This window comes from Clostridium tarantellae (assembly GCF_009295725.1).
GTDB classification, from domain to species: domain Bacteria; phylum Bacillota; class Clostridia; order Clostridiales; family Clostridiaceae; genus Sarcina; species Sarcina tarantellae.
In genome coordinates this window covers 1-51,636 of sequence record NZ_WHJC01000002.1, presented here as the reverse complement: position 1 = coordinate 51,636, position 51,636 = coordinate 1, and the positions used below count along the sequence as shown (strand labels likewise).

51 protein-coding genes, 1 other RNA gene and 1 riboswitch are annotated in these 51,636 nt (G+C 26.5%); of the genes, 47 read left to right on the top strand and 5 right to left on the bottom strand.

Translation table 11 applies throughout. From position 1 onward, the window contains the following. The first annotated feature begins 422 nt into the window (after window positions 1-422). The 9 genes from GBZ86_RS00620 to holA all read left to right on the top strand — a co-directional run bounded on the left by GBZ86_RS00620 (window position 423) and on the right by holA (window position 9,304). Window positions 423-2,711, top strand: a complete 2,289-nt coding sequence (locus GBZ86_RS00620) for an AAA family ATPase (protein WP_152886750.1) — start codon at window positions 423-425, stop codon at window positions 2,709-2,711. 191 nt (window positions 2,712-2,902) lie between these two features. Further along, entirely contained in the window at window positions 2,903-3,238 is a 336-nt protein-coding gene (gene spoIIAA / locus GBZ86_RS00615) for an anti-sigma F factor antagonist (RefSeq protein WP_152886748.1), read from the top strand. Window positions 3,239-3,251: 13 nt separating this feature from the next. Next, a complete protein-coding gene (gene spoIIAB, locus GBZ86_RS00610; RefSeq protein WP_152886746.1) occupies window positions 3,252-3,677 on the top strand; it encodes an anti-sigma F factor in 426 nt (141 codons plus the stop codon). Between the two features lie 15 nt (window positions 3,678-3,692). Continuing rightward, entirely contained in the window at window positions 3,693-4,451 is a 759-nt protein-coding gene (gene sigF, locus GBZ86_RS00605) for an RNA polymerase sporulation sigma factor SigF (protein ID WP_152886744.1), read from the top strand. Window positions 4,452-4,625: 174 nt separating this feature from the next. Beyond that, the gene (spoVAC, locus tag GBZ86_RS00600) at window positions 4,626-5,099 is read left to right on the top strand and encodes a stage V sporulation protein AC (protein WP_152886742.1); all 474 of its coding nucleotides are present in this window, start codon (window positions 4,626-4,628) and stop codon (window positions 5,097-5,099) included. Window positions 5,100-5,104: 5 nt separating this feature from the next. Further along, the gene (gene spoVAD / locus GBZ86_RS00595; protein ID WP_152886740.1) at window positions 5,105-6,124 is read left to right on the top strand and encodes a stage V sporulation protein AD; all 1,020 of its coding nucleotides are present in this window, start codon (window positions 5,105-5,107) and stop codon (window positions 6,122-6,124) included. A gap of 15 nt (window positions 6,125-6,139) precedes the next feature. Continuing rightward, the gene (gene spoVAE / locus GBZ86_RS00590) at window positions 6,140-6,502 is read left to right on the top strand and encodes a stage V sporulation protein AE (protein ID WP_152886738.1); all 363 of its coding nucleotides are present in this window, start codon (window positions 6,140-6,142) and stop codon (window positions 6,500-6,502) included. A 46-nt stretch (window positions 6,503-6,548) separates the two neighbouring features. Beyond that, window positions 6,549-8,243 carry a ComEC/Rec2 family competence protein gene (locus tag GBZ86_RS00585; RefSeq protein ID WP_152886736.1) on the top strand — a complete coding sequence of 565 codons (1,695 nt, stop codon included), beginning with the start codon at window positions 6,549-6,551 and terminating at the stop codon, window positions 8,241-8,243. A 14-nt stretch (window positions 8,244-8,257) separates the two neighbouring features. Beyond that, complete coding sequence (gene holA / locus GBZ86_RS00580; RefSeq protein WP_327443392.1) at window positions 8,258-9,304, top strand: DNA polymerase III subunit delta; 1,047 nt, start codon at window positions 8,258-8,260, stop codon at window positions 9,302-9,304. 59 nt (window positions 9,305-9,363) lie between these two features. On the opposite strand, the gene rpsT is transcribed toward holA, so the two are convergent. Next, window positions 9,364-9,627 (bottom strand): 30S ribosomal protein S20, encoded by a 264-nt coding sequence (gene rpsT, locus GBZ86_RS00575; protein ID WP_152886734.1) that lies wholly within the window; start codon window positions 9,625-9,627, stop codon window positions 9,364-9,366. Between the two features lie 192 nt (window positions 9,628-9,819). Between rpsT and gpr the strand changes: the two genes are divergently transcribed. The 10 genes from gpr to dnaJ all read left to right on the top strand — a co-directional run bounded on the left by gpr (window position 9,820) and on the right by dnaJ (window position 21,110). Next, complete coding sequence (gene gpr / locus GBZ86_RS00570; RefSeq protein ID WP_152886732.1) at window positions 9,820-10,794, top strand: GPR endopeptidase; 975 nt, start codon at window positions 9,820-9,822, stop codon at window positions 10,792-10,794. Between the two features lie 59 nt (window positions 10,795-10,853). Beyond that, window positions 10,854-11,927 carry a stage II sporulation protein P gene (locus GBZ86_RS00565; RefSeq protein ID WP_234885097.1) on the top strand — a complete coding sequence of 358 codons (1,074 nt, stop codon included), beginning with the start codon at window positions 10,854-10,856 and terminating at the stop codon, window positions 11,925-11,927. A 110-nt stretch (window positions 11,928-12,037) separates the two neighbouring features. Beyond that, complete coding sequence (locus tag GBZ86_RS00560) at window positions 12,038-12,394, top strand: hypothetical protein (RefSeq protein WP_152886731.1); 357 nt, start codon at window positions 12,038-12,040, stop codon at window positions 12,392-12,394. Window positions 12,395-12,512: 118 nt separating this feature from the next. Beyond that, a complete protein-coding gene (lepA, locus tag GBZ86_RS00555) occupies window positions 12,513-14,312 on the top strand; it encodes a translation elongation factor 4 (protein WP_152886729.1) in 1,800 nt (599 codons plus the stop codon). A gap of 141 nt (window positions 14,313-14,453) precedes the next feature. Next, entirely contained in the window at window positions 14,454-14,723 is a 270-nt protein-coding gene (locus GBZ86_RS00550; RefSeq protein ID WP_152886727.1) for a hypothetical protein, read from the top strand. Window positions 14,724-14,841: 118 nt separating this feature from the next. Then, a complete protein-coding gene (gene hemW / locus GBZ86_RS00545; RefSeq protein WP_152886725.1) occupies window positions 14,842-15,975 on the top strand; it encodes a radical SAM family heme chaperone HemW in 1,134 nt (377 codons plus the stop codon). A gap of 270 nt (window positions 15,976-16,245) precedes the next feature. Next, window positions 16,246-17,265, top strand: coding sequence for a heat-inducible transcriptional repressor HrcA (hrcA, locus tag GBZ86_RS00540; RefSeq protein WP_327443384.1), 1,020 nt, complete (start codon window positions 16,246-16,248; stop codon window positions 17,263-17,265). A gap of 25 nt (window positions 17,266-17,290) precedes the next feature. Continuing rightward, the gene (grpE, locus tag GBZ86_RS00535) at window positions 17,291-17,914 is read left to right on the top strand and encodes a nucleotide exchange factor GrpE (RefSeq protein ID WP_327443382.1); all 624 of its coding nucleotides are present in this window, start codon (window positions 17,291-17,293) and stop codon (window positions 17,912-17,914) included. A 77-nt stretch (window positions 17,915-17,991) separates the two neighbouring features. Further along, window positions 17,992-19,845, top strand: a complete 1,854-nt coding sequence (gene dnaK, locus GBZ86_RS00530) for a molecular chaperone DnaK (protein ID WP_152886723.1) — start codon at window positions 17,992-17,994, stop codon at window positions 19,843-19,845. 116 nt (window positions 19,846-19,961) lie between these two features. Next, the gene (dnaJ, locus tag GBZ86_RS00525; protein ID WP_327443379.1) at window positions 19,962-21,110 is read left to right on the top strand and encodes a molecular chaperone DnaJ; all 1,149 of its coding nucleotides are present in this window, start codon (window positions 19,962-19,964) and stop codon (window positions 21,108-21,110) included. 78 nt (window positions 21,111-21,188) lie between these two features. Here the strand turns inward: dnaJ and GBZ86_RS00520 are convergent, their stop codons facing one another. Further along, window positions 21,189-21,956, bottom strand: a complete 768-nt coding sequence (locus GBZ86_RS00520) for a histidinol phosphate phosphatase (RefSeq protein ID WP_152886721.1) — start codon at window positions 21,954-21,956, stop codon at window positions 21,189-21,191. 206 nt (window positions 21,957-22,162) lie between these two features. Here GBZ86_RS00520 and prmA point away from each other — a divergent pair, with 206 nt between their 5' ends. From prmA to ppdK, 16 genes are all read left to right on the top strand, one after another. After that, the gene (prmA, locus tag GBZ86_RS00515; protein WP_152886719.1) at window positions 22,163-23,104 is read left to right on the top strand and encodes a 50S ribosomal protein L11 methyltransferase; all 942 of its coding nucleotides are present in this window, start codon (window positions 22,163-22,165) and stop codon (window positions 23,102-23,104) included. Between the two features lie 26 nt (window positions 23,105-23,130). Continuing rightward, window positions 23,131-23,880: a 16S rRNA (uracil(1498)-N(3))-methyltransferase gene (locus tag GBZ86_RS00510; protein ID WP_152886717.1), complete on the top strand. Its 750-nt coding sequence runs from the start codon at window positions 23,131-23,133 to the stop codon at window positions 23,878-23,880. Next, on the top strand, window positions 23,880-25,184 hold the full coding sequence (gene mtaB, locus GBZ86_RS00505) for a tRNA (N(6)-L-threonylcarbamoyladenosine(37)-C(2))-methylthiotransferase MtaB (protein ID WP_152886715.1): 1,305 nt from the start codon (window positions 23,880-23,882) through the stop codon (window positions 25,182-25,184). Before GBZ86_RS00510 ends, mtaB begins: the two co-directional genes overlap by 1 nt. Before the next feature lie 79 nt (window positions 25,185-25,263). After that, window positions 25,264-25,608 (top strand): histidine triad nucleotide-binding protein, encoded by a 345-nt coding sequence (locus GBZ86_RS00500; protein WP_152886713.1) that lies wholly within the window; start codon window positions 25,264-25,266, stop codon window positions 25,606-25,608. Window positions 25,609-25,737: 129 nt separating this feature from the next. After that, on the top strand, window positions 25,738-25,914 hold the full coding sequence (gene rpsU / locus GBZ86_RS00495) for a 30S ribosomal protein S21 (protein ID WP_055259333.1): 177 nt from the start codon (window positions 25,738-25,740) through the stop codon (window positions 25,912-25,914). A gap of 526 nt (window positions 25,915-26,440) precedes the next feature. Next, on the top strand, window positions 26,441-26,725 hold the full coding sequence (gene yqfC / locus GBZ86_RS00490) for a sporulation protein YqfC (protein WP_152886712.1): 285 nt from the start codon (window positions 26,441-26,443) through the stop codon (window positions 26,723-26,725). After that, a complete protein-coding gene (gene yqfD / locus GBZ86_RS00485) occupies window positions 26,726-27,856 on the top strand; it encodes a sporulation protein YqfD (RefSeq protein WP_152886710.1) in 1,131 nt (376 codons plus the stop codon). A gap of 49 nt (window positions 27,857-27,905) precedes the next feature. Beyond that, a complete protein-coding gene (locus tag GBZ86_RS00480; RefSeq protein WP_152886708.1) occupies window positions 27,906-29,969 on the top strand; it encodes an HD family phosphohydrolase in 2,064 nt (687 codons plus the stop codon). Between the two features lie 3 nt (window positions 29,970-29,972). Further along, window positions 29,973-30,479 (top strand): rRNA maturation RNase YbeY, encoded by a 507-nt coding sequence (gene ybeY / locus GBZ86_RS00475; RefSeq protein WP_152886706.1) that lies wholly within the window; start codon window positions 29,973-29,975, stop codon window positions 30,477-30,479. Window positions 30,480-30,493: 14 nt separating this feature from the next. Continuing rightward, a complete protein-coding gene (locus tag GBZ86_RS00470) occupies window positions 30,494-31,192 on the top strand; it encodes a diacylglycerol kinase (RefSeq protein ID WP_327443361.1) in 699 nt (232 codons plus the stop codon). 84 nt (window positions 31,193-31,276) lie between these two features. After that, window positions 31,277-31,675 carry a cytidine deaminase gene (locus GBZ86_RS00465; protein WP_327443359.1) on the top strand — a complete coding sequence of 133 codons (399 nt, stop codon included), beginning with the start codon at window positions 31,277-31,279 and terminating at the stop codon, window positions 31,673-31,675. An 8-nt stretch (window positions 31,676-31,683) separates the two neighbouring features. Next, on the top strand, window positions 31,684-32,571 hold the full coding sequence (gene era / locus GBZ86_RS00460; protein ID WP_152886704.1) for a GTPase Era: 888 nt from the start codon (window positions 31,684-31,686) through the stop codon (window positions 32,569-32,571). Between the two features lie 24 nt (window positions 32,572-32,595). Beyond that, window positions 32,596-33,327: a DNA repair protein RecO gene (recO, locus tag GBZ86_RS00455; RefSeq protein ID WP_327443403.1), complete on the top strand. Its 732-nt coding sequence runs from the start codon at window positions 32,596-32,598 to the stop codon at window positions 33,325-33,327. A 4-nt stretch (window positions 33,328-33,331) separates the two neighbouring features. Beyond that, window positions 33,332-33,967 (top strand): DUF4342 domain-containing protein, encoded by a 636-nt coding sequence (locus GBZ86_RS00450; protein ID WP_152886700.1) that lies wholly within the window; start codon window positions 33,332-33,334, stop codon window positions 33,965-33,967. A gap of 211 nt (window positions 33,968-34,178) precedes the next feature. Further along, entirely contained in the window at window positions 34,179-34,814 is a 636-nt protein-coding gene (ccpN, locus tag GBZ86_RS00445; RefSeq protein ID WP_327443355.1) for a transcriptional regulator CcpN, read from the top strand. Between the two features lie 79 nt (window positions 34,815-34,893). Further along, window positions 34,894-37,524, top strand: a complete 2,631-nt coding sequence (gene ppdK / locus GBZ86_RS00440; protein WP_152886698.1) for a pyruvate, phosphate dikinase — start codon at window positions 34,894-34,896, stop codon at window positions 37,522-37,524. Window positions 37,525-37,593: 69 nt separating this feature from the next. On the opposite strand, the gene GBZ86_RS00435 is transcribed toward ppdK, so the two are convergent. After that, on the bottom strand, window positions 37,594-38,646 hold the full coding sequence (locus tag GBZ86_RS00435) for a CotS family spore coat protein (RefSeq protein ID WP_152886696.1): 1,053 nt from the start codon (window positions 38,644-38,646) through the stop codon (window positions 37,594-37,596). Window positions 38,647-38,837: 191 nt separating this feature from the next. Here GBZ86_RS00435 and GBZ86_RS00430 point away from each other — a divergent pair, with 191 nt between their 5' ends. The 12 genes from GBZ86_RS00430 to GBZ86_RS00375 all read left to right on the top strand — a co-directional run bounded on the left by GBZ86_RS00430 (window position 38,838) and on the right by GBZ86_RS00375 (window position 49,667). Further along, window positions 38,838-39,866, top strand: coding sequence for a deoxyguanosinetriphosphate triphosphohydrolase (locus GBZ86_RS00430; protein ID WP_152886693.1), 1,029 nt, complete (start codon window positions 38,838-38,840; stop codon window positions 39,864-39,866). Between the two features lie 170 nt (window positions 39,867-40,036). Next, window positions 40,037-41,824 carry a DNA primase gene (gene dnaG / locus GBZ86_RS00425; protein ID WP_152886691.1) on the top strand — a complete coding sequence of 596 codons (1,788 nt, stop codon included), beginning with the start codon at window positions 40,037-40,039 and terminating at the stop codon, window positions 41,822-41,824. A 4-nt stretch (window positions 41,825-41,828) separates the two neighbouring features. Next, complete coding sequence (gene rpoD, locus GBZ86_RS00420; RefSeq protein ID WP_207707411.1) at window positions 41,829-42,968, top strand: RNA polymerase sigma factor RpoD; 1,140 nt, start codon at window positions 41,829-41,831, stop codon at window positions 42,966-42,968. A gap of 97 nt (window positions 42,969-43,065) precedes the next feature. Further along, the gene (locus tag GBZ86_RS00415; RefSeq protein ID WP_152886688.1) at window positions 43,066-43,953 is read left to right on the top strand and encodes a PH domain-containing protein; all 888 of its coding nucleotides are present in this window, start codon (window positions 43,066-43,068) and stop codon (window positions 43,951-43,953) included. 13 nt (window positions 43,954-43,966) lie between these two features. Next, window positions 43,967-44,656, top strand: coding sequence for a tRNA (adenine(22)-N(1))-methyltransferase (locus GBZ86_RS17780; RefSeq protein WP_152886686.1), 690 nt, complete (start codon window positions 43,967-43,969; stop codon window positions 44,654-44,656). Further along, window positions 44,657-45,454 carry a Nif3-like dinuclear metal center hexameric protein gene (locus GBZ86_RS17775; RefSeq protein ID WP_152886684.1) on the top strand — a complete coding sequence of 266 codons (798 nt, stop codon included), beginning with the start codon at window positions 44,657-44,659 and terminating at the stop codon, window positions 45,452-45,454. It abuts the gene before it with no gap. 78 nt (window positions 45,455-45,532) lie between these two features. After that, window positions 45,533-45,577: riboswitch (PreQ1 riboswitch) on the top strand. Window positions 45,578-45,678: 101 nt separating this feature from the next. Further along, window positions 45,679-46,659, top strand: a complete 981-nt coding sequence (locus tag GBZ86_RS00400) for a nucleoside hydrolase (protein ID WP_152886683.1) — start codon at window positions 45,679-45,681, stop codon at window positions 46,657-46,659. A 9-nt stretch (window positions 46,660-46,668) separates the two neighbouring features. Beyond that, window positions 46,669-47,271: an ECF transporter S component gene (locus GBZ86_RS00395; RefSeq protein WP_152886681.1), complete on the top strand. Its 603-nt coding sequence runs from the start codon at window positions 46,669-46,671 to the stop codon at window positions 47,269-47,271. 165 nt (window positions 47,272-47,436) lie between these two features. Next, window positions 47,437-48,126: a radical SAM protein gene (locus GBZ86_RS00390; RefSeq protein WP_152886680.1), complete on the top strand. Its 690-nt coding sequence runs from the start codon at window positions 47,437-47,439 to the stop codon at window positions 48,124-48,126. A 101-nt stretch (window positions 48,127-48,227) separates the two neighbouring features. Then, window positions 48,228-48,500: a hypothetical protein gene (locus GBZ86_RS00385; RefSeq protein ID WP_152886678.1), complete on the top strand. Its 273-nt coding sequence runs from the start codon at window positions 48,228-48,230 to the stop codon at window positions 48,498-48,500. Between the two features lie 46 nt (window positions 48,501-48,546). Continuing rightward, window positions 48,547-48,891, top strand: an RNA gene (gene rnpB, locus GBZ86_RS00380) — RNase P RNA component class A. 113 nt (window positions 48,892-49,004) lie between these two features. Further along, entirely contained in the window at window positions 49,005-49,667 is a 663-nt protein-coding gene (locus GBZ86_RS00375) for an SLATT domain-containing protein (RefSeq protein WP_170272124.1), read from the top strand. Window positions 49,668-49,719: 52 nt separating this feature from the next. Here the strand turns inward: GBZ86_RS00375 and GBZ86_RS00370 are convergent, their stop codons facing one another. Together GBZ86_RS00370 and GBZ86_RS00365 are read right to left on the bottom strand one after the other, a co-directional pair. Then, a complete protein-coding gene (locus GBZ86_RS00370) occupies window positions 49,720-50,955 on the bottom strand; it encodes an aminopeptidase (RefSeq protein WP_152886674.1) in 1,236 nt (411 codons plus the stop codon). Window positions 50,956-51,024: 69 nt separating this feature from the next. Further along, window positions 51,025-51,525 carry a hypothetical protein gene (locus GBZ86_RS00365; RefSeq protein WP_152886672.1) on the bottom strand — a complete coding sequence of 167 codons (501 nt, stop codon included), beginning with the start codon at window positions 51,523-51,525 and terminating at the stop codon, window positions 51,025-51,027. Between the last annotated feature and the right edge of the window lie 111 nt (window positions 51,526-51,636).

Genomic DNA, 51,636 nt, shown 5'->3' with positions numbered 1-51,636 from the left:
GGGTTGAATCCTTTTTTCTATACTTTTTCACCTAATAGGTGAATTTTTTTTTGTAGAAAAGCATTATTTTAAGCCATATCTATTATGATTTTTATTTTTTCATGAATAATTAGGGTTTAACATTGAAATTATATTAATTTAAATTTAATAAGTATATAGAGAACATATTTATTGCTATTTCAACAGTTTTGAAGATTTTAAATGTAGTAATATTAACAAAAAAATAATTTAAAATAAGTTTATAAGATAATGTTTTATTCTGTGTCGGAAAAATTTTATATATAAAAAATATCTTTTTTATGGCTAAAATAATATTTTTAGAATATTAATATAATAAAGCACTTAAAAGGAGGCACTATCCTAAATTTAAAATAATATCTTAAATTAAAGAATATTATTTAATTTTAGGGGTGAAAAATTTTATGATAAAAGAATTAACTCCACAAGAAGTTATATATAATTTAAATTTTACAGAAGTAATTACCAGAGAGGAGAAAGACTGCAGTGTAGAATATATAGATGTATGTGAATCAGTAGAGCAAGCTTTAAATATAAGAAATCCAGGGTTTAATGTATATTTAGTTGATTCATTTTCAAAAGAAAAATTAAATAAAATAGTAAGCCATGTAGAAAGTATACTCAAAAAGAAAAATAAACCTAAAGATATATGCTATGTAACTTTAGATGATATTAGAATGCCTAAAGTACTTTTTCTATCTAATGGTATAGGACAGGTATTAAAAAATAGATTAGATGCTGTAAAAAATTTTTATTATGATAAAACTTTTCTATTTTATAATTCTTCAACTAATAAGGAAAAAGAAGATATAATTAATGATATTCAAAGAAAAAGAAGTGATTATATAGGTGGATTGATAAAAGCTGCTAAAGAAGAAGGTTTTGATTTAAAAGCTACTTCATCAGGGTTTGCATTTATTCCTTTATTAGATGGAGAAGCCATAACAGAGGATGAATTTGATGAATTAGAGGATGATTCTAAAGGAGATATATCTATAAAAGCTGGAAAGTTAAAAGAAGGAGCAGAAGGAGTTTTAAATAAGTTAAAAGATATGGAGTTAAATTCCATAGAAAAATTAAAATCAATATTAAGAGATTATTTAAAAGAGGAATCAAAGTATATTAGAGAAGATATGGAAGAAGAATTCAAGGATGAAGAGAAAGCTATTAAATATTTAAATGATGTTTGTGATAGTATAGAAAAAGCTTTAATCACTAATTATACTATGAACTTTGAAGATGATGAAGATGGAATTGAAGAAGTTATATCCAAATATGTTATAAATATAATAATAGATAATAAGGAGCATAGTTATCCAAGAGTTATATTTGAAGAAGATCCTACTATGAGTAATCTTATGGGAACTATAGAATATGAAAATCATAATGGAACGTATTTAACAGATGTATCTTTAATAAAAGGAGGTTCTATTTTAGAAGCAAATGAAGGATGTTTGATTCTTAGATTGAATTCTTTATTAAATAATGATGGTAGTTATTATTATTTAAGGAGAGCATTATTAAATAATAAGATAAGTTATGATTTTAATAGAGGATATTTAGAAATATTATCTTTAAACGGGTTAAATCCTCAACCTATTCCTATTGATGTAAAAGTAATATTAATTGGTGATAGTGAAAGTTTTGATGTACTTTATAATTATGATGAAGATTTTAAAAGTATATTCAAAATAAAAGCAGAGTTTAGTCCATATGTTGATATAAATGATTTTACTAAATATTCTTTAGTAGAAAATATAAATAAAATAGCTAAAGAAAATAAATTATTAAATTTAGAAAAAGATGTTATAAATGAAATAGGAAAATTCTTATCTAGAAAAGCTTCTGATAAAAATAAATTGTATTGGGACATTACAGAAGTTGAAAAAATATTATTATTAGCTAATGATTTAGCTTTAAGTAAGAATAATATAAATATTACTAAAAATGAATTATATGAAGTAGTTTATAAAATGTCTAAGTTTGAAGTTGATTATTTAGAAATGTATAAAAATAAAAAAATATTAATAGAAACAAATGAAAAAATTATAGGTAGTATTAATGGGTTATCTGTAATAGATTTAGGCTATTTAAGTTTTGGAAAACCATTAAGAATTACTTGTGTGTGTTATAAAGGCAGTGGTAGAATAATAGATGTACAAAGAGAAAGTAATTTAAGTGGAAATATACATCAAAAATCTATAAGTATATTAAAAGGATTTTTAAGCAATTTTCTTAATATATATTCAACTATTCCAGTGGATTTTCATTTAAGCTTTGAACAGATTTATGGAAGATTAGAGGGAGATAGTGCATCAGTGGCTGAAGTAATAGCTATGCTTTCTGCATTAAGTAAAATACCTTCTAAGCAAAATATAGCTATTACAGGTTCTATAAATCAATTTGGACAAATTCAACCTATAGGAGGAGTAACTGAAAAGGTTGAAGGTTTTTTTAATGTATGTAAAACTGTAGATAGTTATAAAGGTAAGGGTGTATTGATACCTGAGAGTAATAAAGATGAATTAATATTAAATTCAGAAGTAGAAAGTGCTATTGAAAAAGGGGAATTTAAAATATATACTATGAAAGAAATAAATGATGCAATAATACTTTTATTAGGTGGAGAAGATTTATCTTTTGAGGATATTGCAACAAAGATTAGTTGTGAATTAAATAAATTTAGAGATTAAAGTTAATAATAAAAATGTAGATAAGATATATTTTAAGAAGTATCTTAATCTACATTTTTATTTTATTAAATAAATAATACGAAAAATATTCAAAATTAGTAATATTTGACATTTGTTCTTAGTATATGATAAAATATGGAAGAAGATAACTGGTAGGAGGTGAAAAACTCTAACATTTAGAGTAATTTATTATGTATATAGGTTTTGAGAATTTAGAGGATGTTTTAATTGTTAGTTTTATGGGAGAGTTAGACCATCATAGTGCAGAAGAAGTAAGAGTAAAAGTAGACGATAGAATAGATAGAGATAATATAAAAAAGTTAGTTATAGATTTTTCAGGTGTTACATTTATGGATAGTTCAGGTATTGGTGTTATAATTGGTAGATATAAGAAGATGGCTTTAAGAAAAGGAAATATTTCTATAGCTGCTATAAATAAGAATATAAAAAGAGTATTTGAACTTTCTGGAATATTTAAAATAATAAAAGTTTATGAAAATATAAAAGAGGCAGTTCAGTTTAGTTAATGGAGGAATTAGTATGGTAGATAATAATATGAAGCTAGAGTTTTTAGCGAAATCTCAAAATGAAGGCTTTGCAAGAGTAGGTGTTGCTGCATTTGTATCACAATTAGATCCTACATTAGATGAATTAACTGATATAAAGACAGCGGTATCAGAGGCAGTTACTAATGCCATTATTCATGGATATAATAATGATGAATCTAAAAGTGTTAAGATAGAGACTACTATAGACAGTGGAAATGTAACTATAATTGTAGAAGATGAAGGTAACGGTATAGAAAATATAGACCAAGCTAGAGAACCTTTATATACTTCAAGACCGGATTTAGAACGTTCAGGTATGGGATTTACAGTTATGGAAACTTTTATGGATTTAGTTCAAGTTATAAGTAAAAAGGGGTCTGGTACTAAGATTATAATGCAAAAGAAGTTAGTTCTTTAGCTATAGGTGATGTTTATGGATATAATGAATATGAAAAAAGAAAACTTTAATTATAACTATAATACAGAACTTATAGTTATGGCTAAATCAGGAAATGAAGAAGCTATGAATAAACTTATTGAAGTAAATACTCCTCTTGTTTCTTCAATATGTAAAAAATTTATTAATAGAGGATATGAGTATGAAGATATATTTCAAATAGGGTCTATGGGGTTAGTGAAAGCCATAAATAATTTTGATACTACTTTTAATGTGAAATTTTCTACTTATGCAGTACCAATGATTATTGGAGAAATTAAAAGGTTTTTAAGAGATGATGGAATTATAAAAGTAAGTAGAAACATAAAGGTTTTAGCAAAGAAACTTCATTATGATAGAGAGCAACTTACTAAAAAATTAGATAGAGAACCAACTATAGAAGAACTTTCAGAATACTGTAAAATAAATAAAGAAGAAATAGTATTTGCTTTAGAATCTAGTAATAGTATGCAATATTTATATGATACTATACATCAAGATGAAGGATCACCAGTTTTATTAATAGATAAATTAAGTGAAAATGCAGAGGAAGACAATGAAATGATAGATAAAATTGCATTAAAAGAAGCTATCAATTCATTAGATTTAAAATCAAGACAAATAATTTTATTAAGATATTTTAAAGATAAAACTCAAATACAAGTAGCAAAAATGTTGGGAATAAGTCAAGTTCAAGTATCAAGAATAGAGAAAAAAGTGCTTGGAGTAATGAAAAAACACTTAGAAGAGGGATAAAAATGAAATACTATTATGTAATAAGTTGCATGAAATCTATTTATAAAAGATTACATGTGACTTAATTTTTTTTTGTAGAGTATTATTTCAAATTTAAATAATAGTATTAAATGAATATATTATAAATTAAAAGAAATAATAAAATTGTATTACTAAGATAAAGGAAGGGATATAATGACAAAATACAAGGGTGATGAAAAAGTTAAAAAGAGCTTCGAAAAACTAATTGAAAAAGAAAAACCAAAACCAAAAGTTGTTAAAAATTCTATTAGGGCTTTTATTGTAGGTGGATTAATATGTGTTTTAGGACAATTTATTAAGAATACTTTATTAAATTATGGAATTTCAGAAGAGCATGTTAGTAGTTTAGTGCCTATTATATTGGTGTTTCTTGGAGCATTATTAACTGGATTAGGTTGGTATGAGAAAATTGCAGAGTTTGCAGGTGCAGGGACAGTAGTACCTATTACAGGCTTTTCTAACAGTATAGTTTCTCCGGCTATAGAATTTAAAAAAGAAGGCTTTGTTATGGGTGTTGGAGCTAAAATGTTTACTATAGCGGGGCCAGTATTAGTTTATGGTATTGGAACTTCAGTAATAGTTGGGCTAATATATTATGCATTAATGTACTTTAAAGTAGTGGGGTAATTAGTATGAGTAGTAATTTAAAAAGAATTGGATTACAAACTGTAGAGTTAAAAAGTTATCCAAAAATAATTTCAACATATAGTGTAGTTGGTCCAAAGGAAGGTGATGGGCCACTAAAAAATTATTTTGATAAAATATTGTGTGATGACTGTAATGGACAGGAAAGTTTTGAAAAAGCAGAAAGCAGTATGATGATTACTGCTATAGAAGAAGTAATAAGAAAATCTAATTTAGAAGAACGACAAATAGATTATTTATTTGGTGGTGATCTATTAAATCAATTAACATCTACTAATTTTGTTGCTAGAGAATTTAAAATACCTTTTTTTGGATTATATGGGGCATGTTCAACTATGGCTGAATCTTTAAGTTTAGCATCTATGATAGTAGATGGAGATTTTGCTAAATATGCTATTGCAACGACTTCATCTCATTTTAGTACGGCAGAAAGACAATTTAGATTTCCTTTAGAATATGGATCACAAAGGAAAATACAGTCTCAATGGACTGTAACAGGTTCTGGTGCTATGTTGCTTGGAAAAACAGGGAATTTTCCTTATGTAACACATGTGACTACAGGTATTGTAAAAGATTATGGAATTAAAGATGCAGATAATATGGGTGCTGCAATGGCTCCAGCGGCAGTAGACACTTTATATAAACATTTTAAAGATACAGGAAGAACTGCAAAGGATTATGATGTTATAGCAACTGGTGATTTAGGTACTATAGGGAGAACTTTAACAGAAGATTTGATGTTAGAATATGGATATGACATAAATGGTCATTATATAGATTGTGGAGAAAAAATATTTGATAATGAAAGACAAAAAACTAATTCAGGTGGAAGTGGTTGTGGATGTTCAGCAGTAGTGAGTTGTGGATATTTATACAAAGAATTATTAAGAAAAAATTTTAAAAGAGTATTATTGATTTCTACGGGAGCTTTAATGAGCCCTACATCTTCGCTTCAAGGAGAAAGTATACCAGGTATAGCGCATGCAGTAGCAATAGAATTTAAATAACAAGGTGGTGTTAATATGCAAGATTATATAGGTGCTTTTGTAGTTGGTGGGTTAATTTGCGTAATAGCTCAAGTTTTAATTGATAAAACTAAATTAACACCAGCTAAAATATTGGTAGCATTTGTAACAATAGGAACTATTTTAGGTGCTTTAGGGATATATGAAAAAATAGTTCAAATTGGAGGTGCTGGTGCTACAGTTCCATTACCTGGTTTTGGATATGCATTAGCTAAAGCTACAATTAAAGAAATAAATAAAGAAGGATTAATAGGAGTTTTAACAGGAGGTATTAAAGGAGCAGCAGGTGGAATAACAGCAGCAATTTTCTTTGGTTATATTATGGCAATTATATTTAATCCCAAAACTAAAGGACAATAGATTAATAGTTGAAAATTTGGAAATGATTTAATTAGAGGTGATATTAATGAAAATTAATATAGATAAACTTAAAATAGATAGACCTTTAGTTTTAATTATTTTTTCTGTGATTTTAGGCAATTTAATTTATTGTACTTATGAAAATTATTTAATGGGTGCAGTTTTAATAGCTGTACTTATTTTTTTAATTTATTTTTTTATATTGGATATTCAGTATTTTGTTATTGGTATAATATTCATTGTTTTTTCTAGTTTAACAACAAGTATTTATTATGGAATACAAGAAAATGAAAATTTTATTTATACTTTAAGAGTAAGTAAAATTTATGAAAATTATAGTGCAGGAAATTTAAGAGGAAGAAATATAAAAATATATGGAGAAGATTTTAAGTTTGAAGAAGGAGAAGTAATAAAAGTTAAAGGAAAATTTAAAAAAGAAATAGATTTGGAAAATGGAGTAATAGGAAATATATTTATAGAAAATATAATTGAAAGAAAGCAAGACTTTATATATAAGCTTGTTAATATTAGTAAAGAATATAATCTTTTGCTAAATAAATATTTTTCAAAAGGGGAAAGTGCTTTATTAACTTCTTTAGCTTTTGGAGATAAAAGCAAATTAAGTTATGGTCAAAAAGAATATTTAAAAGAATTAGGAATAATACATCTTATTTGCATATCAGGATTTCATCTAAATTTAATTTTTTCTTATATTTATAAAATATTTTCTCTAAAAGTTGCTATAATAATTTGTGCTATATATGTTTTAATTACTGGATTATCTCCTTCAGCTTTAAGAGCATTTTTTATGATAGTTATAATAAAAAGTTCAACAAAAGTATATAAAACTTATGATAATATAAGTGGTTTAAGCTTATCAGCTATAATTTTATTATTATATAAGCCATATAATCTTTATGATGTAGGATTTAATTTATCTTATTTAGGTACTTTAGGTATTATATTATTTTACAATAAACTTAAGAGATTGTTTTATAAATTACCTAATAGTATTAATTCGTTTATTAGTGTAAGCTTAGCAGCACAAGTATTTATATATCCTTATATGATTTTAAAGTTCAATAGTTTTTCTTTAAATTTTTTATTAGCAGGAGCTATTTTAACTCCTATAATATCATTTATGTTACCATTAAGCTTATTATTATTTTTCTTTTATAAAAATTTAATTGTATTTAAGCTTATTTTTTTTATAACTAAATTAATATTATTAAGTTTTAAAGGAGCTTTAATTTTATTAGATAAATTTTTATTACCAATGAGTTACTCACAAAATGTTTTAGCTATAATATATATACTTATGCTAGGATGTTTTTACATGGCTTATAATGGATTTCAATTATTTAAAAAATTTATTTATATGTTTATTCCAATAGTAATTATGATAAATTATACTCCAAATATAAGTTTTCAAATTTATAATGAGAAATGGAATAAAGCTTTAATAATAAAAAGTGGATTTAGAAAAGTAGCTATAACTAACTCTAACAATAAATTTTTTTATGATAACTTAGGAAAAAACTTTTTTGTTAGTGAGATAAATAATATAAATGAAGATGTATATTGCAAAATAGGGAAAAAATATTTTTTATATTTAGATAAAAGCCTGTCAAAATCTTATTTAATGTTAATAAACAAAGAATATGATATAATACCATTAACTGATAAAGAGGTATATAACATATCTTTTTTTACAGGAAATTTAAAAAAGACAGAATATTGAAAGGTTGATATAAAGTGATAGATTTAGAACTATTACATAGAGAATTAAACGAAGGAAAAATAAGAAATTGTTATATTTTTTGTGGATTAGATGAAATGCTAATAAAGGAAAGTATAGATACAATAGTTAATAAAGCAATAGATAAAGATTTTCGAGAATTAAATATTACCAAGATTGATGGAAATAATTTTAAAGTTGAAGATTTTAAAATTGCCTGTGAAACTGTTCCATTTTTAAGCGAAAAAAAGGCAATAATAGTAGATAGAGTTCCTTTTTTAAAAGAAAAATTAGATAGTGAAAATCAAAAAAATTATAACGAGTGTATAGGATATTTTAAAAATCCCCCAGATTATTGTGTATTAATAGTATATGTATTATTGAAAGACAAAAGAGAAAGAATTAATAAACTAAAAAAATTAATGACTTTAGATAAAGAAGCTTGTATTGTATCAATAGAAAAATTAAAAGGAGAAAAATTTTATAAAAAAGTAGGTAGTATTTTCTTAGAATTAGGTGGGGAAATTTCAAAAGTAGAATTAAGATATTTTTGTGAATTAGTAGAAAATAATTTTGATATTATAAAAAGAGAAGTTGATAAATTAGTAAATTATTCAAATGGAAGACCTATAACTAAAAAAGATATTGAAATTTTATTACCTCATAAAAGTGAATCAGATATTTTTGATTTAGTGGAATTTATATCTATAAGAAAAGCTAATGAAGCTATAGATTTAATGAATGAATTAGTTAATAAGGGAGAAAATCCAATTGTTATATTAAGTCAAATAAGAGATCAGTTTCAAAAATTATATAGAATTAAAATGAGATCACAACAAGGTTATAAAATAGAGGAAATATCTAAAGATTTTAAAGGAGCTTTTGGTTTTTCAATTCCACCTTTTGTTGTAGAAAAATTTATAAATCAAGGTAAAAAATTTTCAAATAAGCAAATAAATAAATGTATTAAAGTATGTATGGAAAGTGAAAAAAAATTAAAAAGCACTAATATAGATGGAAAAACTGAATTAGAGCTTATGATTATAAATTGTCAATTACCTTAAAATTAAAGTTGTTTTAAATATAATAAAAAGGGTGTTAGGATTTCCTAACACCATTATAATTAAGCCATAGCGTTTAACTTAGCAGCTAATCTTGATTTCTTTCTAGCAGCCATGTTTTTATGAACTACTCCTTTAGTAGTAGACATATCTAAAGCTTTAACAGCTCCTTTGAAAGCAACTGTAGCTTCCTCTTTATTCTTAGCAGCAACTGCTACTTCAAATCTCTTTATAGCTGTTTTAAGAGCAGACTTAACCATTTTGTTTTGAGCAGTCTTCTTCTCAGTAACTTTTATTCTTTTCTTTGCTGATTTGATGTTTGCCATTTAGTTCACCCCCTTCGATTTTTATGCCGTCTCTGCAGTTTTGGGGATCCTGCGTACGAGTTCATATTTAACAAAGGTTATTATATCATCATAAATATATAAGTTCAAGTATTTTTTAAAGTTATAAACATAATTATTACTTTTTAGGTAAAAATAATAATAATATTATTATTATTTTTAAGAGGTGAATTTATGTTTGATGTAAGAACAGATTTAGCTGTAGAAACTAGAGAAATGTACAAATCTAAGTTTAATAGGGAGATAGATGGGGTAATTGTAGAAGAAAGAGAAATGGATGATGTAAAGGTAACTAATGTTGATGTAATTGATGAAAATGGAGCAAAAGTTATGGGAAAACCAATTGGAAGATATGTAACATTAGATATTCCTGAATATACTCATTATGATGGTACTATTAAAGATCAAGTAGCTCATGTTTTAGCCACAGCTTTAGAGGAAGTTATAAAAATTCCAGAGGAAAAAACTGCTTTAGTAGTAGGGCTTGGAAACTGGAATGTAACTCCGGACGCTTTAGGTCCACAAGTTGTAGAGAAATTAATGATAACAAGACACTTAAAAAAAGTAATGCCGGATGCCATTGATGATTCTGTAAGACCAGTATGTGCTATTGCACCAGGTGTTTTAGGGATTACTGGAATAGAGACTGGAGAAATAATAAGAGCTTTAGTGGAAAAAATTCATCCATCACTAGTTATATGTATAGATGCTCTTGCATCTAGAAGATTAGAAAGAGTAGCTAGAACTATTCAAATTAGTAATACTGGAATATCTCCAGGTGCAGGTGTTGGAAATCATAGAATGAAATTAAATGAAGAAACATTAGGAGTACCTGTAATTGCTATAGGTGTTCCAACGGTAGTAGATGCTGCAACTATTGCTAATGATGCTATGGATTTAGTTTTAGATGAAATGATAAATCAGGCTGAAGAAGGAAAAGATTTTTATAATATGTTAAAATCTATTAACAAAAATGAAAAGAGTCAATTAATTAAAACCTTACTTAATCCATATGTAGGAGATTTAATGGTTACACCGAAAGAAGTGGATGATGTGATAGATTCAGTAGCAAAAATTATATCTAATGGAATAAATATAGCTTTACAACCTAACATGATTATGGAAGATATTAATAAATTTTTAAATTAAGAATAACATAATATTTTTCCCTTTCTCATATAAATTTAAATATGAGGGAGGGATGAATTTTGAAGACAGCTAAAAATAAAAGTGCAATATCTGTTGGAATGATTTTATTATTAAGTTTTTTACTATTATTTATGTTTAGATTTATAAAGGTTGCATTAAGTAAAGATGTACATGGAAACTTATCTTATGTGCAGTTACTGAATGGAGGTATGCCTCTTATAAAGGGAACTTATTATGATAAAGAAGCATATATAGAGAGTAATACAAGCATAACAAATTTAATATTAGAAGCTTTAAATATAAAACCAATAGATCCTATAGATTTAGCTATGGAAGCAATTCCTTATTTTAATTCAATGAGCAAAATAGCAAAATTAGATAAGCCAGATTCTTTAGATGTAACTAATATATTATCCTTTAATTTAAATGATGATACCATAGATATGTTTTCAAATGAAGAAATGAATGCCACTAATGCTACAGTAAATAATGCAGCGTATGATCCAAGTTTAAAGAAAGCACTAGATCAGTCAAAACCAGAAGTGTTAATATATCATACTCATACTGCAGAAAACTATGGAAAAGAAAATAACCGGTCTACTGATGACAATGTTACTGTAGTTGGAGTTGGAAATTTAGTAGCTAAAGAACTAGAGGAGAATTATGGAATATCAGTTATTCATGATAAAACTTTTCATTCATCAGATTATAATGCTAGTTATGCAAGATCTAAAGAAACTGTAAAAAAATATTTAAATAAATATGGAGATTTTAAATTAATAGTAGATATTCATAGAGATACTGTTGGCGATCATAATAGAAAAGCTGTTGTAACTAATATAAATGGAGAAGATACAGCAAAAATACTTCCGGTAACTACAAAAAATACGCCACATTTTAGCAAAACCACTGAAATAGCTATGTTTTTTATAAATAAAGGATATGAATTATTTCCTGGATTAGTGAGAAGGAAAGAGCCTTTAGTTTATAATAATGGAAGTAAAGCTTTTAATCATGAGTTAAGTCCTAACTCTATATTAATTGAATGTGGTGCTGTAGAAAATGCACCACAAGAAGCAATGGCTACTGCTAAATATATAGCAAGACTTATAGCCGAATATATAAATAGATAATTGAATAAAATTAAAAAATTTGAACATCCTTAATAGATAGTATTTTGCATTTTAAATTTGATTTATAAAAATTAGAATGCATTAAAATTTTATCTTAGGGGTGTTATTTTTTGAAGAAGATTATTTTTACAATACCATTTATATTATTTTCTATAATATTTTTTTGGGGTTATGTTAATATTAACATTGAGAATACTAAAGTATTTAATAATAAAGATTTAGAAGTTAGTAATGTGGATTCAGAAAAATTAAAAGAAGAAACTGGTATGGATTTAAGTATGTTTAGTAAAGATGAAAGCAAAATAAAAATATATAGAGAAGATGAAGAAGTATATGCAGTTATAGATAATTATAAAGTTGATATAAATAAAGGAATAATAGGTAAAGGATTAGTAAATTTAATAGATAGTATAAATCATTTTATAGATAAGATATCTACCTTTGTAGAGATTGTAATGGCTTCATGATATAATTATTATTGACAGTTTTATACCTAATTGTGATATAATTTATTTTGACTTATTTTGCATGGGGGTGAAAACTGTTCAAAAGCTTATATAATAAGGTAAGAGAGCAGGTTTAGATATGGATAAAAAGAAGTATATAAGAAACTTTTCAATAGTAGCGCATATAGACCACGGTAAATCAACTTTAGCAGATAGACTTTTAGAAAAAACAGGAACATTAACTGAGAGAGAAATGGAGCAGCAGGTTCTAGATACTATGGATTTAGAAAAAGAGAGAGGAATAACAATTAAATCTCAGGCTGCAAGATTAATATATAAAAAAGATAATGGAGAAGAATATATATTAAATCTTATAGATACTCCAGGACATGTAGATTTTACATATGAAGTTTCAAGAAGCTTAGCGGCATGTGAAGGTGCTGTACTTGTAGTTGATGCGACACAAGGTATTCAAGCACAAACATTAGCTAACTGCTATTTAGCTTTAGATAATGATTTAGAAATTGTACCAGTAATAAATAAAATAGACCTTCCAAGTGCTAGACCGGATGAAATAAAACAAGAAATAGAAGATGTTATAGGAATAGAAGCAGAAGATGCACCTTTAATATCAGCAAAAACTGGACTAAATATAGAAGATGTTTTAGAAACTATAGTAAAACATGTTCCATGTCCGGAAGGTGATGAAGAGGCTCCTCTTAAAGCTTTAATTTTTGATTCTTATTATGACAGTTATAAAGGTGTTGTATGTTATGTAAGAATAAAAGATGGAGTTGTAAAGCCAGGTACGAAGATTAAACTTATGTCTACAAACAAGGTTTATGAAATTACAGAGGTGGGAGTATTTACACCTGCATTAATGCCAGTTAAACAATTAAGTGCTGGGGAAGTTGGATATATAACAGCTTCTATTAAAAATGTAAGAGATGCTAGAGTTGGAGATACTGTAACATATGCTGATAGACCAACAGATGAGGCATTAATGGGATATAAACCAGCTATACCAATGGTTTATTCAGGAATATATCCAGTTGATGGAGCAAAATATGAAGAACTTAAAGAAGCTTTAGAAAAGCTTCAGATAAATGATGCTGCATTATCATTTGAACCAGAAACTTCAATAGCTTTAGGTTTTGGTTTTAGATGTGGATTTTTAGGGTTACTTCATATGGAAATAATTCAAGAAAGAATAGAAAGAGAATTTAATTTAGATATAATTACAACAGCACCATCTGTTATTTATAAAATAACAAAAACTGATGGAGAAGAAATGGATTTAACAAATCCAACAAATCTTCCTCCAATGACTGAGATTGCACACATGGAAGAGCCAGTTGTAAAAGCATCTATAATAACGCCTACAGATTATACAGGAGCAGTTATGGAACTTTGCCAAGAGAGAAGAGGTAAATTTATAGATATGCAATATATAGAGGAAACAAGGGTTGTTATACACTATGAAATTCCTTTAAATGAAATAGTATATGATTTCTTTGATACATTAAAATCAAAAACTAGAGGTTATGCATCTTTAGATTATGAACTAAAAGGTTATGAGGAATCAAAATTAGTTAAGTTAGATATTCTTTTAAATGGCGATACAGTAGATGCTTTATCTATGATAGTTCCAGAATCAAGAGCTTATCATAGAGGTAGAGCAATAGCTGAAAAGCTTAAAGAAATAATTCCAAGACATATGTTTGAAGTGCCAATTCAAGCAGCTGTAGGGTCAAAGGTAATAGCAAGAGAAACAGTTAAAGCTATGAGAAAAGACGTATTAGCTAAGTGTTATGGTGGAGATATTTCAAGAAAGAAAAAGCTTCTTGAAAAACAAAAAGAAGGTAAGAAGAGAATGAGACAATTAGGTTCTGTTGAAGTTCCACAAGAAGCATTTATGGCAGTATTAAAAGTAGATTAATTATAAAAATCTCTAAAGAATTTAATTCTTTAGAGATTTTTTTTATAAAATAAAAAAAATAGGAATGAAATAAACTCTCTCTAAATATATTTATACAAATAACAAATAACAAAATTATGTAAACAGGGGGAGCGGTTTAGTATGTTAAAAGCAAAATTAAGAGATTTAAAATTAAAATGTAGAAAATTTAGAAATGAGGGAAGAGCTACTGGTTTATTAAAAAGAAAAAATGGTGAAAACGTGCCTATAAGTATAAAAGGTTCAGATTTAGATAAACTTATACAAAGAGAAGGCAGAGAAGGAGTTATAGATTTGCAATTAAATGAAGAAGTTATACAAACTGAAATAATAGATTTGCAAAGACATCTTTTAGTTCATAATATAATTAATATTGATTTAAAAGAAATATAAATAAAAGCTCATGGTTTTTCCATGAGTTTTTATTTGTATGATTGTGTTAGAATAATAAAATAAGAAAGGTATGCATTACCTTTCTTCAAAAATATTTATATAAAATTTGGAGGTAAGTATGAAAAAACTATCTTTGTATATACATATTCCTTTTTGTAAGCAAAAATGCCTATATTGTGATTTTTCTTCTTATGCAGGGAAAGAATTTTTAAAAAAAGAATACATTAAATATTTATGTGAAGAAATAAAAGAAATAAAAAAATATATTCCTAATCATTATATAGAAACTATATTTATAGGTGGAGGAACACCTAGTATTTTAGACCTATCTGAATTAAATGAATTATTAAAGGCTATAAATACACTTACATTAAGCAAAGATATTGAATTTTCTATAGAATGTAATCCAGGAAGTATAACAGCTGAGAAATTAGAGTTAATGAAATTAAATGGAGTAAATAGAATAAGTATTGGATTACAAGCTATTCAAGATAATTTATTAAATAAATTAGGAAGAATTCATACATTTAATGATTTTAAAGAAAATTTTTTATTAGCAAGAAAATATGGGTTTAATAATATTAATGTAGATTTAATGTTTGGATTACCTAATCAAAAAATTGAAGATTGGGAAGAAACTTTAAATTCAATAATAAATTTATCGCCAGAACATATTTCAGCTTATAGTTTAATAATTGAAGAAAAAACTCCTTTTTATGATTTTTATGAATGTGGAAAGATTCAATTACCTAATGAAGATGAAGAAAGAGAAATGTATAATTTAACATTAAAAAAATTAAGTGAACATGGGTATAATCAATATGAAATATCTAATTTTAGTAAGAAAAATAAAGAATGTAGACATAACTTAGCTTATTGGGATTTAAAAGAATGGTTAGGTATTGGGACAGCGGCTACATCTTTTATAAATAATAAAAAAATAAAAAATGTAGAAAAAATAGAAGATTATATTGCATTAATAAAAAATAATAAGAAACCTATTGAAAGTATAGAAAAGAACAGTATTGAAAATAATATGGAAGAGTTCATGTTTATGGGGTTAAGAAAAATAGATGGTATAAGTGAAGAAGAATTTAAAAAGAGATTTAGAAAAAATATAGATGATATTTATAGAGACATTATACATAAGTTTCAAAAGGAAGAGCTATTAATAAGAGAATCAGGAAAAATATATCTTACTAAAAAAGGTATTGAATTATCTAATTTAGTTATGATGGAATTTTTATTATAAAAATATTACTTTAAAATTTCTTTAGTAATATATATTAATTTGTATTAAATAAAATAGAAGATATGATAAGAAATTATTAATTTTAAATATTATAGAAAAAATAAGAATTTAATAGTTATTTAAAGAAAAATAAAAATAAATTTGATTAATATGCTTAAATAAATAATAAAAGGCTAAAATAAAATTGACAAAAAAAAAGATAAATAATATATTAATAGTGTAGTCATTAGCACTCATAAAAAGTGAGTGCTAATAAAAGAGGTGAGATTAGTGATAGATGATAGAAAATTAAAGATTTTACAGGCTATTATTAGTGATTATATATCAACAGGAGAGCCTGTAGGTTCAAGGACTATCGCTAAAAAGTATGACCTAGGAATAAGTTCAGCAACTATCAGAAATGAAATGGCTGACTTAGAAGATATGGGATTTCTAGAACAACCTCATACTTCAGCAGGAAGAGTTCCTTCAAGTAAGGGATATAGGCTTTATGTAGACCGAATTATGGAATATGAAAGATTAAGTCCAGATGAAGAACTTATGATAAAGCAGTGTATAATAAATGGTGCTCTATATGAAGTAGATAAGATTATTAAACAAGCAAGCACTTTATTATCAGAACTTACAAAGTTAACTTGTGTTGTTAAAGCACCTTCTATAAGAATGAGCTTTATAAAGTCAATACAATTAATAATTGTAGATGATAGTAATATGTTGTGTGTACTTGTAACAGATAATGGAGTTATAAAGAATAATTTAATAAAAGTTAATAGAGCTCCAACGTTACAAGAATTAAGTAAAATAAATGCTATTACCAATAGTAGATTGAAAAATCTAACTATAGATGAAATAAATCTAGAGGTAATAAATATGCTAAAAGCTGATCTGGTAGGCTATGAAGATATATTTAATGCCTTGATACCTGCTTTGTATGAAAGTTTAAAGGTTCATGAAAAATCAGAAATGTTTATGGAAGGTACTACAAATATCTTTAATTATTCTGAGTATAATGATATAGAAAAAGCTAAAGAAATATTATCGTTATTGCACAATAAAGACAATGTTTCTAAGCTTATAAATGGAGATGAAGATATAAGTATCAAAATAGGAGATGAAAATTTTCTTCCAGAAGCAAAAGAATGTTCTGTAATTTCAGCAGGGTATTATTTAGACGGAAAGCCTTTAGGATCTATAGCATTGATAGGACCTAGAAGAATTAACTATTCAAAAGTTATTAGCTTAATGAATGGTGTTATGAAAGAACTTAATGAAATTTTAAATAATAGATAAAAATAGAAAAGAGGTGTTAGTTTAAGTGATTAATGATAATGAAAAAGATAAAGATTTAAATGAAAATATACAAGAAAATGATGATACAGTTGAAACTGTAGAAGAAAATGCCGAAATCACTTCTGACGATACAGACAAGGAGGAAAATCAAGAGGAAAAAGTTCTTGATTTTGAAGAGTTAAAAGCTTTAAAGGAAGAAAATATGTTGTTTAAAAATAAAACAAAAAAATTAGAAAATGAATTAGAAGCTTTAAAAGATAGATTATTAAGAATTAATGCAGAATATGAAAATTATAGAAAAAGAACAGATAAAGAAAAAGAAAGAATTTATACTGATGCTTGTGAAGATGTTTTAACGAAAATTCTTCCAGTATTAGATAATTTAGAAAGAGCAGTAGCGGTAGATGGTACTGTTGATGATCTTAAAAAAGGTGTAGAAATGACTGTAAGACAGTTTCAAAATGCACTTGAAAATCTTCAAGTTGAAGAGATAGATGCAACAGGACAGTTTGATCCAAACTTACATCAACCTTTAATGCATGCTGAAGATGAAAATTATGGTGCAAATGAAATAGCTGAAGTCTTCCAAAAAGGATATAAAAGAGGAGATAAAGTTATTAGACATACCATGGTTAAAGTTGTAAATTAAAGATTAAAGATAAATTTAAGTTAAAAAGAATTTTAAATTAATAGATATAAATAATTTGAAAATAGGAGGAATTTATTATGGCTAAAATAATAGGTATAGACTTAGGAACAACAAATTCATGTGTAGCTGTTATGGAGGGAGGAGAACCAGTAGTTATAACTAACTCAGAAGGTGCTAGAACAACTCCATCAGTTGTATCATTTCAAGCTAATGGTGAAAGATTAGTAGGTCAAGTAGCTAAAAGACAAGCAATTACTAATCCAGATAAAACAATAATGTCAATAAAAAGACATATGGGAACTGATTATAAGGTGACTATAGATGGAAAAGATTATACACCTCAAGAAATATCAGCAATGATACTTCAAAAATTAAAAGCTGATGCTGAAGCTTATTTGGGAGAAAAAGTAACTCAAGCAGTTATAACAGTTCCAGCTTATTTTAATGATGCTGAAAGACAAGCAACAAAAGATGCTGGTAGAATAGCTGGACTAGAGGTATTAAGAATAATAAACGAACCTACAGCAGCTGCACTAGCTTATGGTTTAGATAAAATGGATGATACTCATAAAATATTAGTATATGACCTAGGTGGTGGTACATTTGATGTATCTATACTTGATTTAGGTGATGGAGTATTTGAAGTTGTATCAACAAATGGAGATGCTAGATTAGGTGGAGATGACTTCGACCAAAGAATTATAGATTATATAGCAAATGATTTTAAAAATCAATATGGAATAGATTTAAGACAAGATAAAATGGCTTTACAAAGATTAAAAGAAGCAGCAGAAAAAGCTAAAATTGAGTTATCTTCATCAACTCAAACAATAATAAATTTACCATTTATTACTGCTGATGCTACAGGTCCAAAGCATATTGATATGACTTTAACTAGAGCTAAGTTCAATGAAATAACTCATGATTTAGTTGAGAAGACAATATCAATAATGAAAGAAGCTATTAAACAAGGTAATGTATCAATGTCAGATGTTGATAAGATATTATTAGTTGGTGGATCAACAAGAATACCAGCAGTTCAAGAAGCTGTTAAAAACTTTACTGGAAAAGATCCTTCAAAAGGAGTTAATCCAGATGAGTGTGTAGCTATGGGAGCTGCTATACAAGCAGGAGTATTAACTGGAGATGTTAAAGATGTATTATTACTAGATGTTACTCCATTAACATTAGGAATTGAAACTTTAGGTGGAATAGCAACTCCATTAATAGAAAGAAATACAACAATACCAACAAGAAAAAGCCAAATATTCTCAACAGCTGCAGATGGTCAAACATCAGTTGAAATTCACGTAGTTCAAGGTGAAAGACAAATGGCTGCTGATAATAAAACTTTAGGAAGATTTACTTTATCAGGAATAGCCCCAGCTCCAAGAGGAATTCCACAAATAGAAGTTGTATTTGATATAGATGCTAATGGATTAGTTAAAGTTTCAGCAGCAGATAAAGCAACTGGTAAAGAGGCTAATATTACAATAACAGCTTCAACTAACCTTAGTGATGATGAAATAGATAAGGCTGTTAAAGAAGCAGAACAATTTGCAGAAGCAGATAAGAAAAGAAAAGAGTCAATAGAAGTTAAAAATAATGCAGAGCAAACTGTTTATCAAACAGAAAAAGCTTTAGAGGAACTAGGAGATAAAGTTTCTGCTGATGATAAAGCAAAAGTAGAAGAAAAACTTGCAGCAGTTAGAAGCGTAAAAGATGGAGAAGACATTGAAGCTATCAAAAAAGCTATGGATGAATTAACTCAAGAGTTCTACGCTATATCTTCTAAAGTATATCAAGAAAATGGTGGAGCACAAGCTGGTGAAGGATTCGATCCAAACAATATGGGTGGAAATGCAGAAGCTAGTGAACCACAAGATGATAATGTAGTTGATGCTGACTTTAAAGTTGAAGATGATAAATAATTTTTATATCACAACTACGGAAGGTTTGATATAATATAAAGGTATATATTAAAACATAAGGGAAGGCATCCGTCTTCCCTTTTTGTAAGTAATTTCAAGTATAGGTGGTGAAAGTAGTGTCTAAAAGAGATTATTATGAGGTGCTAGGTCTTCAAAAAGGTGCTTCAGATGATGACATAAAAAAAGCTTTTAGAAAATTGGCGTTAAAATATCACCCTGATAGAAATCCAGGTGATAAAGAGGCAGAAGAAAAATTTAAAGAGCTTAATGAAGCTTATCAGGTATTAACAGATGCAGAAAAAAAAGCTCAATATGATCAATTTGGTCACGCTGGTATGAATGGTGCCGGTGGCTTTGGTGGCGGTGGCTTTAGTGGTGGTTTTGACTTTAATGACATGGGTGGTTTTGGAGATATATTTGAAACATTCTTTGGCGGTGGCTTTGGTGGTGGTGGTTCCACTTCAAGAAGAAATGCACCTCAAAGAGGTTCAGATTTAGAATATTCTTTAAATATTAATTTTGAAGAAGCTGTATTTGGTGTTGAAAAAGAAATATCTTTAACAAGAACAGAAAATTGTGAAACTTGTAAAGGAACTGGTGCTAAACCAGGAACATCACCAAAAACATGTGCTAAATGTGGTGGTTCAGGACAAATAAGAGTAACAAGACAAACACCTTTAGGTAACTTTATGTCTACATCAACATGTGATGCTTGTGGCGGTAAAGGTAAAACTATTGAAAGTCCTTGTCCAGATTGTAAGGGAAAAGGAACGGTAAGAAAAAATAGAAAAATAACAGTTAAAATTCCAGCTGGTGTTGATACAGGAAATGTTATTCCTTTAAGAGGACAAGGAGAACATGGTGTAAATGGTGGTCCAGCAGGAGATTTATATATTAGAATAGCGGTAGCACCATCTAAGATATTCAAGAGAACTGGTTCAGATATTCATTATGAATATACAATAAGTATGGCTAAAGCTGCTTTAGGTGCTGAAATAACGGTTCCAACTGTAGATGGAAATGTTAAATACACAGTTCCAGCAGGTACTCAACCAGGAACTAAGTTTAGATTAAGAGGAAAAGGTGTTCCTAAAATTAACTCTTCAAGTAGAGGAGACCAGTATGTACATGTTAAGGTAGAAGTACCTAAACATTTAAATAAAGAACAAGAAGAAGCATTAAGAGCCTTTATGATAGCTTCAGGAGAATCAGTTAATGAAAATGAAGAAAAAGGTGGATTCAATTTCTTTAAGAAAAAGAAATAAATAAATTTACACAAATTAAATTATTGTTTTTAATTTAATAAAACCTACACTAATAAAATTTTAGTGTAGGTTTTTTCATTAAAAAAAATGAATTTGTCTTTTTTTGAAGTAGACTCCTTTTAAGTTTAATGATTCTATCATATCTGTAGCTATTTTGAAATTATCACAAATTCTGTCATTAGAATGAGAATCGGAACCTAAAGTTACATATTTTCCTCCTAAATCTTTATATAGTTTATACACTTCTATAAGAGATGTTCTTGAAGATTTTTTTGAAAGCCTTTTTGTATTTAGTTCCATTACTTTTTCTTTTTGAATTAAGGTTTTTATTATTTCACTTAAAACTTCTTTATGAATATTTAGGTTTATTTCAGCACCATTAAAAGGTGCATATCTGTATAGATAATCAATATGTCCTAAGGAATCAAAATTATTATGAGTTTGTACACATTTTAACATGTATTTAAAATAAGTTTGAAAAAATTGTTTTTCATCCATTTCTAATTTTATATAATCTTTAAAAATATCTATATCATTTACACTATGAATTGATCCAATTATATAATCAAAAGAATAACTATCCATTAATTTTTCATTTTCCTTTAAAGTTGAAAGAGAAAGTCCAGTCTCTATACCAAGTAAAGTTTTTTCGTTTCTATATTTTTCATATGTAGCAAAATATTTAGGTAAGTTACAACGAAACTCTGTTGGTACAGGGTAATTAAGGTCAAGATGTTCTGTAATTATAAGACCAATATTATTTTTTTTAGCTATTTTTATAGCATCTTCAATTTTCATTTTACTATCGCTTGAAAATTCAGTATGAATATGAGAATCAAAAATCATAATTACCTCCAAATTTATTTTTTTATTTAAGTATTATAACATTATTTTATTATATACTTTTTAAGTTTTGGTTATTTTAAGTAAATATATATATTAATTACAGTATAAAAATACTTGTAAATATGTCAATAATCATAGACATATATAATGTCAAAGTGTAAAATATATTATTAGTCAAAGTAGATAAAGAAAGGATTGATATATAAATGGACGGAATTTGGATTGAGGTTAGAGTTATAACAAAAAGTGAAGCTTTAGAGGCTGTATCAGGAATATTTTATACATTAGATTGTAAAGGTGTAGCTATAGAAGACCCAAATGATATTTTAGGAAGAGAAACAGGACCATTAACTTGGGATTTTGCAGATATAAATATATTAGAGCATAAAGGAAATGCGGCTGTAGTTAGAGGATATTTCTCAGAAGAAGATAATATAGAAGAAATTTTAACTTATGTAAATGAAAAAATGGAAGAGTTAAAAAAGTGTGGTTTAAATGTTGGTGAAGCTAAGGTAGAAGCTGAAAAAATGTATGAGCAAGATTGGGCTAACAATTGGAAGAAGTATTATAAGCCAATTAAAATAGGTGAAAGAATAGTTATTAAACCAATTTGGGAAGAATATGAAGTTAAAGGAAATGATTTAATAGTAGAACTTGATCCAGGAATGGCTTTTGGTACTGGTGACCATGAAACTACTAGTATGTGTATTAAAGCATTAGAGAAATATGTAAAACCAGAGACAACTGTATTTGATATAGGAACTGGTTCAGGAATACTTGCTATAGTTGCATCAAAACTTAAAGCTAAGCATGTGGTAGGAGTAGATTTAGACCCAGTGGCTGTAGATGCTGCAAAAGAAAATATAAGCTTTAACGATATAAGTAATATAGAGGTTCTTTATGGAAATCTTTTAGATGTAGTGGAAGGAAATGCAGATATAGTTGTAGCTAATATACTTGCAGAAGTAGTTTGTATATTAGTAGATGATGTTAAGAAGATTTTAAATAAAGATGGTATATTCATAACTTCAGGAATAATACATGATAGAAGACAAATGGTTATAGATAAGCTAGAGCAAGAAGGTTTTGAAGTAATGGAAGTTAACATAGATGGAGAATGGAATTGCATTGTGGCTAAGTTAAAATAATTTAGTTTTTCAAGGAGAGATTGTGTATGCATAAATTTTTTACATCTTGTGAAATGTTTACAGAAACACACGCTATTATAGTAGGTGAGGATGTAAAGCACATTTACAAGGTTTTAAGAGTTACCAAGGGTGAAAAGGTGGCTATAAATAATCTTCAAGGAGAAGAGTTTCTAGGAGAAGTAGAAGAAGTAAATAAGCAACAGGTTACTATAAAATTATTAGAGAAATTAAATATAAACAATGAAAGTAATATACATATAACATTATTTCAAGGACTACCAAAGGCAGCAAAAATGGATTTGATAGTACAGAAATGTGTTGAATTAGGAGTGAACGAAATAGTTCCAACCATTACAGATAGAGTAGATATAAAACTTAAAGGTGAATTTAAAAAATTAGATAGATTAAATAAAATATCTTTAGAAGCTTGTAAGCAAAGCAAGAGAAGTCAAATCCCTAAGGTATTAACACCAATAGATTTTAAAGATGCTTTAGAACTTATGAAAAATATGGATTTAATAGTTATTCCATATGAAAATGCAACAGGTTATGGAGTAAAATCCATGATTAAATCTATAGATATTTCTAATATTAAAAATATTGGTATTATGGTGGGACCAGAAGGTGGTTTTGAAGAAAATGAAATAGAATATTTAAAGCACATAGGAGCTCATATTGTTACATTAGGTCCAAGAATTTTAAGGACTGAAACAGCGGGATTTACTTGTATTGCCCTTTTACAATATGAACTTGGTGATGTAGGAGGGAAATTTTAATGAAGGTTGCATTTGCCACATTAGGTTGTAGAGTTAATACATATGAATCAGAAGCAATGATGGAGAAATTCACTAGAGAAGGATATGGAGTAGTAGATTTTAATGAAGTTGCGGATGTTTATGTAATTAATACATGTAGTGTTACTAACATGGGAGATAAAAAATCTAGACAAATAATAGGGAGAGCTAGAAGATTAAATCCAGATGCTATAATTGCTGCTGTTGGTTGTTATGCACAAATAGCACCTAAAGAAGTAGGGGCTATTGAGGGAGTTAATGTTGTTTTAGGAAGTAGAAATAAGGGAGAAATAGTTTATTATGTAAATAAAGCTAGAGATGAAAAAAAACAACAAATAAAAGTTGCTGCTGTATTAAAAAATAAAGTTTTTGAAGACTTAAATATAGAAAATTATAATGATAAGACAAGAGCTTTCTTAAAAATTCAAGATGGATGCAATAGATTTTGTGCATATTGTTTAATTCCTTATACAAGAGGTTCAGTATGTTCAAAAGACCCAGATAAGGTTTTAAATGAAATTAGAAGTTTAGCACAACATGGGTTTAAAGAAATAATATTATCAGGTATTCATACTGCTTCTTATGGTGTTGAATTAGATAAAAAAGTTACATTAATAGATTTATTAGAAGAAATAGAGAAAATTGATGGTATTGAAAGAGTTAGAATAGGTTCTATAGACCCAACGTTCTTTACAGAGGGGATAGTTGAAAGAATGTTAGCTCTTAAAAAGTTATGTCCTCATTTTCATCTTTCTCTTCAAAGTGGTTGTAATGAGACATTAAAGAGAATGAACAGAAGGTATACAGCTAAAGATTATGAAGATATAGTAAATCTTTTAAGAGAAAATATAGAAAATGTTTCAATAACTACAGATGTAATTGTTGGATTTCCAGGAGAATCAGAAGAAGAATTTAATAAAACATATGAATTTTTAGAAAGAATCAAATTAACAAAAATGCATATATTTAAATTTAGTCCTAGAACAGGTACTAGAGCAGCAAATATGGAAAATCAAGTAGATGGTAATATTAAAGAACAAAGAAGTAAAAAGCTTATAGAATTAAATACTGATAATGAAGAAAAGTTTTCTAAAGCTTATTTAGGAAAAACAATGGAAGTTTTATTTGAAGAAGAAGTAGCTAAGAAACCAGGTGTTTATGGTGGATATACTTCAAATTACATAAGAGTAGAAGCAAATTCAAATTGTAATATCTCAGGAAAAATATTAAAGGTTAAGATTTATTCATTTAGTGGAGACATGGCAGAAGGTGAAATAGTTATATAAAACTTAAATTAATATAAAAAGTTCTCTTATTATTATAATTTAAATAATATATAATATAAGAGAATGGGAGGTGAATTTTATGTCAGAGTGTATTTTCTGTAAAATAGGAAAAGGGCAAATTCCAAGCAAAAAGGTTTATGAAGATGATAAAGTTATAGCTTTTCATGATATAAATCCAGAAGCTCCAGTCCATGTACTTGTAATTCCAAAAGAACATATTGAAAGTGTAAACATGATTGATGAAAATAATAGTAAAATTATAGCACATATTTTTGTTGCTATTAATAAAATAGTAAAGGAATTAAATATTCAAGAAAGTGGATATAGGGTAGTTACTAATTGTGGGCAAGACGGAGGTCAAACAGTAGGTCATATTCATTTTCATGTATTAGGTGGAAGAAATCTACAATGGCCACCAGGCTAAATATAAAAAATATTAATGTTAACTTCTTGACAGTATCAAATACATTATTGTATAATATAGCGTGTGTTATTTAGGCCCACAGCTGTGAATTACATTAATAATTTACGCTAGCGGAGGGAGGGATAAAGAATGTCAGAAATCAGAGTAAGAGAAAATGAATCATTAGAGCAAGCATTAAGAAGATTTAAGAGACAATGCGCTAGAGCTGGAGTTCTTTCAGAAGTAAGAAAAAGAGAACACTATGAAAAGCCAAGCGTAAAGAGAAAGAAAAAGTCAGAAGCTGCTAGAAAGAGAAAATTCAAGTAGTTTAAATTGAATTTCTTTTGAAAGAAGGTATTATGTTTAATACCCTGGATTAAAGAAATACTTCAAGGGGCTATAGGTGAACTTATTAAGTAATACCTAGTCTGCAATACTTTTAGTTTTAAAAACTGATAGTGTTAAGCTTGAGGATGAATAGGTTATATAAATCTTAGCAAAGAAATCAAGCAAAGCCAATAACTATGCTTGAGTTCCAAAAGGGAAATAAACAGATTTAAAATAAATCCTGTTGAAATTACCTTCCTCAGCAGTTAAGTGAAGATAAAATTAGAAAATTTATAAACCAAACAGCTGTAGAAGTGGGAACTAAGTGGCATTAAAAGTTTTATTTAAAGTAAGACTTATGAATCAAATAGTTAAAAAGTTTTTAAATAAACAAAGAGTTCGTATTTGCGAACTCTTTTTTTATTTAAGAATTTTTTATAAATTACAACAATTAATAAAATTAGAATAAAACACCTTAATTTTTCATAGATTACAATGAAAAATATTTTTATGGGAGTGAGGTATTATGGAGCAGAAATTGAACAATTTAAAGTTGACAGTAGCAGAAGGTATGGATTTTCCTAAGGAAATAGTAGCTGGAATTCCTAGTGTAACAGTAGTTGGTCAGTGTGAAGTAATTATTGAAAATCATAAAGGCATTTTATCTTTTGAAGATGAGTTTATGAAAATTAATACAAAATTAGGAGTTTTAAATATTAAGGGTGAAAATTTAGAAATTATTTTTATTGGAGGAAATACAATAACAGTTGGAGGAAAATTTAAAGGTCTTAGTTATGGGGAGGATCTATAGATGAACTTTAATTTTTTAAAATCTGGTATTGTTGAAGTGCAAGTTATAGTTTTTAATAGAGAACAATTACTTAATGCTTTATGGAATAGAGGGATAAAGATACATAATGTAAAGAAAAAAGATGTATCCACCCTTATAATGACTATAGATTATATAAACTATAAAGAGGTTAAAGATGTTGTAAAAAGATTAAATGGAAAAATAAATATAGTTTCAAAAAAAGGTATGATATTTTTTGTTAAGGGATTAAAAACAAAAATAGGAATATTAATAGGCATAGTATTATTTATAATAATTTTAGGGTATTTATCCACGTTTGTTTGGAGAATAGATATAGATACAAAAAGATACTTAGCCCCATTTGAAGTAAGAGAAGAACTAAAAAATATGGGTGTTAAGCCTGGAATAAATAAAAATAAGTTGAATGTATATGAGTTAGAGAAAAAGCTTGAAGATAGTAATGGCAATATAATGTGGGTTAATGCTAGAATAGAAGGATCTACACTAAAAATTAAAATAGAAGAAAAAATAACACCTCCTATGAGACAAAATAATGAAACTGTTAAGAATGTATTAGCATCTATGGATGGGGAAGTAAAGAGAATATATACTACCGCTGGAACTGCAATTGTTAAACCAGGAGATATGATTAAAAGAGGAGATGTTTTAATTGAGCCACATCAAGGTAAAGAAGGATTGGAATATGAAACAAAGGCAATAGGCAAGGTGATAGCTAATACATTTTATGAAAAAACTTTAGATATTCAAGTAGAAGGCAATGTAGAAGAGCGTACTGGAAATATAGAGGAAGAAATATATATTGAAATTTGTGGGAAGAAAATTTATCTAAAAAAGCCTACTAAAGTATTTGAGAGTTATGATAAAATAGAGAGAAGCAATAAGTTTATTCATAAAAATATTTATTATGAAAAAACAAATAAAGAATTAAAAAATAGCAAAGATGAAATTATAAATAAAACTGTAGAATTATTAAATGAAGAAGTTTTAAAAGAAGTTACTAAACAAGCACGGGTTGTAGATAAAATAATTTCTACTGAAAATTTAGGTGACGGTAAAATAAGGCTTAAGGTAATGTTTGTTATAGAGCAAGATATTGCAATAAATTACTAATAAAATTTAAATATAGTTATACAATAAGAAGAGAAAGTGAGAGTGAATTATGAGAAAAATACTTAAAACAGTATCTGGAATGATAGCTGATTATAGAACTATTATATTGTATATTATAACCTTTATTATTATATATACTACATTAGCTACAGCATTAGTCACTAAAAAGTATGATTTAAGTGTTGGAGATATTCCTAAAATAGATATTAAAGCCCAAAGAGAAATAATAGATGAATCAGCTACTGAAGCAAGAAAAAAAGAAGCTATAGATAAAGTCGATAAACAATATTCTTTAAAAACAGATGTAGAGAAACAAAGTTTAGACTCTATAAAAATATTTTTTAATAAATTATTAGAAATTAACGGAAAAGAAATTCCTTTAGAGGATAAAATAAAATTATTGATAAATGAAAATAGTTTTAAGTTAACAGATAATGAGTTAGGTGTATTATTATCTTTAAATAAAGATGAAATTACTAAAACAGAACAAATATTAAATGATGCAATTACAAAGGCTTATGAAAATCCAATAGAAGAACAAAAGGAACAAGAGCTAGAAAAGGCAAGACGTATTGCTTTAGATGTAATATATAATAGTTCTATTAACAATAATGTTAAAGAAATATTGAATAAAATAAGTTTTATTTTAATAAAGTCAAACTTTTTTTATGATAAAGAAAAAACAGATGAACTAGTTAAAGAAACATTAAAAAATATTTCACCTATAGTAATAAAGAAAAATCAAATAATTGTAAAAGAAGGAGAGCCAGTTACAGCTCATCAGTTGCAATTATTAAATTCTTTAGGCTTATTAAATGAATCTAAATTTAATTTGTACATTTATGTATCTTTAGCCGTAGTAGTTTTTTTAGTTCTTTATTTACAATATTGGTATTTATATAAAAATTATAAGCGTGTTTATTATGATTTTCCAAAACTTATTATGATAAGTTTAGTTAATATTATGGCTATAATATTATCTAGAGTATTTAGTTCAATATCATTTTTTTTAATACCAGTAATATGTTCACCTATATTATTAACTTTATTATTAAATTATAAGCTTTCTTTAATTTTTAGTATTTTAAATTTAATATTAATAGCTGGAGTAGTTGGATTTAATCCTAATATAATAGCTGTTTCTCTTGTTAGTATAATATTAAGTGCAACATCTTTAAAAAAAATGCAACAGAGAAATGATATATTATATTTGTCTATAGGAGTAGCAGCAATAAGTTCAATATTATGCTTAGGAATATCTACATTATCCACTAATAATTTTGTAGAGGTTTTAGTTGATAGTTTGTTTGTTGCTGGAGGAGCTATATTAGGTGGTGTATTAGCTATAGGTGTTTTACCATTTTTTGAATCAACTTTTGATGTAGTAACTACAGTAAAATTATTAGAATTATCTAACCCTAATCATCCATTATTAAAAAAATTATTAATGGAGGCACCAGGAACATATCATCACAGTGTACTTGTAGCAAATTTGGCAGAATTAGCTACAGAAGAAATAGGAGGAAATCCTTTATTAGCCAGAATAGGAGCTTTTTATCATGATGTAGGGAAAACTAAAAGACCTTATTTTTTTAGAGAAAATCAAATTGGCAAAGAAAATCCACATGATAAAATAAATCCTAAATTAAGCGCACATATAATTATTTCTCATGTAAAGGATGGGTTAGAACTTGCTAAGGAATATAATGTGCCAAAAGTTATAAGTGATTTTATAGCTAGTCATCATGGAGATACTTTAGTTAAATATTTTTATTTAACAGTTAAAAATAATGCTAAAAATCCAGAGGATGTTAAAGAGGAAGATTTTAAATATAGTGGACCTAAACCAGAAAGTAAGGAACAGGGTGTGTTAATGCTTGCAGATTCAGTTGAGGCAGCTGTTAGATCTATAAATGATCCTTCTAAGGAAAAGATAAATGAAATGGTAAATAATATAATTAAAGATAAACTTAATTCAGGTCAATTAGATAATTGTGAATTAACATTAAAGGATATTGATAAAATAAAGAAATGTTTTTTAAAAGCTTTACATGGAATATATCATGAAAGAATAGAGTATCCAACAGAAAATATAAAAAAGGAGAATAAATAGTTAATGATATTATTAAACAATAGACAAAATAAATTTAATTTAGATAAAAACTTTTCAAATAAATTAATAGAAGTAATAGAGTTTGTTTTAGCTGAAGAAAAGGTGAAAGAAGCTTGCCAAATATCTTTAGTATTTGTTGATAATGAAGAAATAAAGACTATTAATAAAGAATGTAGAAATATAGATAAAGCAACAGATGTTTTATCATTCCCTATGATTGATTATCCACAAGGTAAAGTTTATAAAGAAGTCTATTTAAATCATATTTTTAATGAAACATATTTTGATGAAAATGAATTAGTACTAGGAGATATAGTTTTATCATTAGAAAGAGCAAAGGAGCAAAGTGAAGAATATAATCATTCTTTTATTAGAGAAAGTTGTTATTTAGTAACTCATTCTGTGCTTCATCTTTTAGGTTATGATCATATGAAAGAAGAAGAAAAATTAATTATGAGAAAAAGAGAGGAAGAGATTTTAACTAGATTAAACATAACAAGAAATAACTAAAAGAAGGTGTGAGTGTGAGAGTTAGAAAGTTAATTGATAGCTTTAATTATGCAATTCAAGGATTAATATACACTTTAAGAACCCAGCGAAATATGAGAATACATTTTGTAGTAGCACTATGTATTCTAACAGCTTGTTTCGTATATGATATTAGTAAATTAGAATTTATAATTTTAGCAATAACAATAACTATGGTCATTGCAGCAGAGCTAATTAATACAGCTATAGAAAGTGCTATAGATTTAACTACTAATTACTATCATCCTTTAGCTAAAATTGCTAAAAATACTGCTGCTGGAGCTGTACTTGTAACAGCTATAAATGCTATATTAGTAGGATATCTAATATTTTGGGATAAACTTACACAGATAACTTACAGAGTTATGGATAAAATTAAAGAAACAGATCCGTATATAATATTTATAGTATTAGTTATAATATGTTTATTGACAATTATATTAAAAGCATATTTTGGAGAAGGCACTCCTTTAAAGGGTGGAATGCCATCAGGACATAGTGCAATAGCATTTTCTTTAGCTACAGCAATTTCTTTAATTAATTCTTCTCATATAGTTATAATATTAAGTTATTTAATGGCTTTAATAACAGCACAAAGTAGGGTGGATTCAGAAGTTCATAGCATATGGGAAGTTATTGCTGGAGCCATTTTTGGAACATTAATGACAATTTTAATATTTAAAATATTTAGTTAAATATAATTTAAAAATAGTGATATAATTGATATAAGATATAAAATTATTGAATGCAAATAATATTTGATTGGAAGGTGTTAAGTTGTGAAAAATGAATTAATAAAATTAGCAATAGAAGCAAGAGAAAAGGCATATTGTCCATATTCAAATTTTAAAGTTGGAGCAGCTATATTATTTGAAGATGGAAAAATATATACGGGATGTAATATAGAGAATGCATCTTATGGAGCAACTAATTGTGCTGAAAGAACTGCTATTTTTAATGGAGTTTCCAAAGGAAATAAGATAATAAAAGAAATGGCTTTAATAGGAGATATTAATGGATACACATATCCTTGTGGTATCTGCAGACAAGTAATTGCTGAATTTGCTGAAAGTGGAGATATAAAAATATATATTGTAAAAAATGAAAATGATTATATAGAAACAACATTAGATGAAATATTACCAGGTTCTTTTACTAAAAAAGACTTGAATAAATAGGAGGAAATATGTTTAAATCAGGATTTGTAACTATAGTTGGTAGACCAAATGTAGGAAAATCAACTTTACTTAATTTACTTATGGGTGAGAAACTATCTATAGTTTCTAATAAACCACAAACAACAAGAAATAATATTCAAACAATATTAACTGGAGATAATTATCAAGTAGTATTTGTTGATACTCCAGGAATACATAAACCTCAACATAAATTAGGAGAGTATATGGTTAACAGTGCTAAAGATTCTATCAAAGATGTTGATTTAGTATTATTTTTAACTACTCCAGATGTAGAAGTTGGAAGAGGTGATAAATTTATATTAGAACAATTAAAAGAACAAAAAGCTCCAGTATTTTTTGTTTTAAATAAAATTGATGAAACTACTCCGAATAGAGTAGCAGAAACTTTAGCTAATTATTCAAAAGAATTTGATTTTAGTGAAATAATTCCTATTTCAGCTATGAAAGGGAAAAATACAGATAAATTATTAGAACTTATGGTGAATTATTTACCAGAAGGTCCTAAGTATTATCCAGATGATATGATTACTGATGTTCAAGAAAGATTTGTTGTATCAGAAATTGTTAGAGAAAAAGCATTAAGAAATTTAAGCCAAGAAGTGCCACATGGTATTGCAGTTGATATAATTCAAATGAAACAAGACAATAAAGGAAAATATAATATTGAAGTTGATTTGATTTGTGAAAAAGATTCTCATAAGGGAATAATAATAGGTAAAAATGGTCAAACATTAAAGAAAATAGGTGAAACTGCAAGATATGAATTAGAAAGATTTTTAAGAGCTAAAGTTAATATAAAAATTTGGGTTAAAGTGAGAAAAGAGTGGAGAGACAATAATTTATTTCTTAAAGAATTAGGTTATAAAAAGAAATAAAAGGGGGAATAGCTTTTGTCACTTATAGAAACTAGTGGAGTGATAATAAAAGCTCAGGACTATAGAGAAAATGATAAGTTATTATGGGTATTTACTGAGAATTTAGGAAAAATAACACTTATAGCAAAGGGAGCAAGAAAAAATAAAAGCAAACTGTTTTCTCTAGCTCTTCCTTTATGTTATGGTGAATATTTAGTTTTTAAAGGTAAAAATTTATATACATTATCAGAAGGTAGGATTAAAAGCTCTTTTCAAGGGCTTTTAAACCATTTAGAGAAGCTTACTTATTCCACATATTTATGTGAATTAATTGATATTTGTGTTGAAGATGGAGAAATAAATAATTATTTATATAGGCAGTTTATAGCGTGCTTATATTTATTAGATACTGATGCTATTGATTACGAGTTATTAGTAAGGTCTTTTGAATTAAAACTTTTAAAAGCTACTGGTTATGAAATAAACTTTAATAATTGTGTTATGTGTAAAAAAAAATTAAGTGTTTCAAATTATATAAGTTTATTTCATTATGGTGGAATTTGTAATGAGTGTAGCAAAGAGCATGGTATTTATATTAATAAAGCTACGTATAATGCATTGAGATTTTTAAATAATACAACACTAGATAAAGTATATAGATTAACATTAACTAATGAAATAAAGGAAGAATTATTTAAAGTAACATCTTTTATTATTTCTTCTAATTATTTTAGAAAACCTAAAAGTTTAGAAATGCTAAAATTTATAAAGGAGTGATATAATGAGTGATATAACTTTAGAAAAGGTTGATCAAATAATTGATAGAACTTATGTAACTTATGCAGAAGCAAAAGAAGCTTTAGAGAAATGTAATGGAGATGTTTTAGAGGCACTTATTTACATTGAAAATAAACAAAAAGAAGAATATGAGAATAAATGTGAACAAAAATCTGAGATAGCAGTTGAAACTTTAGATGATTTAAAGTTGTGGTTAAAAGATATTTTAAAAAAAGGAAACATATCTAGGGTTAAAATTAAAAAGAATGATAAAACATTAGTTGATATTCCAGTAAATGCTGGATTGGCAGCAGGTGCAATAGCTTTATTATATCCTCCTGTTTTAGCAGTAGGTGTTGTTACTGCAGTAGCTACTAAATTAGTTATTGAAATAACAAAAGTTGATGGCACAGTAGAAATAGTAAATAAAATAGTAAAAAATGCAACAAAAGATTTTACTAAAAAAGCAAAAACTTTAGCTAATGAAGTAAAAGATAAAACTTCTGATTTTAAAGAATCTATAAAAAATGATTTAACTGAAAAAAATAATAAACAAGTTAAAGATAATAGTAAAACATATAATTTAGATAATGAATCTAATTTTACTTACACAGTAAACTTTGAAGAAATGGAAAAATAAAATAAATATGTAAATAAAAGGAAAAAGATGCCAGAAAGCAAAAAATGAAAATAAATAGCAATATTGGTTAAATTTGAAGGATTTTTCGGAAAATTTGATATATTCAAAAATTTCATACTATGATATACTTTAAATGTAAACAAATTCCAATAAAAGTTTAGTAAAAATGCTTATTTATTTTCAATTAGTAGCATGGAGAGGAGTATTTTAAGTGAAGTTAACACCTAGACAAGAAGAAATTGTTAAGTTAGTTAAAGAGGGGCAACCAATTACTTCAGAGACTTTGGCTAACAAATTAGGCGTTACTAGAGCAGCGTTAAGGCCAGATCTTGCTATTCTTACTATGCTAGGAACATTAGATGCTAGACCAAAGGTTGGATATGTATACTCTGAGAAAAATTCTAGTAGTTTATTATATGAAAAAATAATAAACATTAAAGTAAAAGATATAATGTCTAAAGCAGTTACAGTAACGGAACAAAATATGGTATATGATGCAATTGTACATTTATTTTTAAATGATGTAGGAACCATGTTTGTAGAGAACGAAGGAAATTTAACTGGAGCTGTTTCAAGAAAAGATTTCTTGAAAATAGCAATAGGTGGTACAGATATATATAAAGTACCTATAGGTATTATAATGACTAGAATGCCAAACATAATATGTGTAGAAGAAGATGACAATGCTTATAATGTAGCAAAAAAAATAATAGAACATGAAATAGATTCGGTACCAGTAGTTGAGAGAATTAGAGATAATGAGGGCAAAGAAAAACTTAAGATTGTGGGTAAAGTTTCAAAAACTAATATAACAAAGTTATTTGTTATGTTAGGCAACTATGAGTAGGGTATCTATCGGAGCTATAGCTCTGTTAGAATATAGATTCTAAAAACTAATATATGGTTTGGAATGGAGGAGTATTGAGATGGAGAAAAAGCAGTATGTATACCTTTTTAGTGAGGGTAATGCAAGTATGAAAAATTTATTGGGAGGTAAGGGTGCTAACTTAGCAGATATGACTACTCTTGGAATCCCAGTACCACAAGGATTTACAGTAACAACTGAGGCTTGTAATAAATATTATGCAGATGGAAAAATGATAGCTCCACAGATAATAGAAGAAATTCATGAAAAAATGAAGGAATTAGAAGAACAAACAGGCAAAGAGTTTGGGTCTCTTACAAATCCTTTATTAGTTTCAGTTAGATCAGGTGCTAGAGTTTCAATGCCGGGAATGATGGATACTATATTAAATCTTGGTTTAAATGATGAAGCTGTAGAAGCAATGGCTAAATTAACAAATAATCCAAGATTTGCTTATGATTCATATAGAAGATTTATTCAAATGTTTGCTGATGTTGTTATGGATGTTGAAAAAAGATTATTTGAAGAATTATTAGATGAAATGAAAGAATCAAAGGGTGTACATTTTGATACAGATTTAACTGCTGATGATTTAAAAGAGTTAGTTGGACAGTTTAAAGTACTTTATAAAAAAGAAAAGGGTGAGGAATTCCCAAGTGATCCAAAAACACAGTTAATAGAAGCTATTACAGCTGTATTTAGATCTTGGGATAATCCAAGAGCCATAGTATATAGAAGATTAAATGATATTCCAGGAGAATGGGGAACTGCTGTTAATGTACAACAAATGGTATTTGGTAATAAAGGTGAAACATCAGGTACTGGTGTTGCATTCTCAAGAAATCCTGCTACTGGAGAAAATTTAATATATGGAGAATATTTAATGAATGCTCAAGGTGAAGATGTTGTTGCTGGTATAAGAACGCCACAACCAATTTCTCAATTAGAAGAGCAAAATCCAGTAATATACAAACAGTTTATGGATATAGTTAATAAGCTAGAAAAACATTATAAAGATATGCAAGATATGGAATTTACAATAGAAGATGGAGTTTTATATTTCTTACAAACAAGAAATGGAAAAAGAACTGCTCAAGCAGCTTTAAAAATAGCTGTTGATTTAGTTGAAGAAGAAATGTTAAGTAAAGAAAAAGCTATATTAAAAGTAGATCCAAAACAACTTGATACTTTACTTCATCCAACATTTGATGAAGAGAAAATGAAAAAAGTAAATCCAGTAGCAAAAGGATTACCAGCATCACCAGGTGCTGCATGCGGTAAAATATCATTTACTGCTGAAGAAGCTAAAGTGAGACATGAAAATGGTGAAAAGGTTGTACTTGTAAGATTAGAAACTTCACCTGAAGATATAGAAGGAATGATAGCTGCTGAAGGTATATTAACTGTAAGAGGTGGAATGACTTCACATGCTGCTGTTGTTGCTAGAGGAATGGGAACTTGCTGTGTTGCAGGATGTGGTGAATTAAAAGTTAATGAAGAAGCTAAAACTTTAGAAATTGCAGGTAGAGTATTGACTACTGAAGATTTTATTTCTATAGATGGTACTACAGGAAACATATATGCAGAAGCATTAAATACTGTAACACCTGAAATTACAGGTTATTTTGCAACATTTATGAATTGGGCTGATGAAATAAGAAGCCTAAAAGTTAGAACTAATGCAGATACTCCAAGAGATGCTAAACAAGCTGTAGAGTTTGGAGCTGAAGGAATAGGATTATGTAGAACAGAGCATATGTTCTTTGCTGAAGATAGAATAGCTGCAGTTAGAGAAATGATTGTTGCTAAAAATGAAGATCAAAGAAGAAAAGCATTAGAAAAGCTACTTCCAATGCAAAGAGAAGACTTTATAGGAATATATGAAGCTTTAGAAGATAGACCTGCTACAATTAGATTCTTAGATCCACCACTTCATGAATTTTTACCAACAGATGAAGCTGATATTATTGCTTTAGCTTCTGAAATGGATTTAAGTGTTGAAGAATTAAATGGAACAATAGAAAGTTTACATGAGTTTAATCCAATGATGGGTCATAGAGGATGTCGTTTAGCTGTATCTTATCCAGAAATAGCTGAAATGCAAACAAGAGCTATAATTGAAGCTGCAATAGAAGTTAAACAAAATAAAGGTTTCAATGTAGTTCCAGAAATAATGATTCCTCTTGTTGGAGAAATAAAAGAATTAAAATATGTTAAAGATGTAGTTGTAGAAACTGCTAAAAAAGTTATGGAAGAAAAAGGTGTTGAATTAGAGTATAAAGTAGGTACTATGATAGAGATACCAAGAGCTGCATTAACAGCAGATGAAATTGCTAAAGAAGCTGAGTTTTTCTCATTTGGAACTAATGATTTAACTCAAATGACATTTGGATTCTCAAGAGATGATGCAGGTAAATTCTTAGCTGATTATTATGATAAAAAAGTTTATGAGCAAGATCCATTTGCTAAGCTAGATCAAACTGGTGTAGGAGCATTAATGAAAATTGCATGTGAAAAAGGTAAAACTACAAGAGAAAATATTAAACTTGGAATATGTGGAGAGCATGGAGGAGATCCTGCTTCAGTTGAATTCTGCCATAGTTTAGGTTTGAATTATGTAAGTTGTTCACCGTTTAGAGTTCCAGTAGCAAGACTTGCAGCTGCACAAGCACAAGTTAAAAATAAAAGATAATATTTAAGTTAATAAAAAATTAATTTTTTAAAATCCTATTAAGGTAATAATATCTTAATAGGATTTTTTTTAAATATTGAAATTTTTAATAAGGTAATTTTGTAATTTACTGATGAAAAAGGAATGTTCTTGAGACATTTCTGTATATTTTATTAATAAATCTATAAAAGAATCTTTGTTACATTTTTTTACATTGTTATAATAATCTTTAGATAAACGCCAATATTTTTGAGGAAAACTTAAATAACTTAATAGATATTTAGCATCATCTTTATTTATAGGACGAATGGAATTATATTTTTCTATACAATTTTTAGCTACTTCAAAATCCCATGCAGTATAATTTCTTCTTAATAATCTTCTTAAAAAATAACATAAATCATTAATAGAATATTTAAAACAACAATTATCAAAGTCTATAATCCAAACTTCATTATTAATAATTAAAATATTTTTGTTAACATAGTCTCCATGGCAAAGAGATTTAGAAAGTTTATCAAAGTTTATGGTAGATGCAATATAACTTGAATGCTTTGCTAAATTAAAATTTAAAGGGAATTGATCTAAAAATATTTTTGAAAAAGAATCTTTTCTTTTAATAGCACTATTATAACATTGAAGTATTTTTAAAAAGTGCGTTGAAATGGATATGTATAGATTTTCATATCCCTCTTTTATATTACTGCCTTCAATTGGTTTAAAGTTTTTTGCAGCATTATGAAGAGTTGCTAAAGTTATAGAAGAACTGTATATGTTTTGAAGATTATCAAAATCACATTTATCTCCTTCAATCCAAGGAGTTAAAATAAAAAGAAAATCATTATTTTTTATATATCTATTATTATTTAATGAAGGCAATAATCTAGGTAATTTTATTCCATTTCTAAATAACCATTCCATTGTTGAATATACGAATAATAAATCACTTTCAGAATAATAAACTTTTTTTAAACAGTAGTTTTTATTTTGGGAAGAAACTTTAAATACTGCTCTATGTTTATCTGTATTTTTAATTTTAATTTGTTCAATAGAAGAATTTTTTAACCCATACAAGGGAAGTATATTGTTTTTGGCAATAAAGTTTAAATCAGTTTCACTAGGCATGGATTTATGTTTAACCATGAAAACCTCCCATTTATAAATTCTATATTACAAACATATTATTAAATTTTATACATTATACTTTAAAAAGAGAATTTTATTAAATAACTAATTTAAAAGTATTACTTTTAAAAAAAATGTAAAAGATAAATATAATTATTGTAAAAGGATTTTAAAGAAATTTATAGAATAATATTTAAGTAGGTGATTTTATGAAAATAAGAGAGAAATTTGAGGAATTTGAAAGATTAACGTTAAATAAAAAGGCTACATTTTCTGTGAATTCTATAGGTAGAGAAAAAAAAGAAGAATTAGATGATATAAGAACGTGTTATATGGTAGACAGAGATAGAATAATTCATAGTAAAGCATTTAGAAGATTAAAAAGAAAAACTCAAGTATTTATTAGAACTTTTGGTGATCATTATAGAACAAGATTAACTCATACTTTAGAAGTAGCTCAAATAGCTAGAACTATAGGAGTAGGTATTGGATTAAATGAGAACCTAGTAGAAGCTATAGCTTTAGGTCATGATTTAGGACATGTAGCTTTTGCACATATAGGGGAAGAAGTTTTACAAGAGTTTCTACCACAAGGATTTAAACATAATCATCAAAGTATTAGAGTTGTTAAAAAAATTGAAAATAAAGGAAAAGGATTGAATTTAACGACAGAGGTCTTAGATGGAATCTTAAAGCATAGTGGATTTGATAAATCTTCAGCAAAAGCTATAACATTAGAGGGACAAGTAGTAAAATTCGCCGATAAAATAGCATATGTAAATCATGATATTGATGATTCTATTAGAGCTGGTATATTATCAGAAAGTAATATTCCAAGAGATATTATAAAAGTTTTGGGGAATTCTAATGGTAAGAGAATAAATATTTTAGTTAAAGATTGTGTGCAAATTACTGGGAAGAATATAGAATTAGGTATTAATGAAGTTAAACTTAGTAAAGAAATAGGTGAAGCTCTTACTGAACTTAGAAAATTTATGTTTAAAAATATTTATTTAGGAGACTTTTTAAATGAAGAAAGATATAAAGCTAAATTTATTTTAAATCACATGATAGAATATTATTACAAAAATCCCCATAAAATGCCTGAGTTTTATATTAATATTTGTAAAAAAGAAGGAATACATAGAGGAATTGCTGATTATATAGCAGGAATGACTGATGATTATTGTATCAATGAATTTAATAAAATTTACATTCCTAAATTTGTTATTTATTAAAATTAATAGGAATAAATAAGAATAAATATTGCTAAAATATAAATATTGCATTTGAAAAATATATTAAATTTAAAAAAAAATAAAAAAATTAAAAATTAAGAAGGAATAACGCAATTGTTGTCGAATATATAATAATTTGTTGAAAAAAATAAAAAAGGTGGTTATTTTCATTGCAAATTCCAGAGGATATAATAGAAAAAGTAAAAGAACAAAATGATATTGTTGATGTAATCTCTGAAGTAGTAAGGTTAAAAAGAGCTGGCAGAAATTTTTCAGGTCTATGTCCTTTTCATAATGAAAAAACACCTTCATTTAGTGTATCACAAGATAAACAAATATTTAAATGTTTTGGCTGTGGTGAGGCTGGAAATGTAATAAGTTTTGTAATGAAAAATAAAAATAAAAATTTTATAGAAGCAGTAGAAGAATTAGCAGATAGAGCAAATATTTCGTTATATTACAATAAAAAGCAATTATCTGCTAATCAACGAAAAAAAGAAATAATTTATAATATAAATAAACAAACTGCTAGATATTTTTTTGCAAATTTACATGCAAATTACAAAGCTAAGGAATATTTTCTAAGGAGAGGAATAACAGAAAGTATATTAAAAAGTTTTGGTCTTGGATACGCTAAAGATGGATGGCAAAATACTATTAACTATTTAAGATCACAAGGAGTTAATGATAATTTAATATTAGAAGCTGGGCTAGCTATTAAAAATGAAAAAGGTAAATTCTATGACAGATTTAGAAATAGAGTTATATTTCCAGTTTTTGATTACAAAGGAAATGTTATAGGGTTTGGAGGAAGAGTTTTAGATGATTCTAAGCCTAAATATTTAAATTCACCAGAAACATTAGTTTTTCAAAAAGGAACTAATTTATATGGATTAAATTTTGCTCTAAAAAGTGGTTTAAAAGATAGAACTATAATAATAGTAGAAGGATATATGGATTGTATTTCATTACATCAATATGATATTAAAAATACTGTAGCATCTTTAGGAACAGCTTTAACTGATAATCAAGCAAGATTATTAAAAAGATATGTAGATAAAGTAATAATATCTTATGATGCAGATATTGCAGGACAAAATGCAACAATGAGAGGATTAGAAATATTAAAAAATGCAGGATTAGAAGTAAACATACTAAAAGTTCCACAAGGTAAAGATCCTGATGAGTTTATAAGGGTTAATGGAAGAGATGCTTTTTTGAAGCTTATTAATAAAGCTGATAGATTAATTGATTATAAATTAAAAAGAGCTAAAGAAGGCATAAATTTTTCTAAAGAACAAGATTTAATAAAATATTCTAATGAAGTAGTAGAAATATTATCTACATTAAATCCTGTAGAAAAAGACATCTATATTAAAAAAATAGCAGAACAAACATCTATAAAAGAGCAGGCGTTATATGACTTATTAAATAATAAAATGACATACTTGAACAGAAATATTGAAAGTATGAATAATAAGGAAGAATATGGAACAAAATTATATGTAGAACCTGCTTATTTAAAATCAGAAAGAAGTATAATAAAATTGTATTGTGTAAAAGATGGTTATTCAATAATAAAAAAATATTTAAATATTGAAGATTTTATTTTAGAAAATCATAAAAATTTGTTAAAAATTATAGAAGATACAATTGAACAATTAGGTTTTGATGATTTATTAAATCATATAGAAATTAGATGTAAAGATCCTGAAATATTAAAAGAATGGCTGGAAATTTCAGAATTAGAAATTTTACAACATTCTTCTGATATAGAAATTCTCGTGAAAGATTATATATATCATATAAAGAAGTATAAGCTTGAGAATGAAAAAAGCAATATCCTAAAGCAAATTAAAGAATATGAAAGAAAAAATATGATAAAAGAATCTTTAGAGCTTGTTAAAAAAACTAAAGGAATTGCAGATAAACTTAAGGAACTAGAAAGGAGTAAATAGTTGTATGGCGGAAGGAGGCAAAAATAATATGGCGAAAGTAACTAAAAGCAAAGCTGGAGAAGATAAAGGCACTAAGGCTGATGTAAAAGATAAAAACGCCAAAATGACGTTAGTTAAAAAATTAATAGATAAAGGTAAAAAAAGTGGTTCATTAACATATAAAGAAATAATGGATGAATTAGATGAAATAGATTTAAGTCCAGATCAAATTGAAAAAATTTATGAAGTATTAGAATCAATGGGGATAGAAGTTATTAGTGATATTGAACAGGATAGTGTAGAGGAAGAGTTAGATCTTTCTGTACCAGAAGGTATTGCTATAGATGATCCAGTTAGAATGTATCTTAAAGAAATAGGTAAAGTTCCGCTATTATCTTCAGAGGATGAAATAATTTTAGCTAAAAGAATAGAAGAAGATGATCAGTATGCTAAGAAAAAACTAGCAGAAGCTAATTTAAGATTAGTAGTAAGTATTGCTAAAAGATATGTTGGAAGAGGTATGTTATTCTTAGATCTTATACAGGAAGGGAACTTAGGTCTTATAAAAGCTGTTGAAAAGTTTGATTATAGAAAAGGATATAAATTTTCAACTTATGCTACATGGTGGATAAGACAGGCGATTACAAGAGCAATAGCAGATCAAGCAAGAACAATAAGAATTCCTGTTCATATGGTTGAAACTATAAATAAACTTATAAGAATTCAAAGACAATTATTACAAGAATTGGGGAGAGATCCATTACCAGAAGAATTATCTAAGCATATGGATATGCCAGTTGATAAAGTTAGGGAAATATTAAAAATAGCACAAGAGCCTGTATCTTTAGAAACTCCAATAGGAGAAGAAGAAGATTCACATCTTGGTGATTTTATACCAGATGATGATGCACCAGCACCAGCAGAAGCTGCTGCATTTACAATGCTTAAAGAACAATTAATTAACGTTTTAGATACTTTAACTCCTAGAGAAGAAAAAGTTTTAAGATTAAGATTCGGTTTAGATGATGGCAGAGCTAGAACATTAGAAGAAGTAGGTAAAGAGTTTAATGTTACTAGAGAGAGAATTAGACAAATTGAAGCTAAAGCTTTAAGAAAATTAAGACATCCAAGTAGAAGTAAAAAGTTAAAGGATTATTTAGATTAGCGCCTATATATAGGTGCTAATTTTTTTATAATGTATAAAAGCAATATTATTCAATTAGAAATTAAATATGATATAATTATAAAAAGGGGTGAAAAGAATGAAAACATACAAGCCTAAAAGAGGGTATGGAGTTATTGAATTGTTAATATATTTAATTTTAGGTAATGCTTTAGTGTGGTTATTAAGTAGTTCTATAGAAGGTTATTTAGAAAGAAAAATTATTTTTTTAGCTATAATAATTTATAATTTAATATGTTTATATTATATTATTTTAGATTTTTCACTTGTTTATATACTTGATAAAGATAAAGTTATTATAAAAAGTTTTTTTGGATTAAAGAAAATAGAAATTCCTTTTAATGAAATAGAAGGTGTTAACATTCAATCTAAAAATATAAAAGGGTTTAAATTATCAGGTGTTGGAAAGCATAAATATTGTCTTGGAAGAGCTGTTGTAGATAAAGTAGGAATTGCTAGAATGTTTGTAAGTAATAGTTCTGATGTTATATACTTATATACTTCAGATATAAGTTATGGAATTTCACCTAATAATTTTAATGAATTTAAAGAAGAAATTTTTTCAAGAGGATTTAAAGAAAAAGATTTTAAAGTCAAAAAATATAATTGGAAAGAAATTTTTAAGCAAAAAAATGTTTATATTGCATTTATAATAGTGAGTTTATTAATAATCATAATTATAATAAATCCATTTATATTATATTTATTAGGCAAATTACCTAATGAGATGCCAGTTACATTTGATGCTCATTTTATTCCAGTTGTATTTGGTACAGGTAAGCAATTTGCATTTAAACAAATGATGTATGGTGTTTTAAATATGATGCTTCTTATTTGTATGTATTATGCAGCCTATTTTAGTGCAAAGTATGATAAAAAATTAGCTTGTAGATATATTTATTTATCTTTATTAAGTGCATTATTGTTTTTTATAATACAAATGCAAATATTAATAACTTATTTATAGAAAGTGGGATAATATGGAATTAAGCTTAAGATTAAAAATTATTGCAAACTATGTAGATAATTGTGAAAGTGTAGCAGATATAGGAACGGATCATGGATATATTCCTATATATTTAGTTAAGAAAGGTATTTGTGAAAAAGCTATTGCTTCTGATATAAATAAAGGTCCAATAGAAAAAGCAAAAATTAATGTTTCATTTGAAGGATTAACATCTAAGATTCAATGTCGTTTAGGTGGAGGATTAAAGCCTCTAAAAAATAACGAAGTAAATGGTGTTATTATTGCAGGTATGGGAGGCAATTTAACTAGAGATATATTAATAGATGATTTAGAAAAAATAAAATTATATGATTTTATAATACTTCAACCAGCACAAAATCCAGAAGTTTTAAGAGAATATTTATATATAAATAAATTTGAAATTATAAATGAAGATTTAATAAAAGATGAAGATAAGTATTATGAGTTATTTAAGGTAAAATATAATGAAAATAAAAAACCTTTATTATTAGAAAATAAAATTAATTATGAAATAAGTCCAATTTTAATGCAACAAAATCATCCTATGATAAAAGAATATATTAAGCATAAAATAAATAGATATGAAAATATATTAAATTATATTAAAGAGGATACTGATTCAGCAAATAATAGAAAAAAATATTTAAATAAAACAATAGGAGCTCTTAAGGAGATGGTATAATTGAAATTAAATTCATTAATAAAAATAATAGAAGCTATAGCACCTATAAGTTTAAAAGAAGATTTTGATAATGTAGGATTAATGGTAGGAGATAGAGAAAGTAAAATTAATAAAGTACTTTTAGCTTTAGATTGCACCTTAGATGTTATTGAGGAAGCTAAAAATTTAGAGGTAGATTTAATATTAACTCATCACCCTTTAATTTTTAGAAAGCCATCTAGTATAACTACAGATACATTATTAGGTAAAAAAATTATTGAGTTAATAAAAAATAATATAAATTTATACTCAGCACATACTAATTGGGATTCAGTAAAAGATGGGTTAAATGATACATTAGTAAAAATATTAGGTTTTGAAAATTCTAAGATAATAAGTAAAAATAATTTAGATAACAATTGTGGCATAGGTAGAATTGTAGATTTAGATTCAACTATAAAACTTGAAAATATATTAAATAATATTAGGAAAACATTAAAGATAGAACATTTAAGATATGTAGGAGAATTAGATAAAAATATTAAAAAGATTGCTATAGTTAATGGTAGTGGGCAAGATTTTTTTGAAGTATCAAAAAAATTAGGAGCTGATTTAATTATAACAGGAGATACAACATATCATTATGTTTCTGACTATAAAGAAATGGGATTATCAATAATAGATATAGGTCATTTTAATTCAGAATGGACTGTTTTACAAAAAGTTAATGAAAAAGTGATTGAAGAAATAAATAATAAAGGTGAAAATTTAACTATTTTTATTTCTAAAAATAGCAAAGACCCATACAATTTTATTTAATGATATTGTATAATATAAAAAGTATAGAATTTTTTATATTTATTAATTTAATATGTGAAGTCCAAGATAAAAATATTCTTGGTAGATGTTCGAAAACCTCCATCTATAAAAAACTAAGGATTATTAGAGCTTATTATAGGCATACTATACCCTTAGTGCGTCTGTAATGAAGCTTTTTTTATTTTGAATGTATTTTTATTTTATAAAAAAAAGGAGTAGTAAGAATGAAAAAGAGAAAGGTTATTATTGATTGTGATCCAGGAATAGATGATGCATTAGCATTAATTTTAGCATTAAAGTCTGAGGAGTTAGATGTTGTTGGAATAACAACAGTATCTGGAAATGTTGATTCAATACAAGGAGCAAAGAATGTTTTAAAAGTGTTAAAACTTATGGGTAGATTAGATATACCAGTATATATTGGAGAATTTAACCCTATAGTTAAAAAGTTAGTAACAGCACAAGATACACATGGAATAGATGGTTTAGGGGAGACTTTTTATAGTGAAGTTTACAATGAACTTTTAAATGAAGGTGCTGTAGATTTTATATTAAATAGTTTAAATAATATTAAAGATTTAAGCATAATTGCTTTAGGGCCTTTAACTAATTTATATAAGGCTTTAAAAAAGGATTATGTTATTTTTAATAAAGTTGAAGAAGTAGTATCTATGGGAGGAACATATAAAAGTCATGGAAATTGCTCACCAGTTGCTGAATTCAATTATTGGGTTGATCCACATGCAGCAGGTGAATTCATAAAAAAATTTAAAAAACCTTTTACCATGGTAGGATTAGATGTAACTAGAGAAATAGTACTAACTCCTAATTTAATCGAACTTATAAAACAATTTAATACGTCCATAGGAAACTTTATAGTAGATATAACTAAGTTTTATGTAGATTTCCATTGGAATCAAGAGAGAACTTTAGGTTGTGTAATAAATGATCCATTAGCAGTAGAATATTTTATAAATAAAAGTATTTGTAATGGGTTTGATTCTTATGTGGATATAGTAAATGAAGGAATAGCTGTAGGACAAACGATAGTTGATAAAGAAAAATTTTATAATAAAACTCCAAACTGTAAGATATTATATGAGGTTGATGCACAGCAGTTTATGAAAAGTTTTCTAAAAAAAATATTTTCTAATAATAAAAATGATATAGATTTAATATTAAACAATAAAAAATACGGTAGCTAGGGGGAGAAAATGAATAATGCAAAAACTTTAAAAATAACGTTGGTAGGAATAGGAATTGCTTTAAATATAATAGGATCTTTTATAGCATTAACTTTAAGATTACCTATATACTTAGATTCTTTAGGAACTATTATGGTCTCATTTTTATTAGGACCATTATGGGGAGTAATAACTGGAATTTTAGGAAGTATAACTAGTGGAATAACTTTTGATATATACTCATTATATTTTGCACCTGTACAAATTTTTACTGGATTATTTGCTGGATTTTTATATAACAAAGGGTTTATGCGAGGTAAAAAAATATTTATAGCTGTGTTGGTAATTACTATATTTGTAAGTTTTACTGGTGCGATTATAACAGCTTTTGTTTTTAAAGGGTTAACTTCATCAGGGTCAAGTTATATACTAATAACTTTAAATAATTTAGGTGTTAATCCAATTATAAGTGCATTTATAGTTCAATTTTTTACAGATTATTTAGATAAATTAGTAGCTTGTATATTAATGATATCAGTTATAAAAAGAATACCTTTAAGTTTAAAAAATAAATTAGAAACTAATAATATATTCAATAGAAAAGATATTTTTACTAAAAAAAGTGGATATTAATACTTAAATTGATTTATACAATTTTAAAAATATAAAATAAAAAGAAATAAAAAGGAGAAGTTGTCAATTTTATAAAATTTATAAATATAATATAAATTAAAACTGATTAAGTAAAAAATTAATAACTATTATTAAGTATTGTAATTAATTGACAACGAATAATTAATGGATAGATATAACATAATTAGTGATAAAAATAAAAGAGAAATTGTACTTTTAAAATCCTTTCCGTGCATATGGGGAAAATGTAGTTTTTGTGATTATATAGAAGATAATTGTAAAAACGAAAACGAAATGATTAGGTTAAATAATGAAATTCTTAACAATATAACAGGAGTTTATGGAGTTTTAGAAGTTATTAATTCTGGAAGTGTTTTTGAATTACCAAAGGAAACTTTAAAGGAAATAAAAAAAATTGTAGTAGAAAAAAATATTAAAAAATTATTTTTTGAAAGTCATTGGTGTTATAGAAATAAGTTAAATGAAATAAGAAAATATTTTGGAATACCTATAATATTTAAAACTGGAATAGAAACTTTTGATAATAATTTTAGAAATGAAATATTAAATAAAAATGTTAGATTTAAAGATGTTGAAGAGGTAAAAAAATATTTTAATTCAGTATGTATTATGGTAGGCATAAAAGGTCAAACAAAAGAAATGATAGATAAGGATATAGATATTTTATTACATAACTTTTCTCATGGAACAATAAACATATGGACTAATAATACTACAAAATTTCAAAGGGATGAAGAATTAATAAATTGGTTTGTAAAAAAATATTATTATTTAAAAAATAATAAAAACATAGAAGTTTTATTTGAAAATACTGATTTTGGGGTAGGGGATTAAAAATTAAATGATTATTTTTAGAGTATATGTAAATTTGTAGTAAATTAAAACAATAAAATCATATAATATATTATATTAATTAAATAGGTTATGTAATAATTATGATTAGAGTTAATGATAAAAAAATTAAAGATAGACTAATTTTTGTAAATTTTAATAAGGATTTTCAACGGATGTTAAAAAGTCGACTTAGAAATTTAAACAAATTTTATGGAAGAAAATCTAAAGGAAAGAGAAAAATACCTCCAGATAGATGTATATTATGGATTATATTCATAGTATTAGTAGTATTATTGTTATTAACAAAGGTTGGTCTAATATTATTTTTTGGTATAGGAATATTAACATTACTTATGTTAATCTTTAATTGTTAAAAATTAACGTTGTAAAAAAAATATATATATGATAATATTAATTCATCGAGTAAGTCAGACAATCGCTGCTAATGTTTAAGCATTAGGAGAGGAAAGTCCGAGCTTCATAGGGCAGGGTGCTGGTTAATGGCCAGTGGAGGCGACTCTAAGGAAAGTGCAACAGAAATATACCGCCTAGTTTTTAGGTAAGGATGGAAAGGTGAGGTAAGAGCTCACCAGCATATAGGTGACTATATGGCTATGTAAACCCCACTTGAAGCAAGACCGAATAGAGGGATAAATGGAGTTGCCCGCTCCGTCCCTGGGTGTGTCGCTTGAGCTTATCGGCAACGGTAGGCCTAGATAGATGATTGTCAAATACAGAACTCGGCTTATAGATTTATCTCGAATGTGAAAAACACTAGGTTAATGCCTAGTGTTTTTCTTTTATAAAAGATAAAAATAATTTATTAGAACAAATTTAATAAAAAATAGTATTATAATATTAAAGAACTAATATTGAAGGTGATTAAAATAAGTAAGTCATGGTCATTAGATAAAAAAATATTAGAATCTCAATTAAGACAACTTTATGCAGATGTAGTTTGGGGACATAAAACACAAGAATATCAAGCTAATATATATATGAGAAGATTTAATTTTTTAGAAATAGTTAAAATTTTAGCATCTACTATAACTACTTCAGGAATTATTGGATCAATTGTACTTGATCAAAGTAAAACCTTAGAGATAATAACAGCTATTGTATCGATGATTACTTTATTTGTAACTACCTATACTAAAACTTATAATTTAAGTGAGTTATATAAAGAATTTAAAGATAAATCATTACAGTTTTTATATATAAGAGAAAGATTATTAAATTTATTATACTATTTAAGATTAGAGAGTGCTGATCTTAATGATTTAGCAGTAAAAAGAGATAAAATTGTTGAAGATTTAAAAACAATTCATATGGATACAAAAGCAGTTTCTAGAAGAGCTCTTTATTCAGTATCTAAATCTTTAAAAATGGATGATAATAATATTTATAGTGAAGAAGAAATTGATGCAGTACTTCCTAGTATACTAACTTTAGGTAAAAGGAAAATAGAAAAAGAACAATTAAATATAAATGAAGTTACAAAAATAGAAAAGCTTAATGTTGAAAATTATGATGAATTATAATATATATAATTAAGGATGAGAAATTTATATTCTCATCCTTAATTTTTAGAGTTTAGAAACTCCAATTTCCTTCATTAAATATTTTAATTTCTTTACCATCCATTGTTAATCCAGTTATAGATAAATCAGATGTTCCTATCATGAAATCAACATGAGTTAATGAATCATTAGAACCTAAGTTTTTAAGATCTTCTTTGCTTAAATTTTCACCATTTTCAATGCAAGATGAATAAGCTTTTCCAAGAGCTAAATGACAAGAGGCATTTTCATCATATAGAGTATTGAAAAATATTATTCCAGAGTTAGAAATAGGAGAATTAAAAGGAACTAAAGCAACTTCACCTAAATATTTAGCACCTTCATCAGTATCTAAAATATGTTTAAGAGTATCGTAACCTTTTTTAGCTGAAAAATCTATAACTTTACCATCTTTAAATGTTAATGAAAAATTATCAATAAGATTTCCTGCATAATTTAAAGGTTTTGAACTGTAAACAATACCATTAACTCCAGTTTTTTTAGGCATAGTGAATACTTCTTCTGTAGGCATGTTAGCTATAAAGTCTATACCATCTTTAGTTTTTTCAGCTCCACCTACCCATAAATGATTATTAACTAATTCAATTATTAAATCAGTTCCTAATGCGTTTTTAAAATGAACAGATTTTAAATTTTGATTATTTAAGAAATTCATATTATTCCTTAAATTTTCAGTATGTTCATTCCATGCTTTAACAGGATCTTCTTTATCTATTCTAACAATTTTAAATATTTCATTCCAAAGTTTTTCTACAGCTATATCTTCACTAACATTAGGGAAAACTTTTTTTGCCCAGCCAATAGTTGGTATAGAAACTATGGACCATGAATTTTCATTGCTCATTAGTCTATCACTAAATTCTTTAGATGATAGACTAGAAGCTTTTCTAAAAGTTGCAATTTTATTAGGATCTACATCTTTAAGTAATTCAGGATCAGATGCAGAAATACTTAAGAAACAAGCTCCTTCCCTTGCATAACTTAGCCTTGATTCTTTTATCCATTCAGGAATATTTTCAAAAATTTCTATAGGTGAATAAATATATTTTAATTTAGAAGTAATTTCATCATTCCATTGAACAACTACTTCTTTTGCTCCTTTTAAATAAGCTTCTTCTACAGCAAGTCTAGTAAAATCAGCACATTCTATAGGTGAACTTATCACTAATGTTTGATTTGGTTGTACATTTACTCCAATGTGAACAGCTAATTTAGCATATTTTCTTAAAAAATTTTCTTTAATATTCATATGTGAACACACCTTTCATATAAATTGTTATAACTTATTATAATAAATATTTAAAAAAGTAACAATAAACTAATTACAATAAATACCAAAGAGTTTTTCATAAAGTGTATCACCTATATCTGAGGTACAACCATAATCTATTAAATAATAATTATCATATATCATTCCCCAAGAACTAGGAGAATATAAATCATCTAAAAATAACATAAATTCACAGGAAAAATTAAATATATCTTGTTTTACTGTTACCTCATCTCTTATTAAGGATAAATCTATAAAATTTTGTCTCAAAACATTTAAAAAAGGTTCAGCTTTAGGCATTATTAAAATTTTATTATTATAATACAAAATAGGACATAAATATTTTTTATATTTAACAGCACAATTATTAAATACATAATTTTCTACAAAATTTTGGTGTATTCCATCTTCCCCTTTTGCTACTTTTACTACTAAATATTTATTTATACTATAAACTCTACGAGAAATTCCTTCTCCTAAAAATTTGAAATTTTTATTAAAATCTTTTATAGATAATTGAGACAATTGTTCTAAAGTATATTTTTTCATAAAAATCCCCCAAAAACTATTTATTTTAGTTTATGAGAATTTCTAAAAATATATATTTAATTAATATATTTAAATTATAAAATTTTAAGGCTATATAAAACTATTTAATAT

Coding starts and splice junctions, on each gene's coding strand:
- GBZ86_RS00510 (WP_152886717.1), top strand. CDS start 23,131: ATGCATAAATTTTTTACATCTTGTGAAATGTTTACAGAAACACACGCT.
- GBZ86_RS00385 (WP_152886678.1), top strand. CDS start 48,228: ATGATTAGAGTTAATGATAAAAAAATTAAAGATAGACTAATTTTTGTA.
- gpr (WP_152886732.1), top strand. CDS start 9,820: ATGTTTGATGTAAGAACAGATTTAGCTGTAGAAACTAGAGAAATGTAC.
- ppdK (WP_152886698.1), top strand. CDS start 34,894: ATGGAGAAAAAGCAGTATGTATACCTTTTTAGTGAGGGTAATGCAAGT.
- yqfD (WP_152886710.1), top strand. CDS start 26,726: ATGAACTTTAATTTTTTAAAATCTGGTATTGTTGAAGTGCAAGTTATA.
- GBZ86_RS00435 (WP_152886696.1), bottom strand. CDS start 38,646: ATGGTTAAACATAAATCCATGCCTAGTGAAACTGATTTAAACTTTATT.
- spoIIAB (WP_152886746.1), top strand. CDS start 3,252: ATGGTAGATAATAATATGAAGCTAGAGTTTTTAGCGAAATCTCAAAAT.
- GBZ86_RS00370 (WP_152886674.1), bottom strand. CDS start 50,955: ATGAATATTAAAGAAAATTTTTTAAGAAAATATGCTAAATTAGCTGTT.
- GBZ86_RS00500 (WP_152886713.1), top strand. CDS start 25,264: ATGTCAGAGTGTATTTTCTGTAAAATAGGAAAAGGGCAAATTCCAAGC.
- lepA (WP_152886729.1), top strand. CDS start 12,513: ATGGATAAAAAGAAGTATATAAGAAACTTTTCAATAGTAGCGCATATA.
- GBZ86_RS00480 (WP_152886708.1), top strand. CDS start 27,906: ATGAGAAAAATACTTAAAACAGTATCTGGAATGATAGCTGATTATAGA.
- spoVAE (WP_152886738.1), top strand. CDS start 6,140: ATGCAAGATTATATAGGTGCTTTTGTAGTTGGTGGGTTAATTTGCGTA.
- mtaB (WP_152886715.1), top strand. CDS start 23,880: ATGAAGGTTGCATTTGCCACATTAGGTTGTAGAGTTAATACATATGAA.
- spoVAC (WP_152886742.1), top strand. CDS start 4,626: ATGACAAAATACAAGGGTGATGAAAAAGTTAAAAAGAGCTTCGAAAAA.
- GBZ86_RS00620 (WP_152886750.1), top strand. CDS start 423: ATGATAAAAGAATTAACTCCACAAGAAGTTATATATAATTTAAATTTT.
- hemW (WP_152886725.1), top strand. CDS start 14,842: ATGAAAAAACTATCTTTGTATATACATATTCCTTTTTGTAAGCAAAAA.
- GBZ86_RS00365 (WP_152886672.1), bottom strand. CDS start 51,525: ATGAAAAAATATACTTTAGAACAATTGTCTCAATTATCTATAAAAGAT.
- GBZ86_RS00395 (WP_152886681.1), top strand. CDS start 46,669: ATGAATAATGCAAAAACTTTAAAAATAACGTTGGTAGGAATAGGAATT.
- rpsU (WP_055259333.1), top strand. CDS start 25,738: ATGTCAGAAATCAGAGTAAGAGAAAATGAATCATTAGAGCAAGCATTA.
- GBZ86_RS00550 (WP_152886727.1), top strand. CDS start 14,454: ATGTTAAAAGCAAAATTAAGAGATTTAAAATTAAAATGTAGAAAATTT.
- rpsT (WP_152886734.1), bottom strand. CDS start 9,627: ATGGCAAACATCAAATCAGCAAAGAAAAGAATAAAAGTTACTGAGAAG.
- prmA (WP_152886719.1), top strand. CDS start 22,163: ATGGACGGAATTTGGATTGAGGTTAGAGTTATAACAAAAAGTGAAGCT.
- yqfC (WP_152886712.1), top strand. CDS start 26,441: ATGGAGCAGAAATTGAACAATTTAAAGTTGACAGTAGCAGAAGGTATG.
- GBZ86_RS00450 (WP_152886700.1), top strand. CDS start 33,332: ATGAGTGATATAACTTTAGAAAAGGTTGATCAAATAATTGATAGAACT.
- GBZ86_RS00415 (WP_152886688.1), top strand. CDS start 43,066: ATGAAAACATACAAGCCTAAAAGAGGGTATGGAGTTATTGAATTGTTA.
- GBZ86_RS00400 (WP_152886683.1), top strand. CDS start 45,679: ATGAAAAAGAGAAAGGTTATTATTGATTGTGATCCAGGAATAGATGAT.
- dnaK (WP_152886723.1), top strand. CDS start 17,992: ATGGCTAAAATAATAGGTATAGACTTAGGAACAACAAATTCATGTGTA.
- spoIIAA (WP_152886748.1), top strand. CDS start 2,903: ATGTATATAGGTTTTGAGAATTTAGAGGATGTTTTAATTGTTAGTTTT.
- GBZ86_RS00520 (WP_152886721.1), bottom strand. CDS start 21,956: ATGATTTTTGATTCTCATATTCATACTGAATTTTCAAGCGATAGTAAA.
- era (WP_152886704.1), top strand. CDS start 31,684: ATGTTTAAATCAGGATTTGTAACTATAGTTGGTAGACCAAATGTAGGA.
- GBZ86_RS17780 (WP_152886686.1), top strand. CDS start 43,967: ATGGAATTAAGCTTAAGATTAAAAATTATTGCAAACTATGTAGATAAT.
- GBZ86_RS00430 (WP_152886693.1), top strand. CDS start 38,838: ATGAAAATAAGAGAGAAATTTGAGGAATTTGAAAGATTAACGTTAAAT.
- GBZ86_RS00390 (WP_152886680.1), top strand. CDS start 47,437: ATGGATAGATATAACATAATTAGTGATAAAAATAAAAGAGAAATTGTA.
- ybeY (WP_152886706.1), top strand. CDS start 29,973: ATGATATTATTAAACAATAGACAAAATAAATTTAATTTAGATAAAAAC.
- spoVAD (WP_152886740.1), top strand. CDS start 5,105: ATGAGTAGTAATTTAAAAAGAATTGGATTACAAACTGTAGAGTTAAAA.
- sigF (WP_152886744.1), top strand. CDS start 3,693: ATGGATATAATGAATATGAAAAAAGAAAACTTTAATTATAACTATAAT.
- GBZ86_RS00585 (WP_152886736.1), top strand. CDS start 6,549: ATGAAAATTAATATAGATAAACTTAAAATAGATAGACCTTTAGTTTTA.
- rpoD (WP_207707411.1), top strand. CDS start 41,829: ATGGCGGAAGGAGGCAAAAATAATATGGCGAAAGTAACTAAAAGCAAA.